The following is a 57,671-nucleotide window of genomic DNA, read 5'->3' as shown; positions in this document are numbered from 1 at the left end:
CAATATTCATGATAATCCAGTCTTTAACAGTTAATATTGTATGTTGAACGGACACCATTCATTCCTCCATCATTCTTTCGTTTCATCTATCAGTACTTGTCTCGGCTTGCTGCCTGATGCAGGACCGATCACCTGATTCATTTCAAGTTCGTCAATTAATCGCGCAGCTCTATTATATCCTATTCTGAACTGCCGCTGTAACAATGAAGCACTTGCTTTCTGCTGGGCGACGACAAATTCATAGGCTTCAAAGTAAAGGGCATCTTCTGACGGCGAGTCCGTCTTGATCTCATCCGGCTCCAGTTCCTTGACGTAGTTCGCAGACTGCTGCTTCGTGACATAGTTGACGACAGCTTCTACTTCCTTGTCTGACAGGAATGCCCCTTGTATACGGGTCGGTTTTGACTGACCGGACGGCAGGAACAGCATATCACCGCGTCCGAGCAGTTTTTCCGCACCCTGCGAGTCGAGAATAGTGCGTGAGTCGATCTGTGAGCTGACCGCAAAGGCAATGCGTGACGGAATGTTCGCCTTGATCAGACCAGTGATGACGTCCACTGACGGGCGCTGCGTAGCGATGATCAGATGGATACCAGCTGCACGAGCCATCTGTGCAATCCGCATAATAGCACTTTCCACGTCCTTACTCGCCACCATCATCAAGTCAGCGAGCTCATCAACAATGACCACAATATAGGGCAGCTTAGCGTTCTTCTCACCAAGCTCTTCATTCTGTCTCGTCAAGTATTGGTTGTATCCTTCTATATTTCTTGTTCCGGTATGACTGAATAAGTCATAGCGCCGTTCCATCTCACCGACGATTTTCTGCAGTGCCTGTGCCGCTTTCTGCGGATTGGTGACGACAGGTGTCAATAAGTGCGGAATTCCGTTATAAACATTCAGCTCGACCATTTTAGGGTCAATCATCATCAGTTTGACTTCGTGCGGCTTCGCATTCATCAGTATACTGGTGATAATGCCGTTAATGCACACTGATTTACCGCTGCCGGTAGAACCGGCTACAAGTAAGTGGGGCATTTTGTTCAGTTCAGCTGTAATGGCGTCCCCTGAGATATTACGGCCGAGGACGACTTTCAATTTGTTATCTTCGACCGGCTCTTCTTCCAGCACTTCCCGCAGTGTGACCATTGAGACCGAATTATTCGGCACTTCAATCCCTACTGCGGACTTCCCTGGAATCGGCGCTTCAATTCTTATATCTTTGGCGGCGAGTGCGAGCGCAATGTCATTCGACAGGTTGACGATACGGCTGACTTTGACACCCATCGCGGGCTGCACTTCATACTGCGTCACTGCAGGACCGATTCTGATCTGACTGACTTTCGCATTGACGCCGAAGTTTTTCAGTGTCGATTCCAGCAGCTGACCGCGCTGCTTGATCGTCTTCATGTCAGACTTCACGCCGCCGTCAGGCAAATTCAGCAGGTCAAGCGGCGGCAGTGCATAATCTGGATTGTCATCATCCATGACAGGAGGGGTCGCCTTTTTGACAGGCTGCTCTTTTTTCCGTGACTCGTGATGGGACAGCGGGATATCAGTGTGTTCTTCAGCGACCGGTTCATCTGCCTGGATATCATAGTCAGCTGTGACATCATCAACCGGCACTTCGTGAAGCTCTGACACATCGATGACGTGGTGGTCACGTGTCGATTTCAGCTGCTGCACTTTTGTCTGCGTTTTTGTCTGCGCTTGCTGTGTCAAGTGCAGCAGCTGCTCGAAGATGACCTTTGATTCTGCTCTGATTGAGCGGCCGGCGATTAATATGCCTGCAACACCGAGAACAAGCAGTGCAAAAATCAGGGCTCCGATAGGACTGATCAGCTGGCTGAGCGACCGTTCGAGCGCATAACCGAGAAAGCCGCCGCCTTGAAAATGGAAATGCGAATCAGATTCTGTTTCAAAAATCCCGTTAAACGTCGGCCTGACCTGCACTGCTGTTAAATGGCGGACAGATTCAAAGACAAGACAGAGGCCGAGCTGCAGTGTCACCCAGCCGGCAAGCCGCCTGTTCAACGGGACGAATTGTTTGTTCACTGTATAATAAATGGTCAGCATGACAAAGAATAAGTATGTAAAGTAACGGGCGCTTCCCGTCAGCAAGATCATCAGACAGTCAATCGCAAGACCGACAAGTCCAAACTGCAGTATACCAAGGACAAAGAGTGCCAATATGACAAGTGATGTCAAATAGATGACAGGGGTGCCCGGCTTTTTAGTCTTACGCTTCTTTGCGGCCGGCTTTCTTTTTTTGCTGCTTGCTTTTTTAACTACCAATCATGACACCTCTCATGATAAATAAATAAACAAGCCTAAGCTTGTTTATTTAATGTTATCAAATTTAAATTTCTGAAATCACCGGAATGATCATCGGTCTTCTCTTCGTTGAATCATAGAGGAATTTACCGAGCTTGTCGCGCATATCCTGCTTGATTTCTGACCATTCGATGCGGTTCTGCATCAGGCCTTCTTCGACGATAGCGCGCACTTTATCTTCTGCTTCCTTCAGGAGTTCTTCACTCTCACGGACATAGACAAAGCCACGTGACTGAATCTGCGGACCTGCCACGATTCGTCTGTTCTTCGGATCAAGTGTCACAACTGCGATGAAGATACCATCTTCAGCCAGCAGACGACGGTCACGCAGTACGATGTTACCGACATCGCCGACACCGATACCGTCGATCAGCACATTGCCTGCTGTGACTTTTTCGTTGGCCACCATTTTCTCACCGTCAAAGTTGACCGCGTCTCCTTTTTCAAGCAGGAAAATATGCTCCGGCTGAACACCTGTTTCAGCTGCGAGCTTAGCATGTGCAATCTGCATCTTGAATTCCCCCTGCACAGGAATGAAATATTTCGGCTGCATTAAGTTCAGCATCAACTTCAGCTCTTCCATACAGCCGTGACCGGATGCATGAATCTTCTTGTTCGTCGGTACGACATGCGCGCCCGCTTTCACCAGGTGATTGATCGTTGAACCCAGTATGACTTCCATGCCGGAAGACGGTGTCGTCGTAATGAAGACAGTATCCCCTTCTTCGATATTCATGATGCTGTGTTTTTGCAGTGCCATATGAGCTAATGCTTCAATCGGTTCACCCTGCGAGCCTGTAGAGATGATGACGATTTCATTCTTCGGATATTTCGCTACATCTTTAATCGGGATCAACAGCTGCTCCGGAATATCGAAGTAGCCGAGCTTACGTGCAATATTGAATGAACTTTCAAGTGACTTACCAAGGAATGTCACTTTACGATTGTTTCTAGCAGCAGCTGTCAGCACCTGCTGAATACGGATGAAGTTGGACGCGTAGCACGAGACGATAATCCGGCCGTTTGCTTTCGCAAACTCATCATTGATATGACTCTCAATGACATTCTCAGGTGTATTGTAGCCGGGTTTCTCTGCTTCAGTCGAATCACTGATCAGTGCCAGCACGCCGCTTTCACCGATAGCGCTCATCTTCGACATATCCGGGCGATAGGGCCCTTTGACACTCTGGTCGAACTTAAACTCACCTGTGTAGACGACCGCACCATGAGACGTATGGATGCAGATACCAAGGGCGTCAGGAATACTGTGGGTCGTATTGAAGAAGGTGATGTTGACGCCTTTGAAGCGCATCACTGATTCGTTGTTCACTGTATAATATTTTAACTTGCGATCAATCTTCGCGTCTTTCATATGGTCTTTCACTAATGCCAGTGTCAGGCGTGAGCCGTAAATCGGCGCATCGATCTTACCGATGATATAACGCAGCGCACCGATTGCATCTTCATGACCGTGTGTCAGGAAGATCCCTTTCAGACGCTCTTTGTTCTCAATGACATACTGAATGTCCGGAATGACGACATCAATTCCGAGCATCTCGTCTTCCGGGAACATCAGCCCTGCATCCAGCATGAACATCTCATCATCTACTTCAACGATGTACATGTTCTTTGCGATTTCCCCTACGCCGCCGAGCGGAATGATTTTAATATGGTTGTTATCTTTTTTCACTAAATTCAAAATAGTTCCTCCTAAAATTCTTTCCCGTACAAAACATATTGTCTTTATTATAAGCTATTTGATTCTTATAACACAATAAAAAATAGGCGGCGGCTTGTTGAAACGCTTAAGTGCCATCTGCTCACCGGCACCTCAACAAAAAAACCGGATGAAGTTCATCCGGTTTAAAAGTGCTGGTACAGCACATCACGCTGAAATGTTAGTCGCTCGTTTCTTCAAGTTCGATGCGGTAATTGCCGCCGACAACGGTCAAGTTGCTCACTTTAATGCGGGATGATGAATAGCGCTCCTCGTCTCCTTTAAAGACGGCAATGGAATCGATGGACTGGCTTGTCTCAAGCTGGTTGAAGAACAACCCGACATCCCCGTCTGTTGTCGTGATTCTGACGGACGGCTGCTCAACGGTCAACTGCCCTTCTGCTTCGAATGTCTGATCATTGATGTTTAACTTATCAAATACCATAATGATGCCTCCTTTGTCTTCACTTTTATTTTAATATTAAATGCCGGTTATGACAAAGATTTAGTGAACGTCATCCTGGACGGCTGAACGGCAAGCATCTGCAGCACTTTATGGATGTCAGTCAAGGTGATAGCTTCTATATGCGCTTCAAATTCTTCCAGTGTGACGACTCTGCCGTAATACATGTAGCTCTGACCGTTACGCATCATAATATGACCGTCATAATCATTATTCATATAGGCATTCGTGATGAGATAAGTTTTCGCCCGCGTAAGCTGTTCTTCCGTGACCTGATCCTTAAACGCTGCCAGCAGCCGGTCAATCTCACTGGCCGCTTCTTCGACCGCAGTATGGTCACAGGCGATATAAATGGAGAACACCCCGCCTTCACTATAAGCATCGAGTGACGAATAGACGTTATAGCAGAGGCCCAGCTCTTCACGCAGCCGTCTGAACAATGGCGAGGAGACTGACTCACCGAACATGGAGCTGAACAGGCTGAACGCATCGTATAATGGATGATGGTAACCTACCGCATCATAGCCGATCAATAAATGCGCCTGCTCATAATCATGATGCTGGACGTCGCTGAAAGGTTCAAACCGATAGTCAATTGGTGCTGCCTTATCCGTCTGAGCCGGTGTCATCCGGCTGAAGACATCGCGCAGTACCGTTGAATCCTGGCCGGCATAAGAAATAATGATATGGTCCGCTCTGTAGAAGCGGCTGTAAAAGTTAATGAGCACTTCACGGTCAATCTGTCCGACTGATGCTTTAGTGCCAAGAATCGGCACGGCAAACGGTGTATTGCTGAATGCTTGCTCCTGAAACACTTCATAGATCAAGTCTTCCGGATCGTCTTCTGTCATCTTGATTTCTTCCAGGATGACCTGCTGCTCGCGCCTCACTTCTTCTTCGGGGAAGGTCGAGCAGTTCAGCATCTCATCCAGCAGGTGAATCGCCCGCTCTTCAAAACGCTGCAATGTCTTGATGGTATAGCATGTGTATTCCTTTGTTGTATAGGCATTGACTTCTCCGCCGATCGCATCCATTTCGTCAGCCAGCTGTTGTGCAGTGAACGACTGTGTCCCTTTGAACAGCATATGTTCCATAAAATGAGCGGTCCCTGCCGGGAAGTCCTCTTCGTTCTTCGTTCCGACTTTGACGAATGCTGCAATATGCACGGTCTGATGTACGTTGTGCTTATCCAGCACTACGAGTCCATTGTTTAACTTCAAGCATTAACCTCTTTCCTATATAAAAACCGGGACTATGCCGTCATTCTTCAATGAAGACGCCTGGTGAAACCGTGCGCAACATCGAAGAATTCAGACTTATGTCCCAGCCTTCTTTCTATTATTCTGTTGTTTCAGTAGTTGATTCCGGCAGCAGTTCTTTACGCGACGCATTGACCCGTCCTTGACGGTCGATTTCTGTCACTTTAACAGGGAACTGGTCGCCGAGCTTCACGACGTCTTCTACTTTGTTCACTCTTTCCTTGGCAAGCTGTGAAATATGAACAAGCGCATCTTTACCTGGGAAGATTTCAACGAACGCACCGAATTTCTCGATACGTTTAACTGTTGACATATAAACTTCGCCGACGACTGCTTCACGCACGATGTTTTCAATCAGACGTTTTGCTTCCTGAATCATGGCAGCATCACTCGAACCGATGAACACAGTGCCATCCTGCTCGATATCAAGCTTAACGCCGGTCGCATCAATGATTTCATTGATCTTTTTGCCGCCTGGTCCGATCACGTCACGGATTTTGTCAGGATTGATATGAATGATTTCAATTTTTGGTGCATACGCGCTCAGCGTCTCACGCGGTGCGCTGATGGTCTGCATCATGTGATCCATGATATGCATGCGCCCGATTCTCGCCTGCTCCAGCGCTTCTTTCAGAATCTCTTCAGACAGACCATCAATTTTGATATCCATCTGAATCGCTGTTATACCCTTAGCCGTACCTGCTACTTTGAAGTCCATATCACCGAGTGCGTCTTCCATCCCCTGGATGTCAGAGAGAATCGTATAGTCTTCATCTTTCTTCACAAGTCCCATCGCAATCCCGGCAACAGGCGCCTTAATCGGCACACCGGCATCCATCAGTGCAAGCGTTGAGCCGCAGATTGACGCCTGTGAGCTTGAACCATTGGATTCCAGCACTTCTGATACGACCCGGATTGTATAAGGGAAGTCCTTCTCGTCAGGAATGACCTGCAGCAGGGCACGTTCGCCGAGTGCACCGTGACCAATCTCACGACGCCCCGGTGCACGGATCGGTCCTGTTTCACCGACCGAGAAGTTCGGGAAGTTATAGTGGTGCATATAGCGTTTCTGCTCTTCGACACCGAGCCCATCAATAATCTGATGCTCACCTAAAGCACCGAGTGTCGCAACTGATAAAGCCTGCGTCTGACCACGCGTGAACAGACCTGAGCCGTGCGCTCTCGGCAGCAGCCCTACTTCACTGTCAAGCGGTCTGATCTCATCAGGCCGACGACCGTCCGGACGTACTTTATCTTCAGTGATCTGACGGCGCACTTCTTCTTTGATCAGGCTATCGAATGTTTTGTTCACGACAGTTAAAACCGCGTCATCCTGACCTTCATATTTGTCCAGGAGCTGCAGCTTGACCGCTGTAATATTTTCCTCACGCTCAAGCTTATCCTTTGTCTGAATAGCAGCTGCCAGCCCCAATTCTTCAGCATAATGCTTCACTTCAGTCTCAACAGCTTCATTCGGCGCTGCAGGAACAAATTCTTTCTTCACTGGTGCTACTTCGTCCACAATCGTTTCCTGGAAAGCAACAAGTTCCTTGATCGCCTGATGGCCGAACATAATCGCTTCAAGCATCTTGTCCTCAGACACTTCTTTAGCACCTGCTTCCACCATGTTGACCGCATCTTTATGTCCTGCTACTTGCAGATCAAGGTCCGACTGCGCACGCTGCGCGACTGTCGGGTTGATGACGAGTTCGCCGTCTACAAGCCCGACATTCACGCCGGCAATCGGGCCCTGGAAAGGAATGTCAGATACAGCAAGTGCGACTGATGAGCCGAGCATCGCTGCCATTTCCGGAGAGTTATCTGTATCCACGCTCATCACGATAGAGATGACTTGAATATCATTGCGGTAACCTTTCGGGAACAGCGGACGGATCGGACGGTCGATTAAACGGGCAGTCAATGTCGCGTCTTCACCCGGGCGTCCTTCACGTTTGTTGAAGCCGCCTGGAATCTTGCCGGCCGCATATAATTTCTCCTCATAGTTGACCATGAGCGGGAAGAAGTCAACATCCCTTGGTTGTTTGCTTGCAGTTGCAGTAGATAATACTACTGTGTCGCCGTAGCGGACAAGTGCCGCGCCGTTCGCCTGTTTTGCCAGCTGGCCGACTTCAACTGTCAACGGGCGTCCTGCCCATTCTGTTGTAAATACTTTTTTCTGAGACATTAAAAATGCTCCTCTCCAATATATATCATCCATCATATCATTTATCTTTTGTTTGAGGTATATTTAGACATAAAAAAATCGAAAGAAACAACTGTCTCTTTCGACTTGAATTAAGATTAACGACGTAATCCTAAAGATTTAATTAGTTCACGGTAACGTTGAACGTCATTTTCACGTAAGTAAGTCAGTAAGTTTTTACGACGACCTACCATTTTAAGTAAACCACGACGTGAATGGTGATCTTTTTTGTGTGTACGTAAGTGCTCGTTTAATGCATTGATTTCTGCAGTTAACACAGCAATCTGTACTTCAGGTGATCCTGTGTCTGTTTCGTGTACGCGGTATTGTGCGATTAATTCATTTTTACGTTCTTGTGAAATTGCCATAATTAAATGACCTCCTATTATATAATTACACCATAACCTGAGCCATTCGTCGGAGTGTCGAAATGCCAAGGAAAGGTACTTGACTATTATAGCACTATCGCTCAATTAATCAAGTGAAATATCAGCTAAGAGCTGTTCAGCCGATTCCTTATCCTGCTTAATCTGGGCGATAAGGGCATCTATGCCGCTGAACTTCTGCTCGGGTCTGATGAATTCATGCCAGAACACTTCGACACGTTCGCCGTAAATAGATTCCGCGAAATCGAAAATATGAACTTCTATGGAGACGGCAGAAACCGCCGGGTCATGAAATGTCGGTTTATAGCCGATATTACAGACACCTTTCAGCAGCTGGTCTGAACCTGTCCGTTTCAGCGTCACGGCATAAACACCGAGCTTCGGCAGCACATAGGCTTCATCAGGTGCCACATTAGCAGTAGGAAAACCGATTGTCCGGCCGCGCTTCTCCCCCTGCACGACGAGACCCGAAATTTTGTAGGGCCGCCCGAGCTGCGCATTTGCTTCATTAACATGTCCTTCTATCAGCGCATTTCTGATGTGCGTCGTCGCAATCTTGGCTGTATTCAACTCCTGCTTCGCAACAGCCGTCACATTGAATCCCTGCTTATCAGCTTCAAGCTTCATCATATTCCCTTTACCGAACTTACCGTATGTAAAATCAAATCCGGCAACCACTTCTTTGACGTGATTGTTCGTCAAATAGTCACGGATGAAATCCTCTTCCGCCATCTGTGCAAACTTGGATGTGAAAGATACGACAAACAAATAATCAATCCCGATGGCTTCCAGCAGGCGTCTCTTCTCATCAAGCGGGGTCAAATAGTCCGTCCGCTTCTTTTCGGGGTTAAGGACGACTGACGGGTGCGGATCAAACGTCATCACTGCTTTAGCCAGCTCCTTCTCTTCAGCAATCTCCTTCATCGTATTGATGACTGACATATGACCGAGATGCAGCCCGTCAAAAAATCCGATCGCAAGCGCGACATCGGGATGATTATACATGTCTGTCAAATTATGATTCGTATGTATCGTCTTCATCATTATCACGTTCTCTTTCCCATATACTTTATGCTTAGTGTATCAGAAAATGACGTCATGAAGCCAAAAAAAGATTCCATCATATAGACGGAATCTTGATAAACGTTTAGCCTTCCTGCTGAACCATTCTCACTAATGCACTAGCGATGGCATTTTTCTCTTCGCCCTGTGCATTGTTCCATAATTCATTAAGAACTTTTTCTTCACGGTTTTTAGGTTCTTCGTTTTTCGCTAAGTGATCAGCGACTTTTTCAGCAGCTTTCACGATAGCTTCATCGCTCATGCCTAATTTTTCAGCTCTGCCGACTTGTTTGTTTAAGTAAGATTTGAAGTTATTGAAGCTTTCTAAGATCTGGTCTTTATCTTCCTGTGATAAGTTGTTTACGTGTTCTTCTGGATTTACATTTGTCATTGTTCATTTCTCCTTTGTTAGGACAGTGTCCTTTGATTGAGTATGAAACTATCAACGTCATAACTCTATGACTATCGATAGTATATGTATATCCCGTCACAGAAAGTTTAAACACATATTAATGAATTTTACATCTAATTTTCTAATTAAATACTTTTACTGCTTTAACCTGTCCCGGTTTTTCGGGGTGCGGTGCATAGATGGCCAGCGCTTTATTCTCATAGATAATGACAGTCTGCTCAATCACAGGAAGCTCGTCATCCCTAAACTTCTGGCCGTTGGTCACACGTGTTTTCAGCGCCTCGTCCACTGCGAGATGCGGCAGTTCTTTCAGCCCTTCTTCTATCGGCCGCAGCAATGGCTGGACATCCACTGTGTCCGCAATCTGCTCGAGCGTATAACAGTCATTTAAAGTGAATCCGCCGCTTTCCAGCCGGGTCAGCCTTGACATATGGCCGACTGTATTCAGTTGTTCAGCGATTTGAGTGGCGAGTGTCCGGATATAAGTACCTTTACCGCATGCGACATCAACCATAAATGTCAGCCGGCCGTCCTTATAAGTCAGTCTTGATGTCCGCGTGATCTCCTTAATATGGACGATGCGGGACGGCCGCTCAATCACTTTTCCTTCGCGGGCATATTCGTATAGTTTGCGGCCGTTTACTTTAACGGCTGAGAACATGGGCGGTGTCTGTTCGATATGTCCAGTGAGCTGCATCAAGGCATTGTCCACCTGTGCTTCGGTATAGCAGTCCGGATGGATGAGCTCCGTCGTAATCACTTCACCGGTCTGGTCTTCTGTCGTCGTCTGGCTGCCGAGCGTGATCTCTGCTGTGTAGCGCTTCCCGCTGTCCATAATATAGTCGCTTATTCTTGTCGCAGGACCGATACAGACGGGCAGCACCCCGTCCACTGCAGGGTCGAGCGTCCCTGTATGGCCGACTTTTTTTGTCTTTAATAGTTTTCTCAGCTTGAAGACCACGTCGTGACTCGTCATGCCCCGTGGTTTGTTAATAGCAAGTACGCCGTTCAGCATCGTCATTCCTCCATTAAAAAAGCAGATAGTAGGCACTATCTGCTAGCCTTTATTAAGATCAGCAATCATACGTTCAATCTTGTTACCGTAATCAATCGATTCATCATAGACGAATTTCAGTTCAGGCACAATACGCAGTTTCATGCGCTGACCGACTTCTGTCTTCATGAAACCTTTTGCTTTTTCAAGACCTGCAAGTGTCTCACGACGTTCTTTATCGCTGCCGAGAACCGTCACATAGACCGTCGCAAGAGATAAGTCTCCTGTCACTTCTACTTCTGTGACCGTCACAAAGCCGACACGCGGGTCTTTAATCTTCTGGCTGATGATTTCACTCAGCTCTTTTTTCATCTGTTCGCCGACGCGTTCTTTTCTGTTATTCATAGTTATTCACCTCTATTATCTCTACCCTGAATTAAAGTTGACAATGCAATTTATTATAGATTTTTATCGCGGTGATGTCAATTTAATCCCGGAGTTTCTTCATGGCCGCCGCGACATCACGGTCACCTGCAGCGCCTAAACTCAGTTCAGAAATAATATTCTCGTAATCATGGTCATTGCGGTTCTGACTGAGCTTGTATGCCGCCTGAATATCCGTAATATCAATTCTGAAGCCGACGATACCTCTGATCTGCTGCTGACTCGTCTCAGTCAGATTGTCCCACGTCTTACCGTTCGCTTCATACGTATCAAGCAGCAGCTTCAGATCCTCCCTCAGTTCATCTTCCGTCAGTAACCGGCTGTGTCCATACACATGAATGCTCTGATAGTTCCAGGTCGAGACATTCTCATGGTCATACCATGTCGAGGAGACAAACGCATGCGGCCCATGAAAGATAGTCAGGACGTCAGCGTTGTCATCAAGATTTTTCCACTGTGTGTTAGCTCTCGCATAATGACCGGATAAATATAAGTTTTCATTGTCTTCACGCAACATTAACGGCACATGTGTCGCCACAGGTTTACCGTTATCCGTCGTCACGACCGTTGCGAAAGAATGGTCATTAATAAACTGTTTGATCTCTTTCAAATCTTTCATTTCAAAATATTTCGGGATGAACATATGGACCTCCAGTTGATGATTTTTGAGCAGCTTAATCGTCATGCTCTATTTAAATAGAAGATTCACTTCATATTATAACATCCCTATCACTCAAACCCACTATGCGATGAAATTCATCTGATTGTTTTAATTCTTCTCATCAAAAAACCTTACTATCTACAGATATGTAAACAGTAAGGTCAGATATAATATTGTTACTAAAAACTATAATATGGCTATCAGTAAGCAAACAATCTTAAGCTCTCTTAATCTCTTCCATCACAAACGCTTCGAAGATGTCGCCTTCTTTGATGTCATTGAAGTTCTCAATCGTGATACCACATTCGTACCCCGCTGATACTTCTTTCACATCATCTTTGAAACGACGGAGTGCATCGACAGCACCTTCATAGACGACGATGCCGTCACGGATAATGCGGACGCTTGCGTTACGTGTGATCTTACCTTCTGTGACATAGCTTCCTGCGACTGTACCGACTTTAGAGATATTGATGGTCTGACGGACTTCTGCCTGACCGATGACTTTCTCCTCGAATTCAGGATCAAGCATCCCTTTCATCGCGAATTCAATCTCTTCGATGACTTTATAGATAATACGGTGCAGACGCATATCGACTTTCTCTGCTTCTGCGGCACGTTTCGCGTTGACATCAGGACGGACGTTGAAACCGATGATAATCCCGTTTGATGCTGATGCTAATGTAACGTCTGATTCGTTGATAGCGCCGACTGCTGTATGGATGATACGCACGTTGACACCTTCAACATCAATTTTCATGAGTGATGCTGCCAGGGCTTCGACAGAACCTTGGACGTCCCCTTTGATGATGACGTTCAAGTCTTTCATTTCACCCTGCTTCATCTGTTCGAACAAGTTGTCGAGTGACACTTTCTGGCTTTCCTGACGCTGCGCCATAATGTTCTGCTGCTGACGTGCTTCACCGATGCGGCGTGCTTTCTTCTCATCTTTGAAGACGACGAAGCGGTCCCCTGCAAGCGGTACGTCCTGCAGACCTGTGATCTCAACTGGTGTAGACGGTGCTGCTGTCTTAATACGCTTGCCAAGGTCATTGACCATCGCACGGACACGGCCGTATGTGTTACCGACAACGATGGAATCACCGACTTCAAGCGTACCATCCTGAACAAGTAGTGACGCTGCTGGTCCACGTGACTTATCAAGCTCCGCTTCGATGACTGTACCGATTGCTGAGCGTTTCGGATTCGCTTTCAGTTCTTCTACTTCTGTAATAAGGAGAATCATCTCAAGCAGGTCATCGATACCTTCGCCGTTGATCGCTGACAGCTGAACGAAGATGGTATCGCCGCCCCAGTCTTCCGGATATAAGCCGTACTCGCCTAATTCCTGCATGACGCGGTCCGGATTGGCAGTCGGTTTGTCGATTTTGTTGACTGCTACGATAATCGGCACTTCTGCTGCTTTCGCATGGTTGATCGCTTCGATCGTCTGCGGCATGACACCGTCATCTGCAGCGACTACAAGAATAGTGATATCTGTGACCTGGGCACCTCGCGCACGCATTGTAGTGAACGCTGCGTGACCCGGTGTATCAAGGAATGTGATTTTCTTGCCGTTTGTTTCAATCTGATAGGCACCGATATGCTGTGTGATACCCCCTGCTTCTCCTGCTGTCACACGTGTGTTACGGATAGAGTCAAGCAGTGTCGTTTTACCGTGGTCAACGTGACCCATGATAGTGACGACCGGTGGGCGTTCCTGTTTGTCAGCTTCTGCTCCTGCTTCGTCCTCGAAATAAGTTTCAAGGTCTGTCGCATCAATGATGACTTCCAGTTCTGCCTCAACTTCGTATTCCGCGCAGATCAGCTCGATGGCATCTTCGTTCAGCGCCTGATTGATGTTCGCCATAATGCCGACCATGAACAAGTTTTTCACGATTTCTGACGCATCTTTGTTCAGTTTATCTGCCAGTTCACCGACAGTGATTCCTTCGTGATAAGTAATTTTAGAAGGTGTCTCTTTCACGACCGGCGCCTGCTGTACGGCAGGTTTGTTTGTTTTACCTTTGCCTTTTTTGTTCTGTCCAGGACGCTGGTTATTACGGTTCTGGTTGTTCGGACGCTGTGGACGGCTTCCCGGTTTCTGTGCATTATTGTTCGGGCGCTGGCCGTTTTGCGCCGGCTTCTGGCCGTTGTTATTGGCAGGTTTCTGGCTGTTGTTCGGGCGCTGGTTGTTCTGCGCCGGCTTCTGACCGTTGTTATTGGCAGGCTTCTGGCCATTGTGCGGGCGCTGGTTGTTCTGCGCCGGTTTCTGACCATTGTTCGGACGTGTATTATTTTGCGCCGGACGCTGCTCTTGTGCAGCGTTCTTTTTAAATACTTTGTCGAGTGCAGTAATTTCATTCGGTTCAAGTGTCTGCATATGACTTGTCACTTCAACATCGATTTTTTTCAGTTCATCGATGATATCTTTGGATCTTAACTTCACTTCTTTTGCATATTCGTATACTCTTTTTTTACTCATAGGCTCTCTCCTCATTGCTCTCACGAATCATCGTCTCAAGTTTCTTCGCAAAACCTGCATCCATGACACCGATGATGACGCGTTCATCCTTGCCGATTGCATAGCCGAGTTCATAGCGGGACCCGAACTCGACACACTTCACGCGGTAGGAATGACATTTATTCGTGATGTTTTTTTTAGTATTCGCTGATGCATCTGATGATACAATGACCAGTCTGACTTTATTTTTCCGTACTTCATTGATGACCAGTTCTTCACCCGTTGTCAGCTTTCTCGCACGCATCGCAAGTCCGATCAGATTGAATATTTTGTCTCTGTTCATCGTTTCGGAATCTTTTCACGGTAGATGAGACGGATGACTTCATCGTAGATCGGTGCCATGTCATCTGTATTGCTGTCAAAAAACTGTTCCAGCCGTTTCTTTTTGCGTGCTGCTTCCACGATTTCAAGGTCTTTCGACACATAGGCACCGCGTCCGTTGGCTTTGCCGGTCGGGTCGACGGCCATTTCGCCTTCTTTCGAGCGGACGACACGAATCATTTCTTTCTTAGGCTTCATTTCCTGACTTAAAATGCATTTACGCATGGGAATCTTTTTCTGCTTCATTGAAATCCCCCTTATTCTACTGGATAGATACCCGCTTCTTTAGCGTCAGTCTCACTTTTAATATCAATTTTCCAACCGGTCAGTTTTGCCGCAAGACGTGCGTTCTGACCTTTTTTACCGATGGCAAGAGACAACTGATAATCCGGTACGATGACCGTCGTTGATTGATTCTCTTCATTAATGAGCACATCTACCACTTGTGATGGGCTGAGCGCATTTTTAACGAACGTTTTCGGATCGGCGCTCCATTCAACGATATCAATTTTCTCGCCGCCGAGTTCATCCACGACCGCACCGACACGCGCACCTTTAGCACCCACACACGCGCCGACTGCATCAATATCAGGATTTTCCGAGTGGACGCTGATCTTAGAGCGGTCACCCGCTTCACGTGCCACTGATTTCACGACAACTGTGCCGTCGAAAATTTCTGGGACTTCCTGCTCAAATAATCGTTTCAGCAGACCCGGGTGGCTGCGGGATACAAAGATCTGCGGGCCTTTCGTCGTCTGTTCAACTTTGTTGACATACACTTTAATGCGCTCAGTCGGACGGTATACATCGTTCGGGCTGCGCTCTGCATCAGACAGCACAGCTTCAGTCTTACCTAACGTCACATAGACATAACGGTGATCCACACGGTCGATGACACCGGTCATGATGTCATCTTCTTTATCGATGAACTCATTATATAGGATGCCGCGTTCTGCATCACGGAGACGCTGCATCACTGCCTGCTTTGCTGCCTGGGCACTTACCCGGCCGAAATCTTTAGGTGTCACATTCTCTTCGAAGATGTCACCGACTTCATAAGCGGGGTTGCTTTCAAGCGCCATTTCAAGAGAAACTTGTTCCCGTGGGTTTTCCACTTCTTCTACAACATCTTTACGTGAATAAACCGCATATGTCCCGTTGTCCATGTTCAGTTCCACCCGGACGTTGTTAGCAGAGTTGTAGTTTTTCTTGTAGGCTGTGATCAATGCCGCTTCAATTGTTTCAATCAATACTTCACGTGGAATGCTTTTTTCTTTCTCAAGGAAATCAATTGCATTTAATAATTCATTATTTTTCACTTTAGTTCCTCCATCACTAAAAAATGACTGCACGTCTGATTTTTGCGATTTTCTTTCTCGGCAGTTCAATTTCTTTTGTTCTTGTCTTGATTCTTACAGACATTTTAATGACTTCCTCATCATAGCTGAGTAGTTCGCCGAGCCATTCCTTGTCACCGTTGATTTCTTCATAGAGTTTCACGTAGATGGGATGACCGACCGCTGCTTCATAGTCTTTTTCCTTTTTCAGAGGTCTTTCAGCACCCGGTGACGATACATCCATGAAATAGGCCTCTTTAATCGGGTCTTCTTTGTCCATCACTTCGCTGATCTTTTCACTGGCAAGTGCACAGTCTGAAATATCGATGCCGCCTGCCTTATCAATCGCAATGCGCAAGTAATAATCAGGTCCTTCTTTCACATATTCGACATCAACGAGTTCAAAGCCAAGGTCAGCGACAATCGGGCTGACAATTTCCTCTACACGTTCTGTGATTTTGCTCATATAGTCCTCCTTCATGATACAAGAAGAAAAGAGCGGGATATCCCACTCTTTCCGTCGTAGAGTATTTTCTTTAAGCATAACTATTATAACATAAACAGACGCATCGAACAAATACGGTGTGAAATTTATCTCTGCTACAGATCAAAGATACTCAGCTGCGCTTTATCCGGCATGTTATTCAATGTGCCGAGCTCCGTCAAGTAATCGATGATTTTCTGGGAGACACCTGCTTTTTTGTTCAGCTCTTCTTTCGACAGAAACGGCCCTTCCTCACGCGCTGCGACGATTCTCCGGGCCACGTTCTCACCGAGACCCGGCACTGCGATGAACGGCGGAATCAGCGTGTCTCCTTCAATGATGAAGTCAAAGGCCGCACTCTTCTCCAGTGACACCGGCTGCATTCTGAAGCCGCGCTGCGCCATTTCGTTCGCAAGCTCAAGCACGGTCAGCACGTCTTTTTCTTTTTTCGCAAGGTCGTGGAAGCGGCTGTAGTAATCTTTTACTGCTGCTTTCAGCGTATGCTTGTCCTTCGTCATCGTCAATAAATCAAAGTCAGACGCCCGGACCGTGAAGTAGCTCGCATAGTAGTACAGCGGATGATGTACTTTGAAGTAGGCAATTCTTACCGCCATCAGCACATAAGCTGCCGCATGGGCTTTCGGGAACATGTATTTAATCTTCTTGCATGACTCAAGATACCATTCAGGCACATTGTTCTCACGCATCGCTTCTTCAAACTCTTCTGACAGTCCTTTACCTTTACGCACGGACTCCATGATCTTGAAGGCAAGCGACGGCTCAAGACCCGCGTACATCAAGTACACCATGATGTCATCCCGGCAGCCGATAACCCCTGACAAGTCACATGTACCCGTGCGTATGAGTTCCTGCGCGTTACCGAGCCAGACATCCGTCCCGTGAGACAGCCCTGAGATCTGCACAAGTTCAGAGAAAGTGCTCGGCTTCGTGTCTTCCAGCATCTGCCGGACGAAGCCGGTACCGAACTCAGGGACACCGAACGTACCGGTCTTGCATAGAATATCTTCTTCTGTCACACCGAGACTTCGGGGACTTGAGAAGATCTTCATCGTCTCTTTATCATCCACCGGTATCGTTTTCGGGTCAATGCCTGATAAGTCCTGCAGCATGCGGATCATCGTCGGGTCATCGTGTCCGAGTATATCCAGCTTCAGCAAGTTATCATGGATGGAATGGAAGTCAAAGTGCGTCGTCTTCCAGGCAGAGTTCTGATCGTCCGCAGGATACTGGATCGGTGTGAAATCATAAATATCCATATGCTCAGGGACAACGATGATGCCGCCCGGATGCTGACCTGTCGTCCGTTTGACGCCAGTACACGCCTTAACAAGGCGGTCGACTTCGGCACCGCGCTTATGCATGCTGTTGTCGTTCAGATAACCTTTGACGTAGCCGAATGCCGTCTTCTCTGCCACCGTACCGATCGTGCCGGCACGGAACACTTTGTCCTCACCGAACAGCTCCTTCGTATAGTTATGAGCTTTCGGCTGATACTCACCACTGAAGTTCAAGTCGATATCCGGCACTTTGTCCCCTTTGAAGCCGAGAAACGTCTCAAACGGTATATCCTGCCCTTCTTTGATGAACGGCACATGACAGACGTCACACGATTTATCAGGTAAGTCAAAGCCACTTGAGACAGAACCGTCATCAAAGAAATGACTCGCCTTACACTGCGGACAGATGTAATGCGGCGGCAGCGGATTCACTTCCGTGATCTCTGTCATCGTCGCAACAAAGCTTGAACCGACCGAACCCCGTGAGCCGACGAGATAGCCATCGTCTAGAGAGCGTTTCACGAGCTTCTGCGAAATTAAGTAGATGACCGCGAAGCCGTTGCCGATAATACTTGCAAGCTCCTTCTCAAGCCGTGCGGTGACGATGTCCGGCAGTTCTTCTCCGTAAAGCTTGCGCGCATGTTCATAGGACATCTCCCGTATTTCTTCATTCGCGCCTTCAATCGATGGTGTATACAGTTCATCGCGGATCGGTACGACACGCTCAATACGGTCTGCAAGCAGGTTCGTATTAGTGATGACAATTTCACGCGCTTTCTCCTCACCGAGGAACATGAAGTCATCCATCATCTCATCTGTCGTCCTGAAATGCGCATCCGGGAAGCCGCTTTTATTCAGCGGGTTGCCGGGCATTGAGGCGATGAGAATTTCACGGGCAATTTTGTCATGCTCATATAAGTAATGGACATTGCCTGTCGCGAGCACCGGCTTATTCAGTTTCTCACCGACTGCGATAATCCGCTGATAAATCTCTTCCAGTGTCTTGTTGTCACGGATTAAGTCACGTGCCAATAAGTGCTGGTAGAGCGCTTTCGGCTGGACTTCTATGAAGTCATAGAAGTCCGCAATTTTTTCCACTTCAGCCTGATCTTTGTTCATGACGGCTGTAAATACTTCACCGTTATCACAGGCGCTGCCGACCAGCAGTCCTTCCCGGTTGGCATTGAGCAGGGAACGCGGAATACGCGGCGTCCGGTAGAAATAGCTGACGAGTGATTCACTGACGATTTTGAACAGATTTTTCAGTCCGGTCTGGTTCTGCACAATCAGTGTCACATGCACAGGACGAGCCCGCTTATAGGCATCCTGATTAGACAACTTCTTATCGATATCGAGATGATTAGTGACGCCGAGCTGCTCCATCTGCTTCAGCATCTTGACGAAAATATGGGCGGTTGTCTCCGCGTCATAGATGGCGCGGTGATGCTGGGTCAGTTCGACCCCGTACTTCTTCGCGAGGAAATTCAGACCATGCTTACCCATCTCCGTGTTGATCGTCCGGGACAGTTCCAGCGTATCGATGACCCCGTTTGTACTCGCGCCGAGATTTAAACGTTCATATCCTGTGTCAATGAAACCCATGTCAAAGCTTGCATTATGTGCGACATAAATGGCGTCGCCCGCCCAGTCTTTAAACTCAGGCAGCACGTCTTCAATCGGCGGTGCACCGACCAGCATATCATCTGTAATTCCGGTCAGCCGTTTGATCGTCTCGTTCAGCCGTTCACCCGGGTTACTGAACCGTTCAAACTTATCGATGATCTCTCCGTCCTTCACTTTAACGGCTGCAAGCTCGATGATTTTGTCATACTGTGAACTTAAGCCGGTCGTCTCGACGTCAAAGACGACGTAAGTGCTGTCTTTCAGCACTCTATCAGTCGGATGATACGTGATCGGCACCCCGTCATCAACGAGCATCCCTTCAAGGCCATAGATCATCTTAATGCCGTTCTTCTCAGCAGCGGCATGCGCATCAGGATACGCCTGCACGACGTTATGGTCCGTCACTGCAATGGCCTTATGCCCCCACTGTGCCGCCTGCTCGACGTATTTACCGATATGCGTAATGCCGTCCATCTGACTCATGCTGGAATGCAGATGGAATTCAACACGTTTTTCCTCTGACTTATCTGTCTTAGGGGATTTCTTGATCTCATGAATGTCGTTCAGCATCATCACAAGGTCGCGGATAAATGTATCTTCCTCAATCCGTCCCTGTGCCCGCACCCATTTGCCGGGTTTCAGCGCATTGAAATGTTCCAGGTCATTCTTGCCTTTACGGGTGAACATTTTGAGCGTCAAGGAATCCGTATAATCCGTAATCTTCAGCTGGACAATATGACGGCCGCTTTTCAGCTCCTTGATCTCGACATCAAAGATCACTCCTTCGATGGCTGCTTTGAACTCCTCTTCAATAATCGATGAAATCGGACGAATCGTCTCGACGTTGATTTCTTTGCCGATCGCACACACGCTCACTTCATCACTGTCGTCTTCTGCCCGCTGCCGCTGCATTTCAGCGACACGGACGCGTGCTTCCAGGGCGCTCGTCGTGTCCTCCTCCTGAATATGTGCCTCCAGCGACTCCAGTTCCTTCACATGCTCTTCCTCAGAGATTTCAAAGACAATCTTATCAAGTGCGAAACCGGCCTGTTTGAATGCCTCCAGCAGTGAGCCGTTGCACGCCTTCTCGAGGTGTTTCTCTTCCACTTCATTATGAACCTGGAATTTCAGCACCGAACCTGAGAAGTGATATTTCTTATTTTTCAGCTGGACTTTCAGGCTCGGGCTGATTGCTGTCTGGTCGATGCAGTGATGCAGGTATCCGGACAGTTTCTCTGTCATATCCGACTGGTCGAGCGCCTTGATGGACACAGTGACTGCTGCAATATGACTGAATGCGGTCTTCAGTTCATTGCAGAGCTGGAAGTAGAGATCGCTCGGCAGTATGACTGGACTCGTAATATAAAAATGCCACTTTCTATCTTTCTGTGAAATATCAAGCCGCTCAAGTGAGCTTCCCGCTGCTATATCATCCGGAAAGACATTCGTCATTTTCAGCTGCGTCAATAGTATCTTAAATTTTTCGTATTTATCTGCCACGCCAGAACCACCTTCTCAAAATAAAAAGTAACACGCTGATGCGTATTACTTTTTGCTTCACTCATTATATCAAATTTTCTAGTCAAGCGTATCATATAACGAATCGATTTCGGCTTTCAGTTCGCCGATGTTCACATCAAATGATTCGCCGGTCTTTCTTACTTTCACTTCAACAATGCCGTCTGCTGCGTTTTTGCCGACTAAGATGCGCAGCGGCACACCAATTAAATCTGCATCATTGAATTTAACGCCGGCACGTTCTGTCCGGTCGTCATATAATACTTCGTAGTCTTTACTGAAGGTGGCATACAGTTCGTCAGCAAGCTGGCGCTGCGCCTCCTGCTTCGGATTGACTGAGATGATATGCAAGTCAAATGGTGTAATAGACTTCGGCCAGATGATACCGTTATCATCGTGATGCTGTTCAATGACTGCAGATAATGTGCGGGATACCCCGATACCGTAGCAGCCCATAATCATCGGACGTGCTTTTCCCTGCTCGTCAAGGAACGTCGCTTTCATCGCTTCAGAATACTTCGTGCCGAGCTTAAACACCTGACCGACTTCAATCCCTTCAGCAAATTTCACCGGGCCGCTGCCGTCTGCCGCGGGTTCACCTTCTGTGATAAACCGGAAATCACCGAACGCGGTCACTGTGAAATCTCTGTTTAAGTTCGCATTGATGTAATGGTACTCCGTCTCATTGGCACCGACTGCAAGATTGTTGATATCCTGCACTGAATAGTCCGCATAGATCTCTATCTTATCGACACCGACCGGTCCAAGTGAACCCGGCTTCGCGTTCATGATCCCTTCAATTTCAGCTTCTGTTGCCAGTTCCACATATTCTGTGCCGAAATAAGACTTCACTTTGACATCGTTCAGCTCATGATGGCCGCGGAGCAGGAACATGACGAAACGGTCATCGACTTTCACGATCATTGACTTCACAATTTCGTCTAATCGTCTGCCGAGCAGATCAGCAAGCTGCTGCGCTGTTTTGACACCCGGCGTATGGATCTTTTCAAGCGGCTGCTCTTCTGTATGCTGGACATCAGGCGTATAGACGACTTCAGCTTTCTCAATGTTTGCTGCATAGTCGCTGCCGTCTGTATAGGCGATCGTATCTTCACCGATCTCAGCAAGCGCCATGAACTCATGTGTATGACTGCCGCCGATTGCACCGCTGTCTGCGATCACCGGACGGAATTTCAAGTTCACCCGTGAGAAAATATTGGAGTAAGCGCGGTACATATCCTGATAAGTCGCATCGAGCGATTCTTCAGAGGCATGGAAACTGTAGGCATCTTTCATAATAAACTCACGGCCGCGGAGCAGACCGAATCTCGGCCGTTTTTCATCCCTGAATTTATTTTGAATCTGGAACAGTGTCACAGGAAGCTTTTTGTAGGACTTCAGTTCATCACGTACAAGAGAAGTGATGATCTCTTCATGTGTCGGACCGAGCGCAAACTCACGGCCGTGACGGTCAGTCATACGCATCAGCTCCGCACCGTAGCTCGGCCAGCGACCGCTTTCCTGCCAAAGTTCTGACGGCTGCAGCGCCGGCATTAAAATTTCAATCCCGTCGATTGCTTCCATTTCCTCACGGACAATCGCTTCAATCTTATTCAGTACACGTTTAGAGATCGGCAGATAGCTGTAAATACCACTGGCAATCTGTTTGATCATCCCTGCTTTCAGCAGCAGCTGATGACTTTTTGAATCCGCATCATTCGGTACTTCCCTTAATGTCGGAATAAACATTTTTGACTGCTTCATTAAATAATCCTCCTTGTTTTAAAAGAAATAACGCTGAATATCATTCCATGTCACCATGATCATAACGAAGAACAGGAACACGGCGCCAAGCGAGATAATAGCAATCTCAGCCTTTTTATTGACCGGACGTCTGAAAATCGCTTCATAAAGCACAAATAAAATTCGTCCGCCATCGAGTGCCGGAATCGGCAGCAGGTTCATGATGCCGAGATTCACTGATAATGATGCGGTAAAGTAGACGAGCGGCAGAATACCAAGCGATGCAATTTTTTCGGTGTTTTTGTATATACCGACAGGTCCGTTCAACATATCAAATGAGAATGTCCCCGTGAAAATACTGGTGAACAGCGCACCGACAAGACTGAAAATCATCAGCCCTGTCTTAAACGTTGTTTTCACGCCGTAGATCAAAGGATCTAACAGATTATCATGTGTGAACAGCGGATTGACACCGATAACTGCCCGCTTCACTTGTTTTGAGCCATCCTGCAGCGTCGCCTTCACAGGTTTTATCTCTTTCTTCAGTTCTCTGCCGTCACGTTCGATAATGATGTGATGGGTTTTGATGTCATTACTGTTGAAGTAAGACGTCATGTCCTCCCATTTGGAGATAGAATTGCCATCTATACTGACAACTCTGTCCTTCGTGACAAGTCCTGCTTTATCGGCCGGGCTGTCCTGCAGAATATCTCCGATGACCGCCTTATCAGTCGGTGTGCCTGTCGCATAGAAGTAACCGATGAACAACACGAGCGCGAGCAGGAAGTTAAAGAGCGGCCCTGCAAACAATGTCAGAAACTTCGGCCACGGCTTCTTGTTTTTGAACTGACGGTCACGCGGCGCGATTTGTATCAAGTCCCCTTCACGGACAAAATAAGCTTCATCAGCGATCGGGTAAGTGACTTCTTCATTCGTATACTGGTCAATCCCTTTAATAAACAGCTGGTCTTCGAAATCACTGTCCACGGCTTCCAGCTGTTCAATCTGTCTGAACTGATGCTGGTCATCTAAAATAATATGCGTGACTTCGTTCTGCTCATTTTTCTTAATACTGACGGTCATGCCTGCTGTCACAGGATTCTGCTCCATTCCGCTGCCCGCCATCATGACATAGCCGCCGACCGGCAGCAGACGGATGGTATACAATGTTTCATCTTTCTTATAAGAGAAGAGCTTCGGACCCATCCCGATCGCAAATTCCGGACACATGATACCTGCGCGTTTCGCAAAATATAAATGGCCGAATTCATGCACTGTGACCAGGACTCCGAAGACAATAATAAACGACAGCATTCCTAACATAGCTTACACCTCATAGTGACGTGACTTATAGTCAGCATCGATTTCTAGTATCGTCTCAAGGTCAGGATTGAGTATGACGTCATGCGCCTTCATTTCGCGTTCAATCAGCCGCTCAATATCAAGGAAGCTGATCTCACCGTTTAAAAATTTAGCAACAGCTGCTTCATTGACCGCATTCATGACAACCGGCATCGTCCCGCCGATGTGGATTGCATCGTAGGCAAATTTCAGACATCTGAAGCGCTCGAGGTCCATCGGCTTGAAGTTCAGCTGCCCGATTGCTGCAAGGTCGAGCCGTTCCGCCTGCCGCGGCAGCCGCTCTGGATAACTGAAGGCGTATTGAATCGGCATACGCATGTCCGGTGTTCCGAGTTGTGCGATGACACTAGTATCATTGAATTCTACCATAGAATGAATAATACTTTCCTTATGAAGCACTGTATCAATATGGTCAACAGGTACATCAAACAGCCATTTCGCTTCTATCACTTCAAGTCCTTTATTCATCATCGTCGCAGAATCAATCGTGATTTTTCTTCCCATCGACCAGTTCGGATGATTGAGTGCATCTTCAAGCGTCACATGTTCAAGCTCGTCTCTTGATAAGTCTCTGAACGAGCCGCCGCTCGCTGTGATGATCAGCCGCTCAATCGTCTTCTCATCCTCACCGTTCAGGCACTGGTAAATCGCTGAATGCTCTGAATCCACCGGCAGGATTTTAACGTTATGTCGTCTTGCTGCCGCCATCACAAGTTCACCGGCCACAACAAGTGTCTCCTTGTTGGCAAGCGCGATGTCAATACCCTGCTCGATGGCATGCAGCGTCGGCTTCAGACCGACGCTTCCTAAAATAGCGTTCAGCAGCATATCATTTTGTTCATAGCCTGCGACGTCGAGAAGTCCCGCGTCCCCTGACACTACTTTAATGTTATAGTCAGCAAGCTGAGCGGCATCTTCCGCATTCTGCACGCAGACGAGCTCCGGCTGAAACTCTTCAATGATCGCTCTCGCTTGATCAAGACTTCTGCCGACAGAGAAACTGACAAGCCGGTAGCAGTCTGAATGCTCTCGTATGACATCAAGTCCCTGCATCCCGACTGAACCACTGGCACCAAGTATTCCAATATTTTTCATGTCTTCACCTAACCTTGAAAGTTGATTAATAAAATATTCATCAGTGGCAGCACAAAAATAAAGCTGTCAAAGCGGTCTAAAATACCACCGTGTCCCGGCAGCAATGTTCCTGAATCTTTGACATCAAAGTGACGCTTAAGCGCTGATTCCACTAAATCGCCCAGTTGACCGAACATGCTGAGCAGCCAAGTGACAATGAGCAGCGGGAACAGACTGAGCGGCATATCATAATAAATGCTGAAAATAATCGCAACGATCGTACTGCTCAATATGCCGCCGACAAATCCCTCGATTGTTTTGTTCGGGCTGATTTCAGGCCACAGTTTCCGTCTGCCGAACAGGCGGCCGAATATATAGGCGCCTGTATCCGTCAGCCAGACAATGAGCAGCGCGAATAACAGAAAGTGCAGGCCGGCACTGTTTCTCGTCTCATAGAAATACATGAAGCCGATACCGACATAGGCGACGGCGAGCATACAGAATGCCGCATCGACAAAGGTGAATCTGTTCTTTGAGACGACCGTGTAACTCAGCAGTACAAGACTCATAATGATGAGAAATGGCACTTGATAGCGCATCTCGACCAGTTCACTGCGCTGCGGTGACATGATCAGACAGAGTGCAATCAAGCTGATGACACCAGGCAGTGAATAAAGTTTGATATGCTTCATGTTCAGCACTTCTTTCAGTGCTACAGCGGCCAGCAAATAGGCAAGGATTAATACGGGCCAGCCCCCGTAAATGACAATCGGCAGAAAAATAGCCATAGCAATAATGGCTGTGATTGTTCTAGTTTTCATAAATGTACTCCTTAAAGTCCCCCAAATCGACGTTGACGGTTATTATAGATGGTGATGGCATGATCGAAATCCGCTTCCGCGAAGTCCGGCCAGAACTTATCTTCAAATACAAATTCACTGTATGACGTCTGCCAGATCAGGAAGTTGCTGAGTCTTTCTTCTCCTGATGTTCTGATTAACAGGTCGGGATCAGGAAAATGTTTTGTGAATAAATAGCTGCTGAACAGCTCTTCATCAATCTCGCTGAGTTTCAGGTTATTATCCTTATATTCTTCAGCAATCCGCTGTACTGCTGAGACGATCTCTTTCCGGCCGCCGTAATTCATCGCGAAAATCAGCTTAAGACCAGAGTTGTCCTTTGTCTTGTCCTTCACTTCAGTAAGTGCAGCCTTCGTATGTGCCGGCAGCTGGTCAATGAAACCGATGGATTCAACTTTGACGTTCTGTTCGATCAGCTCAGGCAGGAACGATGACAGGAAGTCGCCCGGCAGCTTCATCAAGAAATTCACTTCATCTTCAGGACGAGTCCAGTTTTCAGTGGAAAAAGCATAGAGCGTTAAATACTTGACTCCGATTTTACTCGCATGTCTTGTAATGCGTTTAACCGTCTGCATCCCTTCGTAATGACCTGTAACACGCGGCATTTTCCGCTGTTTCGCCCAGCGGCCGTTGCCGTCCATAATAATCGCAATATGTTCAGGTACAGGTTGATGAACGGTTTTTTCTAACGAAGAACTTTTCTTGAATAAATTAAACATACGTTCCTCCAACTATTCATAATACTATTTCTTTATTCTATCATAACCCATAATTGAAGTCGTTAATTTTATTAATGCACATCATTCATAAAAAAGAAGCTGAGACGGGCAGCGCTTCTTTGAATCGTCTCCAAAGAAACCGCTTGATGTCTCAACTTCATGAACTTGGCTGTTAGACAGCCATAATATCTTTTTCTTTACTGTCTGTCAGTGAATCAATTTTCTTGATGTAATCATTCGTCAAGTTTTGAACGTCGTCTGTGAAGCTCTTTAAATCGTCTTCAGTCAGTTCGCCTGATTTTTCCGCTTTCTTCAGTGCATCGTTGGCATCACGACGGATATTACGGATAGCGACTTTCGCGTTCTCTGCTTCTTTCTTCGCATCTTTCACGAGATCTTTACGGCGTTCTTCTGTCAGTGCAGGCACTGTGATACGGATGACATTGCCGTCTGATGTCGGGTTCAGTCCAAGGTTCGCCTGGTTGATAGCCTTTAAGATATCATTGATAGATGTTTTGTCATATGGAGATACTACGAGCATTCTTGCTTCCGGCACAGAGATCCCTGCTAACTGCTGCACAGGTGTATCCGCTCCGTAGTAGTTCACTGTCACACGGTCCAGTAAATTGGCACTGGCATTGCCTGCACGGATGCCGGCAAATTCACGTGTTAAGCTGTCGATACTTTTTGACATCTTGTCTTTTGCTTCATTAATAATTGCTGTCGTCATTATAATTCTCCTATCATTACTTAGTGATCGTCGTTCCGATAACTTCGCCTTTTACAGCGCGTTTAATGTTACCTTCTTCCATAATTGAGAATACCACGAGCGGGATATCGTTGTCCATACAGAACGAGCTTGCTGTAGAGTCCATGACCTGCAGGCCTTCCTGCAGCATTTGGATATAAGTCAATGACTCATATTTTTTTGCAGTAGGATCAAGTTTCGGGTCAGCAGAATATACGCCGTCCACATTATTTTTGCCCATCAGAATAACATCCGCTTCCATTTCAGCGGCACGTAGTGCAGCTGTTGTATCTGTTGAGAAGTAAGGGTTGCCGATACCTGCAGCGAAAATAACAACGCGGCCCTTTTCCAGGTGGCGGATGGCACGTCTTCGGATATACGGCTCAGCGACCTGCTGCATCGCGATCGAAGTCAGTACGCGGGTATCACAGTCGAGCTGCTCCAGACTGTCCTGTAATGCCAGTGAGTTCATGACTGTCGCAAGCATGCCCATGTAGTCAGCTGTCCCGCGGTCCATACCGAGGTCGCTGCCGGTTTTACCGCGCCAGATATTCCCGCCGCCGACGATGACTGCTATTTCACAGTCCATCTGTGCAACTTCAGCGACCTGCTTGGCAATATTTTTAATGATGACCGGATTAATTCCGAAGCCTGCTTCTCCTGCTAATGCTTCTCCGCTCAGTTTTAATACAACGCGTTTATATTTGGAAGTTTCCAAGTGTTATCGCCCTTTCAGAATTTATATTTTCTACCTCTTTGCTGATGAAAGAAGCGCACAAAACTATATGTATTATATCAATAATCACTTCAAAAGTTAAAGGGTTTCTTAGTCCGCTCAAAAACGATGTAAAAAAAGGGACACGACGTATCGTGTCCTTAATTATTAGTTACCTTTGATCTGACCCATTACTTCATCAGCAAAGTTATCAGAGCGTTTTTCGATACCTTCTCCGACTTCAAAGCGGACGAATGATTTTAATGTGCCACCTTTAGATTTCAAGAACTCTGCCACTGTCTGATCAGGGTTTTTAACGAACGGCTGATCGACCGCACAAATTTCTTCAAGGTATTTACGAAGACGACCTTCAACCATTTTCTCAACGATATTTTCAGGTTTTCCTTCGTTTAATGCCTGCTGTTTAAGAATTTCTTTTTCATGCTCTAACTCTTCAGCAGATACTTGTTCACGAGAAACGAATTTAGGGTTTAATGCAGCGATATGCATTGCTACGTCTTTAGCAGCTGCAGCGTCTGTTGTATTTTCAACGACTGCAAGCACACCAATACGGCCGCCCATGTGTAAGTACTCACCGAATGCATCTGCATCTGTTTTAGTCGCCAGTACGAAACGACGTAATGTTAATTTTTCACCGATTGTAGAAATCGCTTCGTTAATTTTGTTTTCAACTGTTTTGCCTTCAGCCATTTCAGAAGTCAGTAATTCATCAACATCTGCTGGTTTAACAGCAAGAATGTGATCCGCCATTTCTTTAACCAATGCCTGGAAACCTTCATTACGAGCAACGAAGTCTGTTTCAGAGTTTAATTCAAGAAGAACCGCATCGTTACCGTTAGATGCCACATAAGTTGTACCTTCTGCTGCAATACGGTCTGCTTTTTTAGCTGCTTTTGCGATACCTTTTTCACGTAAGTAATCTACTGCAGCATCGATGTCACCGTTTGTTTCAGTCAATGCCTTTTTGCAGTCCATCATACCTGCGCCAGTTCTTTCACGTAATTGTTTAACTAATTGTGCTGAGATAGCCATGAATAAATTCCTCCAGATAATAGTTATGTGCTCACAGTTTCATCATACTAAATTGCATGATAAAAGGCGAAAAATTTACTTAATTTCTTTTAAAAAAGGTGATAAGACATTCAACTTATCACCTGGTTTGCTATAATTAAGCTTCAGTTGTTTCTGCAGCTTCTGTTGCTTCAGCAGCTGGAGCTTCTGTTAAATCGATGTTCTGCTCTGCAGCCACTTCTTCGTTAGAAACGCCTTGTTTTGCTTCTAAAATAGCGTCAGCCATTTTACCAGTTAATAATTTAACGGCACGAATCGCATCGTCGTTGGCAGGGATGACGTAGTCGATTTCATCTGGATCACAGTTTGTATCAACGATACCGACGATTGGAATGTGTAATTTTTTCGCTTCAGCGATTGCGTTGCGCTCTTTACGCGGGTCAACAACGAAGATTGCTGATGGCATAGATTTCATGTCGCGGATACCGCCTAAGAATTTGATCAGACGATCGTATTCTTTTTTAAGTTCTACGACTTCTTTTTTAGGAAGAACGTCGAAAGTGCCGTCTGCTTCCATTTTTTCGATTTCAGCAATACGTTTAACACGTTTGTTGATTGTTTTGTAGTTTGTTAAAGTTCCACCTAACCAGCGCTGGTTGATGTAGAACTGACCTGAACGTTCAGCTTCTTCTTTAACTGATTCCTGTGCTTGTTTTTTAGTACCGACGAATAAGACAGTACCGCCTTCTTCAGCAACAGATTTCATGAAGTTGTATGCTTCTTCAACTTTCTTCACTGTTTTTTGAAGGTCGATGATGTAGATACCATTTCTTTCAGTGAAAATGTATTTCTTCATTTTTGGGTTCCAGCGACGTGTCTGATGACCGAAGTGAACACCAGCTTCTAACAATTGTTTCATTGAGATAACTGCCATTTTATTTTCCTCCTAGTGGTTTATTCCGCCATTACAGGCAATTTTGACAACAGCTGTGCTGCACCCATCAAAATACTTATCTGCAATGTGTGAATTAGCTTTTTACAAGCCGTTTATTAATATACCATATTTCATGGATTAAGACAAGAAAAATTCCGTCTGCAGTGCGTTATCTTTCAGCACTGCTGCCATCACACAAAAAACGAACTGCCCGCTGCTGGACAATTCGTTCATATGATTAGTGGCTGTTCGCCAATTCTTCTAAAAACTGCTCTTTCTTGATCTTGATGAACGTCCCTTTCATACCTAACGAACGCGATTCAATGACGCCTGCACTTTCCAGTTTACGCAGTGCATTGACGATGACTGAACGTGTGATACCGACGCGGTCAGCTACTTTAGAAGCGACCAGCAGACCTTCTGAAGCATTCAGCTCTTCAAAGATATGTTCGATTGCTTCTTTCTCTGAATAAGACAATGAACTGATGGCCATCGTAATCGCTGCTCTGTCGCGGGCGATCTGTTCGACTTCTGTATGCTTCTCTCTCAAGATCTCCATACCGACGACAGTCGCTGCATATTCACCGAGAACAAGATCGTTATCATCAAAGTGATTGTCGACACGGCCGAGCACTAATGTCCCAAGACGGTCACCACCGCCTTTAATCGGGATAATCGTCGTCTGACTTTCTTTGAACAGCTCTTCACTTTCCGGCGGGAAGACGGTCAGATGATTAGACAGCGGGATATTGGATTCCGTCTGTTCGACTTCAGATAATAAGTCTGTATACTCTTTAGGGATTTGACGCTCTTCCAGCATTTTGATAATCCGTTCGTTCTTCAGCAGTTCGTTGACGCCAAACCCTAATATTCTCCCTCTTCTTGAGACGATAAAGACGTTGGACTGCATCGTTTTACCGAGATGGTCAGCCATATCCTTGAAGTCGACAGCGAGCCCTTCATGCTCCTGCAATAATGTGTTGATTTCACGTGTTCTCGTTAATAAATCCATCTTGATTCTCCTTTTTATAAAATAAATTCACTTAAACTTTTATTTTTTGCTATTGAACCAAGCTTCAATTCAACATACTGCTTTGTAATATCGACATGGGCATTCGGCATTTCGGATGCTTCAAACAATAAGTCTTCCAGCATTTTCTCGAGGATTGTATGCAGACGTCTTGCCCCGATGTTGTCCGTCTCCTGATTGACTTCATAAGCAATTTCAGCGAGGCGCTTAATGGCATCGTCTGTGAAGCTGATCGTCACATCTTCCGTTGCCAGCAGACTTTCATACTGCTTCAAGAGTGACAGACGCGGTTCCCGCAGAATTTTCTCGAAGTCTTCGACGGACAGTTTATCGAGCTCCACTCTGATCGGGAAACGTCCCTGCAGCTCAGGGATAAGGTCGCTCGGTTTAGCGACGTGGAACGCACCGGCACCGATAAACAAAATATGCGCCGTGTTCACTGCCCCGTATTTCGTCTGGATGACACTGCCTTCCACAATCGGTAGAATGTCGCGCTGCACGCCCTGGCGGGAGACGTCTGGTCCGCTGTTTGAGGAGCCTGCGATTTTATCGATTTCATCGATGAAAACAATCCCCATCTGCTCAGTCAGCTGTACCGCTTCCTGATTCACCGTTTCCTGGTCGATCAGCTTTGATGCTTCCTCGTCAATAAGAATCGGACGAGCTTTTGCGACCGTCAGACGGCGCTCCACTTTCTTCTTCGGCATCATCTGGCTCAGCATGTCCTGCATGTTGTTCTCCATGCCCGGTATGCCGAATGCCTGCTGCTCCTGCTCCACTTTGATGACGATTTCTTCATTTTCCAGCTGCTGTGCTGCAAGCTTAGTCCGGATATCACGGCGCTTCGAACTGATTTCTTCTGTCACTTCCTCATCATCGCTCTGCTCACCGAAGCCCGGGAACTGACCGCCGAACAGTGACTCCAAAGGATTGCTCTGTGCCTGCTTCTTCTTCATGGCCGGTACAAGCAGTTTGACCAGTCGTTCTTCGGCCTGTTTTTCCGCTTCACCCAGCACTTCTTTCTTCTTCTCCTCTTTGACGAGCCGGACACCGTTCTCGACTAAATCACGGATCATACTTTCAACGTCGCGTCCGACATAACCGACTTCCGTATATTTAGTCGCTTCGACTTTAACAAAGGGTGCACCGACGAATTTTGCGATCCGCCGTGCGATTTCCGTCTTGCCGACACCCGTCGGACCGATCATGAGCATGTTCTTCGGAATGATTTCCTGCTGCAGCTGCTCATCGAGAAGTGACCGTCGGTAGCGGTTGCGCAGACTGATTGCTACTTTTTTCTTTGCTTCTGCCTGACCGACAATATGCTGATTCAGTTCATTGACTATTTCTTTTGGCGTCATCTTCATCTGAATGTTCATGATGCCTCCTTATAATTCTTCCACAATAATATTGTGATTGGTAAAGACACAAATATCAGCTGCCGTCTCAAGACTTGCTTGTGCAATTTCTTTTGCCGACAGATGCGGCGCGTGTTTTTTGAGTGCACGGCCGGCACTGAGCGCGTAGTTGCCGCCTGAGCCGATCGCCATGATGTCGTCATCCGGCTGAATGACTTCACCTGTACCGCTTACCAGGAGCAGTTCACTGTCATTCATGACAAGCAGCATCGCTTCCAGCTGACGGAGCATTTTATCGCCGCGCCACTCTTTGGCAAGCTCCACTGCTGCACGAGACAAGTTGCCATTATATTCATAGAGCTTCGCTTCAAATTTTTCAAACAATGTGAATGCATCGGCGACGCTGCCGGCAAATCCCGCGACGACCTGGTCGTCAAATAATCGTCTGACTTTCTTAGCCGTCGCTTTCATGATGACCTGTTCGCCGAGCGTCACCTGTCCGTCACCACTCATAGCAGAATGACCATTATGTCTCACTGCAAATATCGTTGTTGCATGCATTGCCAATTGTAACCTCTCCTTTATGCACGGGGATGTGCATTTAAATACGTCTGTCTCAGATGTTCCTTTGTCACGTGAGTATAACGTCCGGTCGTCGATAAGTTGACATGTCCCAGTAAGTCCTGCACTGTCCTGAGGTCTGCCCCTTCGTTAAGGAGGTGCGTCGCAAACGTATGGCGCAGCTTATGGGGATGTATCTCAGAAACATTGCCTGCCCGCATGATGACCTGGTCAAGAATATAGCGGACACCGCGTGTCGTCAGCGGCTCACCGCGGCTGTTGATAAGCAGATAGTCATGATCATGCGCATACTGCTGCCTTACCGGGAAATAGTTACGCAGACTTTTCAGTGCGAAGCTGCCAAACGGTACAATCCGCTCCTTATTCCCTTTTCCGAGTAATTTGATGACCATCATCTCCTCATCAATGTCCTGAAGTTTCAGGTTCACCAGTTCAGAGACCCGTGCACCCGTCGCATAGAGCAGCTCAAGTATCAGCTGGTCACGCTTATGCAGTGGTTTGCCCTGATCGATTTCCGCAAACAGCTGAGCCATTTCTTCTTCATAGAAAAATGCCGGCAGATACTGTTCTTTCTTCGGATGAACGAGTGCATCAAATGGATTCAAGGCGTCTTTATCAAGCTGTATAAACCGGTAGAATGTCTTCAAACTGGATATTTTCCGCGATACTGACGAACGCGTCAGTTTTTGGTCATATAAATAGACTAAATAACCCCGGGCATTTTGATAGCTGAATGTTTCAATATTCAGCCCTTCACGGTTTAAATAGTCTATAAAAGATCGCACATCATTGTTATATGCGGTGAGCGTGTGGCTAGAAAAATTTTTTTCGTTCTTCAAGTATGCGATGAACGCGTTAATCTGACTTTGCACGACGACCCCTCCAGTTATCTGAATTGTATCACAATTCAAATTTCTTTAACACTAATAACTATAATGTCACTTTAAACTGTTCTAAAGTGTCAAGCGCACGGGCAGCGAGTGCCTCATAACGTTCTTTTTTGTCTTTGATTCTCTTCTCCAGGGGTGGCAGTAATCCGAAGTTCGCATTCATCGGCTGGAAATTCTTACTGCTTGTATGTGTGATGTAATACGCCATGGCACCAATCATGGTTTTCTCAGGGAATGTGATCGGCGTTACACCGGACAGTAACTTGCTGGCGTTAATGCCGGCAATAAGACCGCTTGCTGCACTTTCCACATAACCCTCAACGCCTGTCATCTGACCTGCCAGGAACAAATCTTCTTTACCTTTGAACTGGTACGTCTGCTCCAGGTTGGTCGGTGAGTTAATGAATGTATTGCGGTGCATAACACCGTATCTGACGATATCGACATTTTCCAGACCCGGAATGAGACGCAGCACTTCTTTTTGGGCGCCCCACTTTAAGTGTGTCTGGAAGCCGACAATATTATATAACGTTCCGGCCGCATCATCCTGACGCAGCTGGACAACAGCATAAGGCCGCTTCCCGGTTTTCGGATCTTCCAGACCGACCGGCTTCATCGGGCCGAATAACAATGTCTTCTTGCCGCGGCGGGCCATCTCTTCAAACGGCATACAGCCTTCAAAATAAATCTCTTTTTCGAAGTCTTTCAACGGCACGACTTCAGCAGTCGTCAGCGCCTCATAGAAGCGGTCGAACTCCTCTTCTGTCATCGGGCAGTTCAAGTAAGCCGCTTCTCCTTTATCATAGCGGGATTTCAAATATACTTTGTCCATATCGATGGATTCTTTCTCGACGATCGGTGCTGCTGCGTCATAAAAGTACAGATGACTTTGACCGGTCAGCTCCTGAATGCTCTTTGATAACTGCTCAGTCGTCAGCGGGCCTGTTGCGATAATCGTCGGACCTGCCGGCACTTCATTGATTTCCTCGTTAATCACTGTAATGTTCTCGTGATTTTTCAGCGTATCCGTAATATAGCCGCTGAATTCATGGCGGTCTACTGCCAAGGCACCGCCCGCAGGGACGCTTGCGCTGTCAGCTGCCTTCATGATCAGCGAATCAAGACGGCGCATCTCTTCTTTCAGTACACCGACACCGTTAGTCAGAGCATTTCCTCGTAAAGAGTTTGAGCAGACAAGCTCTGCAAATTTATCTGTATGGTGAGCAGGCGTCTGTTTCACCGGACGCATTTCATATAAGTTCACCTTGATGCCGCGCTTCGCCAGCTGATAAGCAGCTTCAGAACCAGCAAGTCCTGCACCAATAACATTAATCGTAGTCATAATAATTCCTCCTTGTATCCTCAATGATTGTAATATATTCTGACTATTAAATAAACCATTAACAACTATCATGCAGAATCGTTCGTAATACGAATTATTCAGCTGCGCATAATTTTGGCTATGCCTGTGAAACCTGCCAAAAATCGCCGCTATATAACAGCTGACTAATATTAATGGAAGAAACTCATGCTGTGTCATAGAACAGCAGTAAAACACCCTCCAGAGAAATATTCTTCCGGAGGGTGTATTTATTGTGCTTTTTCCTCGTATTCGCAAGAAGGACAGGCGACCTGCATAGTCTTGCCTTTTTTACGTTCCACGAGCTGTGTCTCACATTTCGGACATTTCCGCGCAACCGGTTTATCCCAGGAAATATAATCACATTCCGGGAAGTTAGTACAGCCGTAGAAGATTCTGTTCTTCTTCGACTTACGTTCCACGACTTCTCCGTCATCACATTTTGGACAAGGAACACCGATCGACTTAACGATGGCTTTCGTGTTACGGCAGTCCGGAAAGTTCGAGCAGGCCATGAATTTACCGTAGCGGCCCATCTTGATGACCATCGGCGAACCGCATTTCTCACAGTCTTCACCAGCCGGCTCATCTTTAATCTCAATTTTCTCCATCTCTTCTTCAGCGCGTTCGACATGCAGTTTGAAGTCCCCGTAGAATGTCTCGATGACTTTCTTCCAGGTGATCTCGCCGTTCGCCACGCGGTCAAGCAGTGCCTCCATGTTCGCCGTGAAGTCCACTTCAACAATTTCAGGGAAGTATTCCTTGACTGATTCGTTGACGATCAGCCCAAGCTCTGTCGGATAAAACTTCTTCTGGTCAATCTTGACGTAATTACGTTTTGTGATCGTGTCAATCGTCGGTGCGTAGGTCGACGGCCGGCCGATCCCTTTTTCTTCAAGCGTTTTGACAAGCCGTGCTTCCGTATAGCGCGGCGGCGGCTGTGTAAAGTGCTGGTTTTCGTCAATGTTCGTCGCTTTGACCCGGTCTCCGACAACAAGTTCAGGCAGCCTGTTCTCGCCCTCGTCCTCCGTGTCATCCTGACCTTCGACGTAGACGCTCATGAATCCTTTGAACTTGATCGTCTGACCGTTCGCCCGGAACTTGATCGGTCCCTGCACTAAGTCGACTGCCACAGTATCGATGACCGCTGCGGCCATCTGACTTGCCATGAAACGTTCCCAGATAAGTTTATACAGTCTTAACTGGTCTCTTGATAAGTAAGCTTTCATATCATTCGGCGTGCGCAGTGCTGATGTCGGCCGGATTGCCTCGTGGGCATCCTGCGCACCCGCTTTCTGTCCTGCTGCCTTGCGTTTCGATAAATACTGCTCACCGAAGTGGTCTTTAATGTATCCTGCCGCTTCTGTTTTTGCCGTCTCAGAAATACGGGTCGAGTCCGTTCTCATGTAAGTGATCAGACCGACTGTCCCCTGCTTCTTCAGGTCGATCCCTTCGTACAGCTGCTGTGCAAGCATCATCGTCTTGCGGGCCTTGAAGTTCAGCTTACGTGCTGCTTCCTGCTGTAGACTGGAAGTCGTAAAAGGATTGGCGGGGTTTCTGAGCTTCTCTTTTTTTGACACATCTGTCACATCAAATAAATCAGAGGATAACTGCTTCACAATCGCTTTAACGTCCTGCTCGCTTCTTAGTTTCGTCGGTTTGTTGTTCTCATGCAGGAATTTCGCTTTGAACGTGACGCCCTGATGTTCAAACAGCCCATCGATTGTCCAGTACTCTTCCGGCTTGAAGGCATTGATTTCTTCTTCGCGGTCGATGATCAGTTTAAGCGCCACTGACTGCACGCGGCCGGCTGACAGACCTTTTTTGACTTTCTTCCATAACACGGGTGAGATGTTATAACCGACGAGACGGTCAAGTGCACGTCTTGCCTGTTGTGCATCGACCAGCTCATGCTGAATGGCGCGCGGTGATTTAAAGCTCTCCTTCACCGCATCTTTCGTAATTTCATTGAACACTACACGTGACTTTGCGTTTTCATCAATATCCAGTAAATGTGCCAAATGCCAGGCAATCGCTTCACCTTCGCGGTCCGGGTCACTTGCCAGGAAGACATGCTTTGCTTTCTTCGCATGTTTTTTCAGTTCCTGGACAACAGGCCCTTTACCACGAATTGTAATATATCTCGGCTCAAAATCGTTATCAACGTCGATTCCCATCTGACTGCGCGGTAAATCCCGCACATGTCCCATGGAGGCGATAACCTTATATTTTTTTCCTAAATATTTTTCAATGGTTTTTGCTTTTGCAGGCGATTCAACAATGACAAGATTCTCTGCCAATTGTATCTCCCCTTCATTTCTTACTATTTCGTATTCAAGTGTAAATGATAACGGTAGCGCTAAATAGTTGTCAATTATAAAATCTTTAAGCTGTCTTATTATTGATAATCTTCGAGTATGTCAGCTACCGACAGACAGGCTTTTGCGCCTTCTGAAATTCTTAAGTTGCACCCTTCTGAATAAACACTTGTGATCGGACCGGGCAGACAGTAGACGTTGCGGTTCTGGTCGAGTGCCTGGTCACACGTGATCAGACTGCCGCTGCGTCGTTTCGCCTCAGTGATCAATGTGCCCTGACAGAGCCCGCTGATAATCCGGTTGCGTTCAGGGAACTGCCAGGCACGCGGGCTTACGTGCGGCGGATATTCACTGATGACAAGATGCTGCCTTTCCATATACTTTCTGAGGAGGGCGGTCTCCTCCGGGTAATGATGGTCATGACCGAAGCCGAGAACGCCGATTGTACGGCCGTTACTTCTCATCGTCATGATATGCGCATCAGAATCCGTCCCTTTCGCGAGCCCGCTCACTATGACGAGCTGATGCCGGGTCAGTTCAGGTATAAACTGTGTTAGTACAGTCGTTGTATATTCTGTCCGCTCCCTGCCGCCGACCACGGCAAGGCAGCGCCCTGTTAAATAGTCCGTATTACCCCTGCAGAAGAGCACCCACGGATAATCATACAGCTCACGCAGCAGCGCAGGATAATTCGCTTCATTGTAATAGACTAACGTCATCCCTTTGTCATGCAGTGCTGCTTTAAGCGCTGAACTATCCAGCGTCTGCAGTTTCTTGAGTTTTTTACGGAGCGCCGGGTCCTGATACTCCTTTAGCAGGGCTTCATATTTCAAGCTGATATAGTTGAAACAGCCGAACCGCTCCTTGAACCGGTGCAGCTGCGCTGTTGAAAAGCCTGCATAAATCAACTTTAAGATCATATCCTGTTCCATTATCTTCACCTCACTCTAAGCATAGACACTGATTGTGAAGAATAAATGACATAGAATTATTGTTTAGAATGAGATTTGTAAAATTCTACGTGAAATAGTCATCTTTTCTCATAACTTCAACTAAAATAAGGATAAAATCAAACTAATTATGAAATCTCATCCATACTTTAAATATAATGTATTAATAACATTTCGTTTGTCAAAATAAGCTAGACAACTTCTCATCTTCGATGAAACTCATAAATACTTCCAATGGTGTCCTGTAACCAAGAGATTTTCTTGGCCGATTATTGAGGGAATGTGCAACTTGAATAATATAATCGTCTGTAACTGTGTTGAAATCCATATCTTTGTCCAGACCGTTTCTTCTAAGCATACCATTTGAATGTTCATTAAGACCACGCTGCGAAAGTGTGCCTGGATCAGCAAAAAAGATAGATATATCGTGTTGGTTACTGATTGACTTCCAGCTGGAAAACTCTTTACCGCAGTCGAATGTAATGGATTTAAAGAGACGATAAGGTAAAGCCGAGAACATGCTGCCCAGTGCTTTTTCAATATCAGATGCTTTGCGACCTTCCGGTCGTAGGGTGATGATCATCTTGGAAACACGTTCAACAAGGGTGATGATTGCGCTGCCGTGATGACGTCCGACAATCGTATCGCCTTCAAGATGACCGAACTCTTTATCAAAGTCAGGGAATTCAACTGTTCTTTCTGAAATGTGACGTTTGAAAGTCTGACGACCTCTTTTCTCATGATGACCGTTAGGTTTTCTTTTCCCTTTCATCGGAAGTGACTGAACAGGAAGAATATCTTCCCTGAACATTCTGTACAGAGTTTTAACAGAGCAGCTGATAGATTCTTCATTCCTGCCTATGATAGTGTCAGGTGTCCAGCCGTCGGCTATTCTTTCTCGAATATAACTGGTCTGACGATTAGGAAGGACGATTTTATGTCTTCCACAACGGGATTTTCTTTTCTTATAGTTCTGATAGAATTCCAGTGCAGATATACCTGCTTTGAATGCATTAATCACATTATAGACGGTCTGTCTTGAACGCTTAATTCTCCGGCAAATCTCACTGCCCGAAATTTTCTGGTGGTAATATGATTCTATGAGCGCAAGTTCATCCGTGGTAAGATGTGTATAGGCCATTTGTGCTAACTCCTTATGTTTTCTTTGTTCGGAAATACATATTGAGTTTAGCACAGAAGGCTTTTTTAGTTGTCTAGCTTAATTTTACAATTGGCGGAAGTGGCTTATCTATTAATTTAGATAAGTCACTTCTTTTATGACACCATTTTATATAAATTTATCTACTTAAACTTATAATTTTTCTCTAAATACTCTTCTTCAGCACCAGTAAGCTCATACTTCATCAAAACATCATTCATAGACAGAAAAGTATTATCACGATAAAAATCAAAAAAGGCAGACCGAAGTCTACCTGGAGAATCTATTTAACTGTTAAACATTTTTCGTATAAGCCATCTTCTTCTTTGATACGTTCCACTAATGTAGAACCGATGTCAGATGGTGTTGCTGCAGTCTTGATGCCTGCTGCGTTCATTGCTTTGATCTTTTCAGCCGCTGTTCCTTTACCGCCTGAAATGATGGCACCTGCGTGGCCCATACGTTTTCCTGGAGGTGCTGTCTGGCCGCCGATGAAGCCGACAACAGGTTTCGTCATGTTCGCTTTCACCCATTCAGCTGCTTCTTCTTCAGCCGTTCCACCGATTTCACCGATCATGACAACCGCGAGTGTCTCAGGGTCGTTGTTGAACGCTTCTAGACAGTCGATGAAGTCTGTACCGTTGACCGGGTCCCCGCCGATACCGACAGCTGTTGTCTGGCCGATGCCAAGCTGTGTCAACTGATGAACCGCTTCATACGTCAATGTACCAGAACGGGAGACAACGCCGACGTGACCTTTTTTGTGGATGTAGCCCGGCATAATGCCGATCTTACATTCGTCCGCCGTGATGACACCTGGACAGTTAGGGCCGACAAGGCGTGTTTTCTTGCCCTGCATGTAGCGTTTCACTTTGACCATATCCAGTACTGGAATATGTTCTGTAATACAGATGGCAAGCTCAAGTTCTGCATCGACACATTCAATGATTGCGTCTGCAGCAAATGGTGCCGGCACATAGATGACTGAAACTGTTGCGCCTGTCGCTTGAACTGCTTCTTCGACTGTATTGAACACAGGAACGCCTTCCACTTCAAGGCCGCCTTTACCAGGTGTTACACCGGCAACGATCTGTGTCCCGTATTCAAGCATCTGTTTTGTATGAAACAGCGCTGTAGCGCCTGTAATCCCTTGTACTAATACTTTCGTATTTTTATCAATAAATACTCCCACGAATTTCTCCCCGCTTCCTATTTAGCTTGTTTAACTAATTCAACGATTTTCTGTGCGCCTTCTGCCATTGTACCTGCAGGTGTAATCGCTAAGCCGGAATTGCTTAGAATCTCTTTACCCTGATCAACGTTTGTCCCTTCAAGACGAACCACAAGTGGAATCGTTAACTCTAATTCTTTCGCCGCTGCAACGACACCTTCAGCGATGACATCACATTTCATGATGCCGCCGAAAATATTGACGAAAATACCTTCTACTTTGTCATCACCTAAGATGATTTTGAAAGCTTCTGTTACTTTCTCTTTTGTTGCGCCGCCTCCTACGTCCAGGAAGTTCGCGGGATTTCCGCCGAAGTGATTGATCGTATCCATCGTCGCCATCGCAAGACCTGCACCATTGACCATACAGCCGATGTTGCCGTCAAGTGCGATATACGCAAGGTCATATTTAGACGCTTCGATTTCTTTTGGATCTTCTTCTTCTAGGTCACGTAATTCAACGATATCTTTGTGACGGTATAATGCGTTCGCATCGAAGTTGATTTTTGCGTCCAGTGCCAGAACGTCACCTGAACCTGTTGTTACAAGAGGATTGATTTCGATGATTGATGCATCTTTTTTGATGAAGACATCATATAGGCCAAGCATGATTTTCACTGCTTTGTTTACAGATTCTTTCGGAATATTGATATTGAAAGCAAGTCTTCTTGCCTGGTAAGGCATTAAGCCGGTCACAGGATCGATGACTTCCTTGAAGATTTTTTCTGGGTTTGTTTCTGCGACTTCCTCAATCTCAGTTCCGCCTTCTTCTGACCCCATCAAGACCACTGAATCAGTCGCACGGTCAAGGACGAACCCTAAGTAGTACTCTTTTTGAATATCGCAGCCTTCTTCAACGAGTAGACGTTTCACTTCTTTACCTTCAGGACCCGTCTGGTGAGTGACCAGCACTTTACCAAGAAGTTCTTTAGCGTAAGCTTTTACTTCATCAAGATTTTTAGCAATTTTAACTCCGCCGGCCTTACCGCGGCCCCCGGCATGGATCTGCGCTTTAACGACATAGACGCCAGGTTTTAATTCCTTTGCTACTTTTACAGCTTCCTCAGGTGTATAAGCTACTGAACCTTCAGGCACAGCTACACCCATTGAGCGAAAAATTTCTTTTCCTTGATACTCATGGATATTCATTTTCCATCCTCCTAAAATACGGGTTAAATTTTGCTTACGTAGCAATTATAGAAAATGAAAGCGTTATTGTAAACCGTAATCGGCTATTATGTCATATTTATTGGTGTAGTATGATACTCTTGATCGGTTCAAATGTCCGGCGGTGAATCGGCGTGATTCCTAAGCGTTCGATTCCTTCCAGATGCTTCTTCGTGCCGTAGCCGGCATTATTCTTAAAATCATAGCCCGGATACTGGACGTCATAAGCCATCATCAGCCGGTCGCGGTATTCCTTGGCGATAATGCTTGCAGCCCCGATGGAGACGCTTCTTGAATCTCCTTTAATGAGGGCTTCTTCAACTAAGCCGGTACCGAGCGTCATGGCGTCGATAAGCAGGACAGACGGCTTCACGGTCAGACTTTCGACTGCCCGGCGCATCGCGAGCTTACTTGCCTCGTATATATTGATCGCATCAATCTCTTCGACTGTCGCCGTCCCTAGCGCATAATCACTGACAGCTGCAAGGAGCTGCGCTTCCAGCGACTGTCGTTTCTTTGCGGACAGCTGCTTGGAATCGGTCAGGCCGGGATAATAGTGACCCTCCTCCAGAATGACTGCACATGCGACGACTGGTCCTGCAAGCGGTCCACGGCCGACTTCGTCGATGCCGCAGATGATGTCACCGGCATACTGCGCTTCAAATGTGCTTGCCCTGTCGTAGTTCATGCGCTGCTCGCGTTCCAGGTCGAGCTGACGGAGCCTGCTCGTCACAAGCCTGCGGGCTCCGGTCCGTTCGTCCTCCTTGTAAATCTTGTTCAGCGCTGCTCTGTCGGTGAGTTCAGCGACTACCTTCTTCAGTTCATTCAGCGTCATCGGTCAGCTGCTCCAGCTCTGCCACCCGGTCAAATGTATAGCGGCCGAACTTGGCATTTCTGATTTCGCGGATGATGAGCTCTACGACGGATTCATAATCAGTCTCGCCGCCTTTATTTTTCATGCCGCGGCTGCGGCCGATCGCGTCAAACAGTTCGATGTACGGCGCATCGTCTGTGACGTCGATATTGTAATGTTTGTTCAATGTCGCGAGATCGTGCTGCTGCACAAACTCCAGACCGTAGATGGCCACTTCATCGAGATGGACGATGCTGTCTTTAATGGCACCGGTCAGGCTCAGTTTTTTGCCGACAAGCTGGTCTTCGAACTTCGGCCAGAGTATCCCAGGCGTATCAAGCAGCTCCAGCACTTTGCCGACTTTGATCCACTGCTGCTTCTTAGTGACACCAGGCGTATTGCCGGTCTTTGCGATCGATTTCTTTGCCAGCCGGTTGATCAGTGTCGATTTACCGACGTTCGGAATACCGACAATCATTGCTCTGATAGCACGCGGACGCAGGCCTTTCGCTGCCAGCCGGTCAAATTTTTCTTGTGTGACATGTTCTGCCGCTTTAACGACTTTATCTAAGTTCTTACCGTTCTTGGCATCAAGCATGACCGGATAAATACCTTGTTTCTCAAAGTGATTCATCCATTTCTGCGTCTCGCGCGGGTCAGCCATATCCATTTTATTCAGCAGCACGACTCTCGGCTTATCTTTAATCACTTCATCGATCATCGGATTTCTTGAAGAATACGGTATACGTGCATCGAGGAGTTCGAACACACAGTCGACCATCTTTAATTGTTCAGTTACTTCTCGTCTTGCTTTGGCCATATGGCCCGGGAACCATTGTATTGTCATTGATTGACCTCTTTTCTGTTATTATTGTAATAATCATATATACTTAAAATGTACTATAATAAGGTGTTAATTTCATCAAAACATTCCACAGTTAAAGGAGCCGTTATGAAGCTGTCACTTATCGTTCCGATATATAATGAAGAAAAAAATATAGCACGCCTTTACCATACTATCACAAAAACTATGGAACTGAATCAGTACGACTATGAATTAATCATGGTCAATGATGGTTCCCGTGATCATTCATTACCGCTCATAGAAAACTTAAGCTTCAAGGACACGCGGGTCAAATATATTTCTTTCAGCAGAAATTTCGGCAAAGAAGCGGCGATGCTTGCCGGGCTGGAAGCAGCGGCAGGCGATGCGGCCGTCATCTTGGATGCTGACCTGCAGCACCCGCCTGAGTTGATTCCACAGCTTGTGAACGCGTATCACGCAGGGTTCAATCAAGTGGTCGCCCGCCGTAACCGCCGTGGTGAGCCGCTGTTCAGAAGACTGCCGACCACTTTCTTCTATGCGCTTATCAACAACGCTGTTGATGTCAAGCTGACGGACGGTGAAGGTGATTTCAGACTGCTGTCACGGCCGGTCATTGACGCGATACTGTCACTCGACGAATACAACCGCTTTTCGAAGGGCATATATGACTGGGTCGGTTTCAACAAGAAGACGATTGAGTTCGACAATGTCGCACGGGAAAACGGCAGCTCCGCGTTTTCGTTCTTTAAGCTGATTGACTATGCCATTGACGGCATTTTGAGCTACAACAATAAGCCGCTCCGTGTCTGCTTTTATTTCGGTGCCTTCACGCTGAGTGTCTGTCTTGCCTACATATTAGTGACATTGATTCAGATCATCCAGAGCGGCATCGATGAACCCGGCTACTTCACCATCATCTCCGCCATTCTGTTTCTCGGCGGGGTGCAGCTGTTCAGCCTCGGCATCATCGGTGAGTATATCGGGAAGATCTACTACGAGACGAAAAGACGGCCGCATTATTTAATACAGCACGCCAATATTGAAGAGAAGGATGCAGAATCATGAGCTGCTTCAGCCATCCGTTCGTCAAGTTCGTGCTGGTCGGTCTGGTCAATACAGCGAATTATTACATCGTCTATCTCATACTGCTGACGCTCGGTCTGCCTTATCTCGCGAGTCATATCACAGGTTTTCTCGCGGCATTCGTCGTCTCCTATTTCCTGAACTGTTACTATGTGTATCAGGTGCAGCCGACAGTAAAAACGTTTCTGCAGTTTCCGTTGACGCAGGTGGTCAATATGGGGCTTCAAAGTGCGCTGCTCTATGTATTTGTCGCACTGCTTCATATCAGCCCGGCACTTGCACCCTTTCCGGCGCTCATCATCACTGTTCCTGTGACTTACGTCTTATCCAAAAAAATTCTTGTTAAGGAGTCATCATGAAAGTCATTAAACGTTCTGTGCTGTCAACCTTAATCTATTTGATGATTTTTCTCGTTCTAGCTGTCATCGGTCACAGTTTCTACATCTATCGTTTCCTGAAGGACGGCACGATTTTCACAGGTCCGAACGATGGTCTGGAGCAGATGCTGCCGATGCAGCTTTATTTATATCATAAAATAACGTCCGGCAAGTTCTTCTATGACATGGACTTCGGGCTCGGCGGCGACTTCTATACAGACCTTGCCTATTACTATTCCACGTCCGTCGTCTTTTTCGTCAACGTCATCGGCGTCAGACTGCTCGATGTGTTTCTATCGTTGAAGACGAACACGATTCAGTTCTGGGCAGTGAACGCCTTCTATATTTCCATCGTCAAGTCCGCTGCTGCGATGTATTTCACTTATTTATATTTGCGCTGGTTGAAAGTGAAGGAGCTGCCGGCTGTACTGGGCGCTTTTTTATTCCTGACGTCCGCCATTTATTTCCGCTTCACTTTATACTGGTCTTTCTTTTCAGATGTCTTTATTTTTCTGCCGCTGCTGCTGCTCGGCATCGAGCGGTATATTCAGGGCGGCAGAAAAGGGATGTTCATCACTGCTGCGGCGCTGATTTTCATCAATAATTTTTATTTTGCCTATTATCAGGTGCTGTTCGGCCTTATCTACTTTTTGATCCGCAACATTTTCAGACATCCTGATGACAAGCTGTCACGCTTAAAGCAGTGGACCGGCTTTATCATCATGTCGGCACTCGGTATCGGCATAGCGCTCTTCAGCTTCTTCTACGGCGTCAAAGGATTTATGCAGAACGACCGGGCGCCCTTCAAAGACCCGATCCCGCTGTTCAGCCCGTTCGATCAGCACGCGAATATTTTCTATGACAACTACCTGGTCATTGTCCTCTACATCACACTGCAGGCACTATTGACCTTTAAGTTCTACAAAAGTTATTACTACCGCTTGTTTGCACTGATGACGCTCGCTTTGATCTATTTAAGCTTTATGCCGTTCATCGACTCGGTGTTCAACGGCTTTTCAGCACCGCAGAAACGCTGGCATTACTTGCTGACGTTCTTCTCAAGCGGCCTGATTGCGATGTACATCTCGCGCTTCAAGACGATTTCCATCCAGAACTATCTGTATTCCATTATTCCGGGCGCAGTCATCGTGGGCCTCAGCTACGTTTATATCGCTAAGAAAGTAGACTGGATCTGGTTTTTGCCGCTGACGGCTGTCCTCGGCCTGCTCGTACTCATGATGAAACAGCAGTCGCTTAAACAAACCGCCTATATCGCGCTGGTCCTCAGTATAGCGGCGCTCGACCTTGTCGTCGTGAAAGACCATAATCTCTATGACAACTATAATCCGGGTATTAACGCCCGGGCAAAGATGTCATACATCGACTCAAGTGTCTATAACTCAGGTCTGCAGCAGCAGATCATCGATGAACTGAAATCAACATTGAAGCCCGGCGAACGGATTGACTGGCGCGTCCTCGAGCAGGACAATACGCCGATGTATCAGAGTTTCAGCGGTGTCAGCCTGTATTCCAGTATATTTGACGGCAGCATTATCGATTACTTTTACAACAAGCTGAAAATCAATATTAAAGAGGAGTCCATCAGCCGCTACTCCGGCCTGCAGGAAAGAAGTAATCTTGAATCGCTCTTCAATGTGCGTTATGTCGTCAGAAAAGACTACCAGCATGATGTTCCTGAGAACTTCAAGCTGATCCGCACAGTTGGCAGATACCGCATCTATGAAAATACAAAGATGCTGCCGGTCGTCAGAATCACCAGCAATATTACACAGCAGGACACGCTCACTGAACCGATCGACCGGGAGCATGCGATGATTGAAGGCGTCGTGCTGCAGCATGCGAAGACTAACTTTCAGCTCCCGCGTTCTGACAATCTGCTCGCTGAGTCGCACGTCACGCCGAGCGGTGGCCAGTGGCTGAAAGACGACATCCTAAAAGTTGAGCCACCGAGCGGCGGCGTCATCGTCACTCTGCCTCAGCATGCACTCAATAATAAGGAGTTCTACATTGATATGACAGTCACATTGACATCTGCTGAAAGTAATATCCAGATCAATGTCAACGGCTACGCCAACAACCGGCTGTTCAAGACGAGTAAGTACCGGACGCATCAGGATCACCTTCTCTACCGGGTGAAACCTAAGGACGGCAAAATATTGGTCGGCCTGACTCACGGCACTTACCGTTTCAAGATCAATGGCATCTACGGTGAGGACTATAAGACGCTGACACAGGCCGCTGGTCATACGGATCACATATTCAAGGAGGACGGCAACAAAATGTCAGTCACGCTGCACGATCCGCAGTCCGGCTATTTGATCACACCGATTGTCTACCGCGACGGTTTGACGGCAGAAGTTGACGGCCGTGCCGTGCCGGTCAAACGTGCCAACTATTTGATGAGCGCGGTCAAAGTGACGAGCGGCAGCCATATCGTCACGTTTAAATATATACCGCCCTATTTCTATTTAATGGTGACAGTGTCTATATTATCTGCTGGACTCAGCGTGCTTTATATTTACGGACGAAGAAGGAATGAGCGCCATGATGAAACCACTTAACAGACTGCCCGCAAAGCTGCTGACGCTTTGTCTGCTGCTGTCACTGGCAGCGCATAGCGTCGTCATTTACCGCTTCTTTGCTGCCGGTACATTGTTTACCGGTAAAGGCGACGGTCTTGCGCAGATGATTCCGTTTCAGATGTATTTATATGAGCAGTTCTCCCATTTCAATTTCTTCTATGATATGGGCTTTGGTATCGGCGGTGATTTTTTCAGAAGTCTTGCCTATTATTATTCGACTTCTCCGATCGCCTATCTTTATTTCACCGTTGTCTATGTGCTGGACCTTATACTGCCGCTGCCGACCCAGCATGTTGATTTCTGGGCGGTCAATCAGCTGACCGTCTCCATCTTCAAGCTGGCGGTCATCATTTACGTGATGTTCCGGATGCTGCGTTATTTCGGCATCAATAAGTATGCCGCCATGACCGGTGCGATGCTTTACAGCTATTCGACCGTTTATTTCTTCTTCACCTTCACATGGAGCTTCTTCAGCGACGTCATGCTGTACTTGCCGCTGACGATTCTCGGTATGGAGCGCTTTTTCCATGAGAAGAAAATCGGACTGTTCATTTTAGGGATTGCAGTGACGCTGCATTCCAACTTTTATTTCAGCTACTATGAATTTATCTTCGTCTTATTTTATTTTCTGTACCGCACGATTTATCCGAAGCGCAGCGACATTGTGCCGCGGCTCACTAAAGTCTGTGTGCTGACCATCGCCGTACTGCTGGCCGTGATGACTGCTGCGGTCGGCTTTTATACCGGTGTAACCAGCTATCTGCTGAACGACCGGACACTGCCGCCGCTTAAGCTGAAGCCGTTCATCGACTTCAATATACTTTATAATGTGTTTTATCACGGCTACTACGTTGTCATCCCGTTTATTACAGTGATGGCACTCATCACCTTCAAGCTGTACCGTAACTACACGTTCAGATTGTTTGCCGTCATCACGCTGCTCTTTCTTGCGGGCTCTTTGTCACCGCTCTTTGACAGTTTCTTCAACGGCTTTTCCATCGATCAGCGCCGCTGGGTATACTTTCTTGTCTTCTCGTCGGCTGTCGTCTGTGCGGTCTATTTACAGCACATCCGTACGCTGTCAGCAAAAGATATAGCGGTGTCATTGCTTCCTGTCGTCATCATCTATCCGCTGTCCATCTACAGCACTCATCAGTGGCTGCCGTGGCTTGTATTTGTACCGGTGATTATCACGCTCATCTTCATGGTCCCCCGGTCTGAGCAGCGGCTGTACGTGCTGCTGACAGGTGTCATCATCTACGGGAACTTCTACTTTGTCCACGACTACATTACAGCGCAGATGGATACTCTTCATCCGGCAGACATCAGAAATATGAAGTTCATCCATTCGGGCAATTACAACAGTGCAGTCCAGCAGTCCATGATACAGACCGTGACAACGAGACATCCGTCAGAACGGATCGACTGGCAGACTTCTGCGACGCATAACACGCCGATGTATCAGCATTTCAACGGCATCAAGCTGTATTCCAGCATCTTTGATAAGGATATTTATCAGTTTTACGACAAAGCGCTTAATATTACGATGGACACAGACAGCAACAGCATTTATTACCGGCTCGGTGAACGTGCCAATCTGTATGCGCTCTTTAACGTCAATCACAGCCTGCGGACGAACAACACAGCGACACTGCCTTATGGTTTCAGGGCAGTGGACAAGCGGAGTGACGCCGTGCAGCATTATACGATGTATGCCAACCAGTATCAGCTGCCGGTCGTCAGAGTGACCGATCGCGTGTTTTCCCCGTCTGCCTTGAAGACACCGATTGACCGGGAGCATGCGATGCTGCGTGGTGTCGTGCTGGAAGATACGCCGGCAAATGCTGCAGTGGCACCGGCAAGGAACCTGCTCCCGCATGCCCGCGTGACGTTTCATCATGCCGCTTTGAACGGGACTCATTTAGCCGTCGATCAGGATCAGGGCGGGATGACATTCACGCTGGATAAAGAGCTGGCAAACCGCTACAAAGATTTATATATCGACGTCAGCATCGAACTGAAAAGTCCGAGCAAGTATCATTACGTCTGGTTCAATGAGATCTATCAGTCAAGAAAGCCGCTCGATGATGATTATAGACGGTTCAACCCGAGGATCACCATGCGGATCAAATCAAGTCCGACGATTGACCTGAAGCTGATGACCGGCCGCTACACGGTCAAGATCAACGGCATATACGGCGAGGACTACAGGACGCTGCAAGCCGCGGCACACGCTCCGACGCACCAGCTGAAACAAGCGGGCAGTAAGCTTGTCGTCACGCTCGGCACGCATGACCCCGGCTATGCAGTCATACCGACCCCTTACTTAAAAGGTATGACTGCCCGTGTCGACGGCAGAGCGGCTGAAATCATGGAAGGCAATTATTTGATGACCGCTGTCAAAATAGGTGCTGATGCCAGACAGATCGTTATCAGCTACACGCCGCCTTGGTTCCATCTCATGCAGCTGATCAGCATTATAGGCATTCTGTCTGCCGTCGTCTTCTCCCGGAAATTATACCGCCGTGAACTTTTTCCAAAGGAATACCGCGCTGTCTCCAATGAAGAAGACATTGACTACGTGGCACCGGAACAGCCGCTTGATGACCTCTAGTAAGTCCTGCAGAACTGTGCAGGGCTTTTTTTATGGCGATAAAAATCCGCAAAAAAAAGCCCTTGACTGATCAAGGGCTGTCATATCATAAGATATGCGTTTTTATTAGCGAATTTCTTTAATACGAGCCGCTTTACCGCGAAGGCTGCGTAAGTAGTAAAGTTTCGCACGACGTACTTTACCACGACGTAATACTTCTAACTTCTCGATTTTTGGAGTGTGTACTGGGAAAGTACGTTCTACACCCACACCGTAAGAGATCTTACGAACCGTGAAAGTTTCAGAGATACCGCCGCCACGACGTTTGATAACAACACCTTCGTATAACTGAACACGTTCGCGAGTTCCCTCTACGATACGTACGTGTACACGTACTGTGTCACCAGGACGGAATGATGGTAGATCTGTACGCAATTGGTCTTTTGTAATTGCATCGATTAATTGATTATTCATATTTTCTTCTCCTTCTGCCTATGTTCTTAAATCATTGAATTCAGCGGACCATAGTGATTGTTGTGTTTTCACACTTTTAGTATCATACCATAATGATGATAGAATTTCAATCACTAATCTTAATTTTCCTCATAACCGAGTGATTTTAAATACTTCAAGTCGTCTTTAGTGAGCGGATAACTCTCAAGCAGGTCCGGACGACGTTCATACGTGCGCTTCAGTGACTGCTCATGACGCCACTCAGCAATCCGCTGATGATTGCCGCTCATGAGGACATCCGGCACAGTCATGCCTTCGTAGTCAGAAGGTCTCGTATACTGCGGATGTTCAAGCAGTCCTGACGAGAACGAGTCATCTTCATGAGAGACCTGATTGCCGAGGACATCCGGGATGAGCCGGACAATCGCATCTGTCATCGTCATCGCCGCAAGCTCCCCGCCGGTCAGCACGAAGTCGCCGAGCGATAGTTCATCAGTGACCAGCTCAGTACGAATTCGTTCATCATAGCCTTCGTAATGCCCGCAGATGAAGACGAGGTGCTCAGCGTGTGCAAGCTCCTCTGCCTTCTGCTGGTTGAACGGCTCACCTTGCGGACACATGAGGACGATACGTGTCTGTTCAGTCGTCTCAAGTGCTTTCATCGCATTGAACACGGGTTCAGGCTTCAGCACCATCCCCTGACCGCCGCCGTACGGATAATCATCGACCTGGGCATGCTTGTTAAGCGCATAGTCGCGGAAGTTCACCGTGTTCAATGTGACAATGCCTTTATCCTGTGACCGCTTCATAATCGAATGGTTCAACGTCTCAAACATCTCAGGAAACAATGTCAGAAAATCGATTCTCACGACAGCAGCCCGTCCATCGCTTCTATTTCAATTGTCTTGTTGTCGACATCGACTTTTTTGACGACGTCCGCGATATAAGGGATGAGATGCTCCTTATCGCCTTTAACGACCCAGACGTCATTTGCTCCTGTCTCAAAGATATCAGTGACCCGGCCGATCGGTTCGCCTTCATTGAACACTGTGCAGCCGATGATGTCGTGATAGTAGTACTCATGTTCAGCAAGCGCAATCTCCACTTCCTCAAGCTCCTGAAAGACATCTGCCCCTTTATACTGCTCAACCGCATTAATATTCAAAAGCCCGTCAAATGTCAACAGATGAAAGTTTTTGTGCGTGCGATACGACTTGATCTTGACGACCGTTTCTTCCTTACCCGACTGGATAATGAGCTCGTGACCCGGCTGGAAGCGTTCCTTTGTGAAATCCGATTCAGACAGCACTCTCACTTCCCCTTTAATCCCGTGCATATTGACAATCTTACCGACATTTACTTTCATGGCATTCCCTCCTAATGAAAAAAGAGCACCACACGGGCACCCTTAATCAATTTCTACAAACACTCTTTTGCCGTTCTCGCTGCGGCTGGCGGCAAGCGTGCGGACCGCTTTTGCGATGCGCCCCTGCCTGCCGATCACCTTGCCCGTATCATCAGGGTGTACACTCAAATAATACGTCACACTATTCGCATGTTCTTCCTTGGAAATTTCAATCTCTTCGGGAAAATCGACGAGCGGTTCAATGATAGTTTGTAATAATTTTTCCATTATTACTTCGCGATTTTAGAGTTATGGAATTTCTCCATAATTCCTTGCGTAGATAAAATGTTACGTACTGTATCCGTCGGTTTCGCACCGTCAGCTAACCATTTTAAAGCTAATTCTTCATTAACTTTGATTTCTGCTGCTGGTTTCGCAACTGGATTGTAAGTTCCGATTGCTTCGATGATACGTCCGTCACGAGGCGCACGAGCGTCTGCAACTACGATACGGTAGAACGGGTTTCTTTTTGAACCCATACGTGTTAAACGAATTTTAACTGCCATTATAAAATCTCTCCATTTCATTTCTTAATCTCAAGTACATACTATAACAGGATATCGAATCGCTGTAAAGTGTTTTTTCTTTACAGGCTGAAATTATTTACAATATTACTGAATCCAAGTGATTCCGTGTCATAGTAAAAGCCCTCCGTTACCGGAGAGCCCATTGTTATTCATTCGGGTCGTTCTCTGCATCTTCATGCGTTTTATGAACCGTACCTGGTTCGTGGTCCGGTCCGGCATAGATGGAATAGATCTTCAGCGGCTCAGTGCCTTTGTTAGTGACGTTATGCCAAGTGTCAGCCGGCACGATGATTGCGTCATCCGCTTTCACTTCTTTTTCGAAGTTCAAGTTATCTTCAGACGGTCCCATCTGGCATAACCCTTCACCCTGCTCAATACGCAGAAACTGATCGATGCCCTCATGCACTTCCAGCCCGATATCATCGCCCGGCTGAATCGTCATCAATGTGACCTGCAGTTTCTCTCCGGTCCATATCGTCGTACGGAAATTTTCGTTGTCAAGCGTCATACCTTCAATATTTTCGGCAAACGGTTTCTTTCCCTGGTCTTCGTAATTATAAGCCATTGTCAAACCTCCTGAAAATTTTGGTTATGCTCTGTTATACCCATTTTCCGCATGTTCAATCTTACCCGTCACCTTCAGGCAGCGTTTTAACGAAAAAGATGAGCACAATTGTCTGAAGGCACAGCATCAGGCACAGACCAAGGCGGATGTAAAAATGATCAATCATATAGATTGAGAAGCCGACGACAATATAGACGCTGATTAACAGCTCTATTTTCCGTGTCATCGTATAGCCGCGGTACTTCCTGAAATCCTCGACGTAAGCCTGGTACGGCTTCGTCCGTATCAGCCAGCTGTGAAATCGCTCAGAGCTCCTCGCAAAGCACAAACCAGCAAGCAGGAGAAAAGGGGTCGTCGGCAGAAGCGGCATGATGACGCCGATGAATCCAAGAATGGCACTGATACTTCCGATAATCAGCAGAATAACCCTCATCTTCTGCCTCCTTCCTTCTCCTTCATTTTAACATGAAGGAGACTATAAAAAATACACCCGGCATGCCAGGTGCATATGGTTCTTATTTCTGCGCAAAATATGCATCGACAATCGGCTTCACGCGTTCACCGTACAGCCTGATTGCGTTCATTGTCCTGTCATGCGTCATAGAGCCCATCGGCAGATGAATCATGAAGCGGTCAAGTCCAAGCCCTTCCGCAGTGTCAATGATCTTCTGCGCGACGCGTTCAGGACTGCCGACATACAGAGCACCGTGCTCAATTTCATGCATATACGCCTGTTCAGAATACGGCGGCCAGCCGCGTTCTTTCGCCAGGACATTGTGACTTGCAGCAGTCGGCGGATAGTATTCTTGGAATGCCTGTTCATCTGTCTCTGCGATGTAGCCCCATGAGTGCGTCGCTATCTTCAGCCTGCTCTTATCAACCCCATGACTGTCAGCGGCTGCGTGATAGACAGCAATGTTCTGCCGGAAACGCAGCGGATTGCCGCCGATAATGGCATAAGTGATCGGCAGACCGAGCGCGCCTGCTCTATAAGATGATTCAGGCGTGCCGCCCGTCGCGAGATATATCGGAAGCTCGTCCTGCACCGCACGCGGGTAGACACCTTTATTTTCGATCGGCTGGCGCGTTGAACCGGACCAGGTGACCCGCTCATTGTTGTTGACCGCCATCAATAAGTCCAGCTTCTCTTCATATAACATTTCGTAGTCCCTTAAGTCATAGCCGAACAGCGGAAACGACTCGATGAATGACCCGCGGCCTGCCATAATTTCAGCGCGGCCGTTTGATAACGCATCAAGTGTCGCAAATCGCTGGTACACACGCACAGGGTCATCAGAGGACAATACTGTCACAGCCGAAGATAATCTGATGCGGCTCGTCTGCGCGGCCGCTGCAGCAAGTATGGTCACCGGATCAGACACCGCATAATCCGCACGATGATGCTCGCCGAGTCCATATATATCAAGGCCGAGCGAATCGGCCAGCTTGATTTCCTCCACGATATTGCGGATTCGCTCATCCGCAGGAATTTTGTCCTGTATTCCTTCAGGTGTATGAATTCTATTGTTGTCACCGAATGATGTAATCCCAAGTTCTATCTTCATGAATGACCACTCTTTCTAGTATAATTTTTATATCAACTAAAATTATAACCGAAAAGAGGCGGATATCAATTGTTTTGTTCAGGCCGGCTGATATTTCCTCTTTGCCAGCCGCCATAACACGATAATCAGTACAATGCTCAGCGCAGTATCCACTATGCCGCCTTCAAGACCGAAGAAACCGCCGTTCAGCAGTGTCATATCTTTATGCAGCACCGTTGTGACGACCGACGCCGGCAGCCCTTCGCCGCTGACTTCAATACCGAGCACGACACCGAGCATAATATTCCAGAAACTGTGGGCAGCACCCGTCAGCCAGATATTATCCGTCCAGTAGAAGAGCAGCGAGAAGACGATGCCGGCAAGCAGCAGGTTGATAAACGTCAGTATGCTCATATTCGAATTCATCAAGTGCAGCGCCGCAAACAACAGGGAGTTGATCAGTATCCCTGCCATGACACCGAGCTGCCGGCTGATCTTATTCATAATAAACCCCCGGCAGATGACCTCTTCTGTCAGCCCCTGCACCATGAAGCCGAGCGTAAGCCCGATCACTGTCAGCCATTCAATCTGTGCAGGCACCGTCGTCGACAAAGCACCCGCCAGCAGATTGATGTCATATTCAAGCAGAATAGCACCAGCGCCAAGCAGTGCACCAATGACATACTTGCCCGGCAGCTGTCTGCCGAAAAATCCGAGCGCACCAACCGGATGACGGTAGAAGAACTTGTTGATGATAAAGATGAGCAGTAACGTTGCCGGGAAGCCGAGCAGCGACAAATACGTGTTCGCCTTATTACTGTTCATCAGCTCATCCAGAGTGATGGACTGATCAACCATTAAAATAACCGGAATCGCGATAAGCGTCGCAATAAGCGGACCGATCAGAAACGCCGCAATGGTCCAGAGTATCGTCGTCCACCAGCGCGGATCCTTCTCGTGATTCGTAGATAACTGCATACTATGATTCAACTTCATTATAACCACTCCTTCACAACAATATTATCACCCATACCAATCACAGCGGCAAAAGCACAGGATATTTAAGATAACTTTAAGAAAAAAGTGGACGTCACCATTAAGATGCGTCCACAGATCAATCTATTTCATTCAATTTTACCGGCTGTGCTTCGGATCATCTCCGTACTGATTTGTACCTTGCTCTCCTTCTTTCATCATCGTAAAGATCATGAAGATAAAGTAGCCGAGTAATGTAATAAACAGCAGAATGCTGCTGACTACAATCGTGTTATTAATATAGTCGTTAGTAACGCCTTTATTCAATTCACTTTCGCCAAAATTAGGAAACAACATAACAATCAATGTCAGCGCGAACATCGGAACGGCCCATTTCCCGCTCAGTCCGTTGTCATGAAATCTTCTGACAGTGACTGAAAAATCCGGAACCAGGAAAATAACAGCAAGTATCATCGTAACCGCGTAGTTCGCTGTCCCCTTAACATGCAGCGCCTCCAGCAGACAGCTGATCAACACAGTAATAAGTGAGTTGAACAGCACAGACCACCAGTATTCCTTGCGCCTGGCACGGCCCGACATGTTAAAAGTATTCTTCCAGTAACTGATATAAGCTTCCAGTGGATTCATCGGTATTTTCTGCAAAACAGTTCCTCATTTCTCTCTATAATAGTTTAATTATAGATTAAAATACTTTTATTGTAAATGAAGTTATAAATTACTTTTTAATAAATAATATAGTCTTTATCATCTCATAATAAAAAGTCACTGAATATAATACTCAGTGACTTTAGCAGGACCATGAATTAACGATTAATGCTTTCATTTGATTGATCTTCTGTACCAGCAGCTTTTGCAGCAGCTTTCTTCATATTCTTTCTAGCTATATCAAACTTACTTTCATTATTACTTTTAGACGCAGCATCTTTCGTCGGCCACGGTGTCTGATTCTTTTTCAAGTCAGTATACTGATTGAATAGATTTGCCATCGTTATCACTCATTTCATATTTAATAACTCATTATAAACGAAAAGCTGATATTAGTATAGTAAACGATAGAGATAGTAAAAGTACCCGTCTTAAAACATCCCATGTGTTTATATCTCACTTATACCTAAAACTACTGAATCGTCTACACTTAGTTGGACAATTTCTATGTGAATAGATATTGTTAATCTAAGAAAGTAGGCGATTTATTTATGTCACGAGAAAGAAGAAGTTTCAGTCCTGAGTTTAAACTACAGATGGTCAAACTTTATGAGAACGGTAAACCTAGAAATGAAATTGTACGTGAATATGACCTGACGCCTTCGGCATTAGGAAAATGGATCAAACAACATCAGTCCACAGGATCATTTCTGAACAATGACAATATGAGTGATGAAGAGAAGGAAATGAAAAGATTACGTAAAGAGAATCAGCAGCTGAAGATGGAGAATGACATTTTAGTTTTGCAGCGCTGATCATGGGACGAAGATAGCCGTCATTCGTGAGAATGCCGAGAAATATTCAGTATCAGCAATGTGTAAAGTCCTGCAGATTCCCAGAAGCACCTACTATTATGAAGTGAATAAACTG

Annotated in this window: 54 protein-coding genes and 1 pseudogene (1 of these 55 running past the window's edge); 5 read left to right on the top strand and 50 right to left on the bottom strand. The window is 46.7% G+C overall.

Going from position 1 to position 57,671, the window contains the following annotated elements; translation table 11 throughout:
- From ERX35_RS10020 to ylqF, 39 genes are all read right to left on the bottom strand, one after another.
- Window positions 1-58: the 5' portion of a GntR family transcriptional regulator gene (locus ERX35_RS10020; RefSeq protein ID WP_149459761.1), read on the bottom strand. The gene continues 659 nt to the left of window position 1, outside the view; only the first 58 of its 717 coding nucleotides appear in the window; it begins with the start codon at window positions 56-58; its stop codon lies beyond the left edge, outside the window.
- A gap of 11 nt (window positions 59-69) precedes the next feature.
- Window positions 70-2,295: an FtsK/SpoIIIE family DNA translocase gene (locus ERX35_RS10015; protein ID WP_211360018.1), complete on the bottom strand. Its 2,226-nt coding sequence runs from the start codon at window positions 2,293-2,295 to the stop codon at window positions 70-72.
- Window positions 2,296-2,359: 64 nt separating this feature from the next.
- The gene (gene rnjB / locus ERX35_RS10010; RefSeq protein WP_149459760.1) at window positions 2,360-4,033 is read right to left on the bottom strand and encodes a ribonuclease J2; all 1,674 of its coding nucleotides are present in this window, start codon (window positions 4,031-4,033) and stop codon (window positions 2,360-2,362) included.
- A 199-nt stretch (window positions 4,034-4,232) separates the two neighbouring features.
- Window positions 4,233-4,496: a hypothetical protein gene (locus ERX35_RS10005; protein ID WP_149459759.1), complete on the bottom strand. Its 264-nt coding sequence runs from the start codon at window positions 4,494-4,496 to the stop codon at window positions 4,233-4,235.
- A 47-nt stretch (window positions 4,497-4,543) separates the two neighbouring features.
- Window positions 4,544-5,734 (bottom strand): M16 family metallopeptidase, encoded by a 1,191-nt coding sequence (locus ERX35_RS10000; protein WP_149459758.1) that lies wholly within the window; start codon window positions 5,732-5,734, stop codon window positions 4,544-4,546.
- Window positions 5,735-5,852: 118 nt separating this feature from the next.
- Complete coding sequence (gene pnp, locus ERX35_RS09995; protein WP_211360016.1) at window positions 5,853-7,958, bottom strand: polyribonucleotide nucleotidyltransferase; 2,106 nt, start codon at window positions 7,956-7,958, stop codon at window positions 5,853-5,855.
- Between the two features lie 116 nt (window positions 7,959-8,074).
- A complete protein-coding gene (gene rpsO / locus ERX35_RS09990; RefSeq protein WP_149459756.1) occupies window positions 8,075-8,344 on the bottom strand; it encodes a 30S ribosomal protein S15 in 270 nt (89 codons plus the stop codon).
- Window positions 8,345-8,449: 105 nt separating this feature from the next.
- A complete protein-coding gene (locus ERX35_RS09985; protein ID WP_149459777.1) occupies window positions 8,450-9,403 on the bottom strand; it encodes a bifunctional riboflavin kinase/FAD synthetase in 954 nt (317 codons plus the stop codon).
- Between the two features lie 106 nt (window positions 9,404-9,509).
- Window positions 9,510-9,815: a DUF3243 domain-containing protein gene (locus tag ERX35_RS09980; RefSeq protein WP_149459755.1), complete on the bottom strand. Its 306-nt coding sequence runs from the start codon at window positions 9,813-9,815 to the stop codon at window positions 9,510-9,512.
- 142 nt (window positions 9,816-9,957) lie between these two features.
- A complete protein-coding gene (truB, locus tag ERX35_RS09975) occupies window positions 9,958-10,851 on the bottom strand; it encodes a tRNA pseudouridine(55) synthase TruB (RefSeq protein WP_149459754.1) in 894 nt (297 codons plus the stop codon).
- Window positions 10,852-10,893: 42 nt separating this feature from the next.
- A complete protein-coding gene (gene rbfA, locus ERX35_RS09970) occupies window positions 10,894-11,235 on the bottom strand; it encodes a 30S ribosome-binding factor RbfA (protein ID WP_149459753.1) in 342 nt (113 codons plus the stop codon).
- 82 nt (window positions 11,236-11,317) lie between these two features.
- Window positions 11,318-11,917 carry an FMN-binding negative transcriptional regulator gene (locus ERX35_RS09965; protein ID WP_149459752.1) on the bottom strand — a complete coding sequence of 200 codons (600 nt, stop codon included), beginning with the start codon at window positions 11,915-11,917 and terminating at the stop codon, window positions 11,318-11,320.
- 235 nt (window positions 11,918-12,152) lie between these two features.
- Window positions 12,153-14,420 carry a translation initiation factor IF-2 gene (gene infB, locus ERX35_RS09960; RefSeq protein WP_149459751.1) on the bottom strand — a complete coding sequence of 756 codons (2,268 nt, stop codon included), beginning with the start codon at window positions 14,418-14,420 and terminating at the stop codon, window positions 12,153-12,155.
- Complete coding sequence (locus tag ERX35_RS09955) at window positions 14,413-14,742, bottom strand: YlxQ family RNA-binding protein (protein WP_149459750.1); 330 nt, start codon at window positions 14,740-14,742, stop codon at window positions 14,413-14,415. The genes infB and ERX35_RS09955 overlap by 8 nt, the downstream gene beginning before the upstream one ends.
- On the bottom strand, window positions 14,739-15,026 hold the full coding sequence (rnpM, locus tag ERX35_RS09950) for an RNase P modulator RnpM (RefSeq protein WP_149459749.1): 288 nt from the start codon (window positions 15,024-15,026) through the stop codon (window positions 14,739-14,741). The genes ERX35_RS09955 and rnpM overlap by 4 nt, the downstream gene beginning before the upstream one ends.
- Window positions 15,027-15,037: 11 nt before the next feature.
- Entirely contained in the window at window positions 15,038-16,099 is a 1,062-nt protein-coding gene (gene nusA, locus ERX35_RS09945; RefSeq protein ID WP_149459748.1) for a transcription termination factor NusA, read from the bottom strand.
- A 16-nt stretch (window positions 16,100-16,115) separates the two neighbouring features.
- Window positions 16,116-16,583 (bottom strand): ribosome maturation factor RimP, encoded by a 468-nt coding sequence (gene rimP, locus ERX35_RS09940; protein WP_149459747.1) that lies wholly within the window; start codon window positions 16,581-16,583, stop codon window positions 16,116-16,118.
- Window positions 16,584-16,717: 134 nt separating this feature from the next.
- Window positions 16,718-21,022, bottom strand: coding sequence for a PolC-type DNA polymerase III (locus ERX35_RS09935; RefSeq protein WP_281290605.1), 4,305 nt, complete (start codon window positions 21,020-21,022; stop codon window positions 16,718-16,720).
- A gap of 78 nt (window positions 21,023-21,100) precedes the next feature.
- Window positions 21,101-22,804, bottom strand: a complete 1,704-nt coding sequence (locus tag ERX35_RS09930) for a proline--tRNA ligase (RefSeq protein WP_149459746.1) — start codon at window positions 22,802-22,804, stop codon at window positions 21,101-21,103.
- A gap of 18 nt (window positions 22,805-22,822) precedes the next feature.
- A complete protein-coding gene (rseP, locus tag ERX35_RS09925; protein WP_149459745.1) occupies window positions 22,823-24,106 on the bottom strand; it encodes an RIP metalloprotease RseP in 1,284 nt (427 codons plus the stop codon).
- A gap of 3 nt (window positions 24,107-24,109) precedes the next feature.
- Window positions 24,110-25,240 carry a 1-deoxy-D-xylulose-5-phosphate reductoisomerase gene (dxr, locus tag ERX35_RS09920; protein WP_149459744.1) on the bottom strand — a complete coding sequence of 377 codons (1,131 nt, stop codon included), beginning with the start codon at window positions 25,238-25,240 and terminating at the stop codon, window positions 24,110-24,112.
- A gap of 8 nt (window positions 25,241-25,248) precedes the next feature.
- Window positions 25,249-26,040: a phosphatidate cytidylyltransferase gene (locus ERX35_RS09915; RefSeq protein ID WP_149459743.1), complete on the bottom strand. Its 792-nt coding sequence runs from the start codon at window positions 26,038-26,040 to the stop codon at window positions 25,249-25,251.
- Window positions 26,041-26,051: 11 nt separating this feature from the next.
- Window positions 26,052-26,798: an undecaprenyl pyrophosphate synthase gene (locus tag ERX35_RS09910; protein WP_149459742.1), complete on the bottom strand. Its 747-nt coding sequence runs from the start codon at window positions 26,796-26,798 to the stop codon at window positions 26,052-26,054.
- Between the two features lie 172 nt (window positions 26,799-26,970).
- Window positions 26,971-27,528: a ribosome recycling factor gene (gene frr, locus ERX35_RS09905; protein ID WP_149459741.1), complete on the bottom strand. Its 558-nt coding sequence runs from the start codon at window positions 27,526-27,528 to the stop codon at window positions 26,971-26,973.
- A gap of 16 nt (window positions 27,529-27,544) precedes the next feature.
- Window positions 27,545-28,264 carry a UMP kinase gene (gene pyrH / locus ERX35_RS09900; protein ID WP_149459740.1) on the bottom strand — a complete coding sequence of 240 codons (720 nt, stop codon included), beginning with the start codon at window positions 28,262-28,264 and terminating at the stop codon, window positions 27,545-27,547.
- Between the two features lie 165 nt (window positions 28,265-28,429).
- Window positions 28,430-29,314, bottom strand: coding sequence for a translation elongation factor Ts (tsf, locus tag ERX35_RS09895; protein ID WP_149459739.1), 885 nt, complete (start codon window positions 29,312-29,314; stop codon window positions 28,430-28,432).
- 136 nt (window positions 29,315-29,450) lie between these two features.
- The gene (rpsB, locus tag ERX35_RS09890; RefSeq protein ID WP_149459738.1) at window positions 29,451-30,227 is read right to left on the bottom strand and encodes a 30S ribosomal protein S2; all 777 of its coding nucleotides are present in this window, start codon (window positions 30,225-30,227) and stop codon (window positions 29,451-29,453) included.
- Window positions 30,228-30,465: 238 nt separating this feature from the next.
- Window positions 30,466-31,239 carry a GTP-sensing pleiotropic transcriptional regulator CodY gene (gene codY, locus ERX35_RS09885; RefSeq protein WP_149459737.1) on the bottom strand — a complete coding sequence of 258 codons (774 nt, stop codon included), beginning with the start codon at window positions 31,237-31,239 and terminating at the stop codon, window positions 30,466-30,468.
- Between the two features lie 14 nt (window positions 31,240-31,253).
- Window positions 31,254-32,636, bottom strand: coding sequence for an ATP-dependent protease ATPase subunit HslU (gene hslU / locus ERX35_RS09880; RefSeq protein WP_246143156.1), 1,383 nt, complete (start codon window positions 32,634-32,636; stop codon window positions 31,254-31,256).
- A gap of 9 nt (window positions 32,637-32,645) precedes the next feature.
- Window positions 32,646-33,176: an ATP-dependent protease subunit HslV gene (gene hslV, locus ERX35_RS09875; RefSeq protein WP_149459775.1), complete on the bottom strand. Its 531-nt coding sequence runs from the start codon at window positions 33,174-33,176 to the stop codon at window positions 32,646-32,648.
- Between the two features lie 20 nt (window positions 33,177-33,196).
- On the bottom strand, window positions 33,197-34,069 hold the full coding sequence (gene xerA / locus ERX35_RS09870) for a site-specific tyrosine recombinase/integron integrase (protein WP_149459735.1): 873 nt from the start codon (window positions 34,067-34,069) through the stop codon (window positions 33,197-33,199).
- A gap of 58 nt (window positions 34,070-34,127) precedes the next feature.
- Window positions 34,128-35,432, bottom strand: coding sequence for an FADH(2)-oxidizing methylenetetrahydrofolate--tRNA-(uracil(54)-C(5))-methyltransferase TrmFO (gene trmFO, locus ERX35_RS09865; RefSeq protein WP_149459774.1), 1,305 nt, complete (start codon window positions 35,430-35,432; stop codon window positions 34,128-34,130).
- A gap of 245 nt (window positions 35,433-35,677) precedes the next feature.
- Window positions 35,678-37,753, bottom strand: coding sequence for a type I DNA topoisomerase (topA, locus tag ERX35_RS09860; protein WP_149459734.1), 2,076 nt, complete (start codon window positions 37,751-37,753; stop codon window positions 35,678-35,680).
- 92 nt (window positions 37,754-37,845) lie between these two features.
- Window positions 37,846-38,697, bottom strand: coding sequence for a DNA-processing protein DprA (gene dprA / locus ERX35_RS09855; RefSeq protein WP_149459733.1), 852 nt, complete (start codon window positions 38,695-38,697; stop codon window positions 37,846-37,848).
- Window positions 38,698-38,896: 199 nt separating this feature from the next.
- Window positions 38,897-39,856 carry an IS30 family transposase gene (locus ERX35_RS09850; RefSeq protein ID WP_149459732.1) on the bottom strand — a complete coding sequence of 320 codons (960 nt, stop codon included), beginning with the start codon at window positions 39,854-39,856 and terminating at the stop codon, window positions 38,897-38,899.
- Window positions 39,857-40,157: 301 nt separating this feature from the next.
- Window positions 40,158-41,066 (bottom strand): succinate--CoA ligase subunit alpha, encoded by a 909-nt coding sequence (gene sucD, locus ERX35_RS09845; RefSeq protein ID WP_149459731.1) that lies wholly within the window; start codon window positions 41,064-41,066, stop codon window positions 40,158-40,160.
- Window positions 41,067-41,083: 17 nt separating this feature from the next.
- Complete coding sequence (gene sucC / locus ERX35_RS09840; RefSeq protein WP_149459730.1) at window positions 41,084-42,253, bottom strand: ADP-forming succinate--CoA ligase subunit beta; 1,170 nt, start codon at window positions 42,251-42,253, stop codon at window positions 41,084-41,086.
- A gap of 97 nt (window positions 42,254-42,350) precedes the next feature.
- Window positions 42,351-43,106, bottom strand: coding sequence for a ribonuclease HII (locus tag ERX35_RS09835; protein WP_149459729.1), 756 nt, complete (start codon window positions 43,104-43,106; stop codon window positions 42,351-42,353).
- Window positions 43,093-43,971 (bottom strand): ribosome biogenesis GTPase YlqF, encoded by an 879-nt coding sequence (gene ylqF / locus ERX35_RS09830; protein WP_149459728.1) that lies wholly within the window; start codon window positions 43,969-43,971, stop codon window positions 43,093-43,095. Before ylqF ends, ERX35_RS09835 begins: the two co-directional genes overlap by 14 nt.
- 105 nt (window positions 43,972-44,076) lie before the next feature.
- Between ylqF and ERX35_RS09825 the strand changes: the two genes are divergently transcribed.
- The 4 genes from ERX35_RS09825 to ERX35_RS09810 are packed head-to-tail and all read left to right on the top strand — an operon-like array spanning window position 44,077 to window position 50,627.
- Complete coding sequence (locus ERX35_RS09825; RefSeq protein ID WP_149459727.1) at window positions 44,077-45,015, top strand: glycosyltransferase family 2 protein; 939 nt, start codon at window positions 44,077-44,079, stop codon at window positions 45,013-45,015.
- Window positions 45,012-45,392, top strand: a complete 381-nt coding sequence (locus ERX35_RS09820) for a GtrA family protein (RefSeq protein ID WP_149459726.1) — start codon at window positions 45,012-45,014, stop codon at window positions 45,390-45,392. The genes ERX35_RS09825 and ERX35_RS09820 overlap by 4 nt, the downstream gene beginning before the upstream one ends.
- Window positions 45,389-47,992: a YfhO family protein gene (locus ERX35_RS09815; protein ID WP_246143155.1), complete on the top strand. Its 2,604-nt coding sequence runs from the start codon at window positions 45,389-45,391 to the stop codon at window positions 47,990-47,992. Before ERX35_RS09820 ends, ERX35_RS09815 begins: the two co-directional genes overlap by 4 nt.
- Window positions 47,976-50,627, top strand: coding sequence for a YfhO family protein (locus tag ERX35_RS09810; protein WP_170234609.1), 2,652 nt, complete (start codon window positions 47,976-47,978; stop codon window positions 50,625-50,627). Before ERX35_RS09815 ends, ERX35_RS09810 begins: the two co-directional genes overlap by 17 nt.
- Window positions 50,628-50,732: 105 nt before the next feature.
- On the opposite strand, the gene rplS is transcribed toward ERX35_RS09810, so the two are convergent.
- The 11 genes from rplS to ERX35_RS09755 form a co-directional block, all read right to left on the bottom strand.
- On the bottom strand, window positions 50,733-51,080 hold the full coding sequence (rplS, locus tag ERX35_RS09805) for a 50S ribosomal protein L19 (protein ID WP_149459724.1): 348 nt from the start codon (window positions 51,078-51,080) through the stop codon (window positions 50,733-50,735).
- Window positions 51,081-51,199: 119 nt separating this feature from the next.
- Complete coding sequence (trmD, locus tag ERX35_RS09800; protein WP_149459723.1) at window positions 51,200-51,928, bottom strand: tRNA (guanosine(37)-N1)-methyltransferase TrmD; 729 nt, start codon at window positions 51,926-51,928, stop codon at window positions 51,200-51,202.
- Window positions 51,925-52,425: a ribosome maturation factor RimM gene (gene rimM, locus ERX35_RS09795; RefSeq protein ID WP_149459722.1), complete on the bottom strand. Its 501-nt coding sequence runs from the start codon at window positions 52,423-52,425 to the stop codon at window positions 51,925-51,927. Before rimM ends, trmD begins: the two co-directional genes overlap by 4 nt.
- A gap of 42 nt (window positions 52,426-52,467) precedes the next feature.
- A complete protein-coding gene (locus ERX35_RS09790; RefSeq protein WP_149459721.1) occupies window positions 52,468-52,692 on the bottom strand; it encodes a KH domain-containing protein in 225 nt (74 codons plus the stop codon).
- 2 nt (window positions 52,693-52,694) lie between these two features.
- On the bottom strand, window positions 52,695-52,970 hold the full coding sequence (gene rpsP, locus ERX35_RS09785; protein ID WP_149459720.1) for a 30S ribosomal protein S16: 276 nt from the start codon (window positions 52,968-52,970) through the stop codon (window positions 52,695-52,697).
- A 166-nt stretch (window positions 52,971-53,136) separates the two neighbouring features.
- Entirely contained in the window at window positions 53,137-53,556 is a 420-nt protein-coding gene (locus ERX35_RS09780) for a cupin domain-containing protein (RefSeq protein WP_149459719.1), read from the bottom strand.
- Between the two features lie 61 nt (window positions 53,557-53,617).
- The gene (locus tag ERX35_RS09775; protein WP_149459718.1) at window positions 53,618-53,989 is read right to left on the bottom strand and encodes a YbaN family protein; all 372 of its coding nucleotides are present in this window, start codon (window positions 53,987-53,989) and stop codon (window positions 53,618-53,620) included.
- Between the two features lie 82 nt (window positions 53,990-54,071).
- Window positions 54,072-55,121, bottom strand: coding sequence for an LLM class flavin-dependent oxidoreductase (locus ERX35_RS09770; protein WP_149459717.1), 1,050 nt, complete (start codon window positions 55,119-55,121; stop codon window positions 54,072-54,074).
- Between the two features lie 78 nt (window positions 55,122-55,199).
- The gene (locus ERX35_RS09765) at window positions 55,200-56,096 is read right to left on the bottom strand and encodes a CPBP family intramembrane glutamic endopeptidase (protein WP_149459716.1); all 897 of its coding nucleotides are present in this window, start codon (window positions 56,094-56,096) and stop codon (window positions 55,200-55,202) included.
- Window positions 56,097-56,234: 138 nt separating this feature from the next.
- Complete coding sequence (locus ERX35_RS09760; RefSeq protein WP_149459715.1) at window positions 56,235-56,738, bottom strand: DUF805 domain-containing protein; 504 nt, start codon at window positions 56,736-56,738, stop codon at window positions 56,235-56,237.
- A 161-nt stretch (window positions 56,739-56,899) separates the two neighbouring features.
- Window positions 56,900-57,082, bottom strand: a complete 183-nt coding sequence (locus ERX35_RS09755; RefSeq protein WP_149459714.1) for a hypothetical protein — start codon at window positions 57,080-57,082, stop codon at window positions 56,900-56,902.
- Between the two features lie 210 nt (window positions 57,083-57,292).
- On the opposite strand from ERX35_RS09755, the pseudogene ERX35_RS09750 reads away from it, so the two are divergent.
- Window positions 57,293-57,671, top strand: a pseudogene (locus ERX35_RS09750) (transposase); the annotation flags it as partial.

The sequence above is a fragment of the Macrococcus equipercicus genome, from assembly GCF_004359525.2.
Taxonomy (GTDB): Bacteria; Bacillota; Bacilli; order Staphylococcales; family Staphylococcaceae; genus Macrococcus; species Macrococcus equipercicus.
The sequence above is the reverse complement of the archived record's forward strand: the minus strand, read 5'-3'. Positions and strand labels throughout refer to the sequence as shown.

Excerpts from the sequence above, each read along its gene's own strand:
- ERX35_RS10005 (WP_149459759.1), bottom strand. The coding sequence starts at position 4,496 with ATGGTATTTGATAAGTTAAACATCAATGATCAGACATTCGAAGCAGAA.
- pnp (WP_211360016.1), bottom strand. The coding sequence starts at position 7,958 with ATGTCTCAGAAAAAAGTATTTACAACAGAATGGGCAGGACGCCCGTTG.
- rpsO (WP_149459756.1), bottom strand. The coding sequence starts at position 8,344 with ATGGCAATTTCACAAGAACGTAAAAATGAATTAATCGCACAATACCGC.
- ERX35_RS09985 (WP_149459777.1), bottom strand. The coding sequence starts at position 9,403 with ATGAAGACGATACATACGAATCATAATTTGACAGACATGTATAATCAT.
- ERX35_RS09980 (WP_149459755.1), bottom strand. The coding sequence starts at position 9,815 with ATGACAAATGTAAATCCAGAAGAACACGTAAACAACTTATCACAGGAA.
- truB (WP_149459754.1), bottom strand. The coding sequence starts at position 10,851 with ATGCTGAACGGCGTACTTGCTATTAACAAACCACGGGGCATGACGAGT.
- rbfA (WP_149459753.1), bottom strand. The coding sequence starts at position 11,235 with ATGAATAACAGAAAAGAACGCGTCGGCGAACAGATGAAAAAAGAGCTG.
- ERX35_RS09965 (WP_149459752.1), bottom strand. The coding sequence starts at position 11,917 with ATGTTCATCCCGAAATATTTTGAAATGAAAGATTTGAAAGAGATCAAA.
- infB (WP_149459751.1), bottom strand. The coding sequence starts at position 14,420 with ATGAGTAAAAAAAGAGTATACGAATATGCAAAAGAAGTGAAGTTAAGA.
- ERX35_RS09955 (WP_149459750.1), bottom strand. The coding sequence starts at position 14,742 with ATGAACAGAGACAAAATATTCAATCTGATCGGACTTGCGATGCGTGCG.
- rnpM (WP_149459749.1), bottom strand. The coding sequence starts at position 15,026 with ATGAAGCAGAAAAAGATTCCCATGCGTAAATGCATTTTAAGTCAGGAA.
- rimP (WP_149459747.1), bottom strand. The coding sequence starts at position 16,583 with ATGAGCAAAATCACAGAACGTGTAGAGGAAATTGTCAGCCCGATTGTC.
- ERX35_RS09930 (WP_149459746.1), bottom strand. The coding sequence starts at position 22,804 with ATGAAGCAGTCAAAAATGTTTATTCCGACATTAAGGGAAGTACCGAAT.
- rseP (WP_149459745.1), bottom strand. The coding sequence starts at position 24,106 with ATGTTAGGAATGCTGTCGTTTATTATTGTCTTCGGAGTCCTGGTCACA.
- dxr (WP_149459744.1), bottom strand. The coding sequence starts at position 25,240 with ATGAAAAATATTGGAATACTTGGTGCCAGTGGTTCAGTCGGGATGCAG.
- ERX35_RS09915 (WP_149459743.1), bottom strand. The coding sequence starts at position 26,040 with ATGAAAACTAGAACAATCACAGCCATTATTGCTATGGCTATTTTTCTG.
- ERX35_RS09910 (WP_149459742.1), bottom strand. The coding sequence starts at position 26,798 with ATGTTTAATTTATTCAAGAAAAGTTCTTCGTTAGAAAAAACCGTTCAT.
- frr (WP_149459741.1), bottom strand. The coding sequence starts at position 27,528 with ATGACGACAGCAATTATTAATGAAGCAAAAGACAAGATGTCAAAAAGT.
- tsf (WP_149459739.1), bottom strand. The coding sequence starts at position 29,314 with ATGGCTATCTCAGCACAATTAGTTAAACAATTACGTGAAAGAACTGGC.
- rpsB (WP_149459738.1), bottom strand. The coding sequence starts at position 30,227 with ATGGCAGTTATCTCAATGAAACAATTGTTAGAAGCTGGTGTTCACTTC.
- codY (WP_149459737.1), bottom strand. The coding sequence starts at position 31,239 with ATGGATTTATTAACGAGAACACGTGAAATCAACACATTATTGCAGGAG.
- hslU (WP_246143156.1), bottom strand. The coding sequence starts at position 32,636 with ATGAACATTCAGATGAAGATGACGCCAAAAGAAATAGTCAATGAACTG.
- hslV (WP_149459775.1), bottom strand. The coding sequence starts at position 33,176 with ATGCATGCAACAACGATATTTGCAGTGAGACATAATGGTCATTCTGCT.
- dprA (WP_149459733.1), bottom strand. The coding sequence starts at position 38,697 with ATGGAACAGGATATGATCTTAAAGTTGATTTATGCAGGCTTTTCAACA.
- ERX35_RS09850 (WP_149459732.1), bottom strand. The coding sequence starts at position 39,856 with ATGGCCTATACACATCTTACCACGGATGAACTTGCGCTCATAGAATCA.
- sucC (WP_149459730.1), bottom strand. The coding sequence starts at position 42,253 with ATGAATATCCATGAGTATCAAGGAAAAGAAATTTTTCGCTCAATGGGT.
- ERX35_RS09835 (WP_149459729.1), bottom strand. The coding sequence starts at position 43,106 with ATGACGCTGAATGAACTGAAGAAGGTAGTCGCTGAACTCACCGACAGA.
- ylqF (WP_149459728.1), bottom strand. The coding sequence starts at position 43,971 with ATGACAATACAATGGTTCCCGGGCCATATGGCCAAAGCAAGACGAGAA.
- ERX35_RS09825 (WP_149459727.1), top strand. The coding sequence starts at position 44,077 with ATGAAGCTGTCACTTATCGTTCCGATATATAATGAAGAAAAAAATATA.
- ERX35_RS09820 (WP_149459726.1), top strand. The coding sequence starts at position 45,012 with ATGAGCTGCTTCAGCCATCCGTTCGTCAAGTTCGTGCTGGTCGGTCTG.
- ERX35_RS09815 (WP_246143155.1), top strand. The coding sequence starts at position 45,389 with ATGAAAGTCATTAAACGTTCTGTGCTGTCAACCTTAATCTATTTGATG.
- ERX35_RS09810 (WP_170234609.1), top strand. The coding sequence starts at position 47,976 with ATGATGAAACCACTTAACAGACTGCCCGCAAAGCTGCTGACGCTTTGT.
- rplS (WP_149459724.1), bottom strand. The coding sequence starts at position 51,080 with ATGAATAATCAATTAATCGATGCAATTACAAAAGACCAATTGCGTACA.
- rimM (WP_149459722.1), bottom strand. The coding sequence starts at position 52,425 with ATGAAAGTAAATGTCGGTAAGATTGTCAATATGCACGGGATTAAAGGG.
- ERX35_RS09790 (WP_149459721.1), bottom strand. The coding sequence starts at position 52,692 with ATGGAAAAATTATTACAAACTATCATTGAACCGCTCGTCGATTTTCCC.
- rpsP (WP_149459720.1), bottom strand. The coding sequence starts at position 52,970 with ATGGCAGTTAAAATTCGTTTAACACGTATGGGTTCAAAAAGAAACCCG.
- ERX35_RS09780 (WP_149459719.1), bottom strand. The coding sequence starts at position 53,556 with ATGGCTTATAATTACGAAGACCAGGGAAAGAAACCGTTTGCCGAAAAT.
- ERX35_RS09775 (WP_149459718.1), bottom strand. The coding sequence starts at position 53,989 with ATGAGGGTTATTCTGCTGATTATCGGAAGTATCAGTGCCATTCTTGGA.
- ERX35_RS09770 (WP_149459717.1), bottom strand. The coding sequence starts at position 55,121 with ATGAAGATAGAACTTGGGATTACATCATTCGGTGACAACAATAGAATT.
- ERX35_RS09765 (WP_149459716.1), bottom strand. The coding sequence starts at position 56,096 with ATGAAGTTGAATCATAGTATGCAGTTATCTACGAATCACGAGAAGGAT.
- ERX35_RS09755 (WP_149459714.1), bottom strand. The coding sequence starts at position 57,082 with ATGGCAAATCTATTCAATCAGTATACTGACTTGAAAAAGAATCAGACA.